Genomic DNA, 57,671 nt, shown 5'->3' on the forward strand with positions numbered 1-57,671 from the left:
CATCAATTTCAACATCCATAGTCATAAGTTGGAAACTTGATAATTCCAATACAACTTTGTCCTCTTCTTTTATTTCTTCTATGTTTGAAAATAATGGAGTCCCTATATTTCCTCCTGTCCAAGTTTTGTATCCTTCTTGTGATAATAACTTAGACACAATGGTTGTAGTTGTTGTTTTACCATCACTACCAGTTACCCCATAAACTTTACCTTTGCAATATCTTACGAATTCCTCCATTTCTGAAGTAATATACGCACCTTGATTTTTACATCTTACTAAAGCTTCACTGTCTATTCTCATAGATGGTGTTTTAAATATAACCTCAAAGCCAGTTAATCTATCTAAGTAACCTTCTCCAAGCTCTAATTTTACTCCAAACTCTTCAAATTCTTTTGAAACTTTTCCTAATTCTTCAGCAGATTTCATATCAAAAGCAGTTACTTTAGCCCCTAGTTTAACTAAAAACTTTATAAGAGGTATATTACTTACCCCAATGCCTACAACAGCTACATTTTTTCCCTTTATAAATTCTTTAAACTCATTAAAGTCTCTCTTCATTTTGTGGCCTCCAAAATTTTCACCAATATTATAATGGTCTTTATAAATTATATCCTATTTCTTTCTAATTATAACACTATGGAATTCCCCATTCCATATCATTATAACTTATTCAGAGTCATTCTATTTTGTTCTAGTGATGATTTTCTAAAAATATTCATGTTATAATAATTATTAATCTATTTTTAACTATATTGTTTAAAACAAGTTGTTCAATTATAATTATTAATTAATAACAATTTTAGGTTATAAAGATATATTCTTAATAACTAAAATCCTTATACAAATTAATTAGGAGGATTAATATGAATAGTATTATACAAAAAGCAAAAGAAACTCATGAACTTTCAAGAGAAGAAATCATAGCATTATTAAAAGATGATTCTATTAATGAAGAACTTTTTAAAGCTGCTGATGAAGTTAGAAAAAAATATCTTGGTGATGAAGTACATTTAAGAGGACTTATAGAATTCACTAACATATGTAAAAGAAACTGCATGTATTGTGGACTTAGAAGAGATAATAAAAATCTTAATAGATATAGACTTTCCCATGAAGAAATTATAGATTTTGCAAAAAAAGCCGTTGGTTATGGATATAAAACTTTAGTTCTTCAAGGTGGTGAAGATGATTATTTCACCGTTGAACGTTTAATTCCTATAGTTAAAGATCTTAAAGCCTTAGGTGTTGCTTTGACATTAAGTATAGGTGAAAGACCTTTTAAAGAATATAAAATGTTAAAAGAAGCTGGAGCTGATAGATTCCTTTTAAGAATTGAAACAACAGATAAAAAACTATATGAAGAACTTGATCCTGGTATGAGCCATGAAAATAGAATTCAATGCCTTAAAAACTTAAGAGAACTTGGATATGAAGTTGGAAGCGGTTGTCTAATTGGATTACCAGGACAAACAATAGAATCTATAGCTGATGATATCTTATTTTTTAAGGAACTTGATGTAGATATGAATGGTATAGGACCATTTATTCCAAATGAAGATACTCCTCTTAAAGATTCCGAAGGTGGAACATTTGAAATGGCATTAAAGGTAACAGCTCTAGTTAGATTACTTTTACCAGATATAAATATTCCAGCAACAACAGCTATAGAATCATTAAATAAACAAGGTAGAGTGATTGCTCTTCAAAGTGGCGCCAATGTAGTAATGCCTAATGTTACTGAAGGAGAATATAGAAAACTTTATGCTCTTTATCCAGGTAAAATATGTACAGGCGATACTCCAGCTCACTGTAGAGGATGTATTACTGGTAAAATTAGAGGAATAGGAAGAATAGTTTCTGATGGTCCTGGATTTAGAGCTAATGGATTCAAACCAAAAGATCGTTAATTATCATGACTCAAAGAACTTATAAATAGACTCCGAGAATTACTGAATTTTACTAACAATTTATAACTTTTATTATGGAGGCTTATATAAAAAAACTCTAGAACAATTTAGCATTTGCTAAATTAAATTCTAGAGTTTTTTCTTTAATTCAATATATAAACCTAAAACTTAAAATTAATAAACGAAACTTAATTAAAAAATCAGATGTATTTATCTATTATTTAATTATTCTTACAGAATTTATCTATTGCTTCAGCAACTTCCTTACTATTTGCAACTGCTTCTACAACAGTTTTGGGTCCACTAACAACGTCTCCTGAAGCAAATACTCCTTCAAGTGTAGTACTACCATTCTCATCTGTTACTAATAATCCATATTTATCTGTTGATATTTCTTTAGTCTTTGATACAATATTATCTCTTGGTGCCTGACTAATAGCAACAATTATTGAATCACATTTGAATATACCTTCACTGTCTTCTAAAGTTTTAAATGATACTCTGCCATCTTCAGAAATCACTCTTTCTGTCTGTACGTACTTTATACCATCTTCACAAACTTCTACAGGCGCTTTATAAAGTTCAAACTTAACTCCATCTTCTTTTGCTTCTTCTATTTCAACCTTTGTAGCTGGCATATCCTCAAAGCTTTTTCTATAAAGAACATAAGTATCCGCACCATTTCTCTTAGCAGTTCTAGCTGCATCCATAGCAACATTTCCAGCTCCAATTATAACTACTTTTTCTCCAAGGTTATATGATTTTGGGGCTTTTAAGTAGTCTATAGCATAATGAACATTTCCTAATGTTTCTCCTTTAACATTTAAAGTTTTAGGATTCCAAACTCCTGTTGCTATAAATATGGCTTTATAACCATCATTTTTTAACATATCTAAAGTAATTACTGATCCTATTAAAGTATTTGGTCTTATCTTAACATTTAATTTAATAAGTGCCTCTTCATATTTATCTATTATATCTCTAGAAAGTCTAAAATCAGGAATTCCATATCTTAATACTCCACCAATTTTATCATTTTCTTCAAATATAGTTACTTGATATCCCTTTTTAGCTAATATAAACGCTGCTGTTATTCCTGCAGGACCTCCACCTATTATAGCAATTTTATCTTCTAAAATAGTTTCTTGAGTAAGATCTAAATTAGCTAAGAACTCTGATGATATTTCTCTCTCTATTTCACTAAAGTTTACAGGTGTTTCCTTTATTCCTTTTATACAATTTCCTTTACATTGATCTTCATGTGGACATACTATAGAACAAACAACTGATAAAGGATTGTTTTTAAATAAGATTTCCCCAGCCTCTTTAATTTTATCTTCTTTAAATAAACCTATTATCTCAGGAATAGGCGTGCTTATTGGACAATTAGCTTTACATCTTGGATTCTTGCACATTAAGCATCTTAAAGCTTCTTCTTTTAAGTTTTGCTTATTTGATGTCATTTTAATAAACCCCCTGCTTTCTTAACAATTTATACAAATTCTTTATTGCTTGCATAATATATTATCTTATCAAAATAATTTAATCAAGTCATTTATTTAAAACTTAAGTATTTTCCTATAGAAATACATTTTGCATCTGATCCATGACCAAGCTCACTAGTTTTTAATATCGGAATATTAAATTCTCCTAAAGCTCTTTTTAGAATTTCTATTATATTAGGTGAGCAATTATCTCTTTCCATTTCAGTAAACTCTCCTAATATTATTCCTTTTATATCATTAAAGACACCTATATTTTTATATTGAGTAATATATGTAGCCATCTTTGCTGAATTTCCACTAAAACTTTCTAAAAATAATATTTTATCCTTAAAATTAGGCATATATTTAGTTCCTGCTAATTTTAAAAGACATCTTATATTGCCACCTACAACAACACCTTCAAGAGAATCTCCATTTATCCATTGATAATCTAAATTAAAGATATCATCTTTTCCTTCTATAAAAGAATCCTTGAAGTTTTTTAATTGCTCTTTTTGAAACTTCCCAACTAAGTTTCTTAATTGATAGTTATATGTAGTAATTTCACATTGAGAATAAATAGCATTAAGAATTACTGTTAAATCGCTATATCCAAAGAAAGGCTTAGAATTATTTTTTATTAAATCAAAATCTAAGTATTCTAAAACTTCATTTGCCAAATCTCCACCAGAAATATCAAAAATCATTTTTACCTCATCATTTAAAAATAATTCTTCTAAAGACTTAGCCCTTTCTTTTCCAGTTCCACTAAAAAGATTATATTCCTTAGCATATAGAGTTTCTGCTTCAACAATATCTATATCAATACTATTTAAATTATATTTTAATACTTCTATTATTTCCTTATTTTTCATACTCAAGCCATTAGAACAGCTTATTATTCCAATTTTATCTTTTTTATTTAAAAAACTACTCATAAAAAACCTCCAAAAAAATAAATGTTATTTACATAATAACATTTATTTTTCTTATTCATATTTTAAAATACTTCTATTAAATTAACCCCTATATTTTTAATAATATAAACTTTTATTAACTAACTTACCTAACTAAATACATATAAGAAAAAGATTTTTAGATATCTTTTGAATAAACATAAAAAATAGGTGAAGAAATATTCTTCACCTGTTTTTATTTAATTACTTGGCTATACTCTCTTTTATTAATTCAAGTACAACTTTTGATAATGTTCCTAAATCCTCGATTTTCATATGTTCTTCTAAAGTATGAGGTTTTCTCTCTCCACTTGAAAGATTAACTGCTTTTATTCCATTACAGTTAAATATATTTGTATCACTTCCACCACCTGAAGCTTTAGTTTTTCCTTCTATTTCTAAGTTTTTAAATGCTCTTTTTGCATGTAAAACTATGTCATCATTATCATCTACAACAAATGGTCCATACATTCTATTTACTTGAATATCAATTTCTCCACCAAATTTCTCAGCAGAAGCTTTAAAAGTTTCTACCATATGGTTTGTTTGAGCATCTAATTTCTCTGTAACTGTACTTCTTGCCTCTGCATCTATTATTACTTCAGGACAAACTACGTTGTTAGCAACACCACCTGAAATTTTACCTATGTTAGCTGTAGTATCTTCATCTATTCTTAAAAGTTTCATGTTTGATATAGCATCTGAAGCTATTTGAATTGCACTTATTCCAGACTCTGGTGAAACTCCAGCATGGGCAGGTTTCCCTTTTATAACCACCTTTAAAGTATCATGAGCTGGTCCTACTGTAGTTATAAACCCTGGATCTCCACTTGTATCAAAAAGGAATGCTTTTTTAGCTTTTATTTTTGAATAATCTAAGTTTTTAGCTCCTAAAAGACCTGTTTCCTCAGCTATTGTAAATACAACCTCTATATCCGCATGATCTATATTATTTTCTTTTATAATTCTTAGTGCTTCAACAATGGCAGCTATTCCACCTTTATCATCTCCACCTAATATAGTTGTTCCATCACTATATATAACACCATCTTTTATTACTGGTTTTATTCCTTTACCAGGTTTAACAGTATCCATATGACATGCAAAAAGTATTGTTTCACCCTCTACATTTCCTTTTAATCTAGCTATTAGGTTTCCTGAACTTGATCCTACTTTTTCTCCAGCATTATCAAATTCAACTTCTAATCCTGCATCAACTAAATCTTTTTCTAATCTTTTAGCAAAATCACCTTCACTATATGTTTCACTATCTATTTGTATATAATCTAAAAAACTATCTAAAACTCTTTTTTCATTTATCATTATATTCAAGCCTCCCTTAAAGCAATTCAATAAATTTTATCTAAATTATACCATAAAAATACACTTGTCCATAATAAAGAAACATAAAAAAGCCCTAAAAACACATAAACACTTATAAGTAGATGTAGAAAATATCTGGATGAGCTTTTGAATTTAAAATATTACGTAGAAGGATTTGTGTTAAAAAGCGAAGATTGTTCGACGTGAAGCTAGTTATCGTAGCTTTAACAAATCCTTCATAGTAATATTTATAAATTCTTAGCGAAATCCAGTAATTTTAGTAATCTACTTATAAGTGTTTTAGTTTTTAAGACTCAAAGATTTCTTAGAATTCTAAGCTTTTTTCTATTATAGCTCTTACGTCTTCTATTTTAACTCTTTGTTGTTCCATGTTATCTCTGTCTCTTACAGTTACACATCCATCTTCTAAAGTATCGAAGTCAACTGTTATGCAGAATGGAGTTCCTATTTCATCTTGTCTTCTATATCTCTTACCGATACTTCCTGTCTCATCATAATCAACATTGAAGTGTTTGCTTAATTCAGCATATACTTCATCAGCTTTTTCTGATAATTTCTTAGAAAGTGGTAATATAGCAGCTTTAAATGGTGCTAAAGCTGGGTGTAAGTGCATTACAGTTCTTACATCAACTTTTCCATTAGCTCCTTCTAATTCTTCTTCATCATAAGCTTCAACTAAGAATGCTAAAGCAACTCTGTCAGCTCCTAATGATGGTTCTATAACATATGGTACATATTTTTCATTTGTTGTTGGGTCTAAGTAAGTCATGTCTTGACCTGAATGCTCAGCATGCTTATTTAAGTCATAGTCTGTTCTATCAGCTATTCCCCAAAGTTCTCCCCATCCGAATGGGAATAAGTATTCTATATCTGAAGTTGCATTTGAGTAGAAGCTTAATTCTTCTTCTCCATGATCTCTCATTCTTATGTTATCTTTATTCATTCCTAAGTTTAATAGGAAGTTCCAACAACTTTCTTTCCAGAAGTTGAACCATTCTAAATCAGTTCCTGGTTTACAGAAGAACTCAAGCTCCATTTGTTCAAACTCTCTAGTTCTGAAAGTGAAGTTACCTGGAGTTATTTCGTTTCTGAAAGACTTACCAATTTGAGCTATACCAAATGGTACTTTCTTTCTTGTAGTTCTTTGTACTGATTTAAAGTTTACGAATATACCTTGAGCAGTTTCTGGTCTTAAGAATACTTCGTTTTTACTATCCTCAGTTATTCCTTGGAAAGTTTTAAACATTAAGTTGAACTTTCTGATTTCTGTGTAGTTCATTTTTCCACATTTAGGACAAACTATGTTGTTCTTAGTTATGTAGTCCATTAACTCTTCATTAGTCCATCCATCAGCTGTAGCTACTTCTACACCACTTTCAGTCATATGATCTTCAACTAATTTATCAGCTCTAAATCTAGCTTTACACTCTTTACAATCCATTAAAGGATCTGAGAATCCACCAACGTGACCTGATGCAACCCAAACTTCTCTATTCATTAATATAGCTGAATCTAATCCAACATTATATTTGCTCTCTTGAACGAATTTTTTCCACCAAGCTCTTTTAACGTTATTTTTGAATTCAACTCCTAGTGGGCCGTAATCCCATGAGTTCGCAAGTCCACCATATATTTCTGAACCTGGGAATATGAATCCTCTATTTTTACATAAGGCTACTATTTTATCCATAGTTTTTTCTACTGCCATTTCAATTACCTCCATTTATATTAAATAACTTGTTTTATATTAATTCTTCACTTTATAAAGAACTTTAAACCTTCCCGAAGAAATATTTCTAACAGTTTTAACTGCTAGAAATACTCATGTAGATTAACAGTATAAGGGCTTTGTTATAAAATAAAAAAAGCCATTACATTCAAAGGGACGAAATAAAATTCCGCGGTTCCACCCTTTTTAGCAAAAGCTCATCTCTCTTAAAACAATTGTACTCAAAAGCTCCCTTCATTTTAAATCTCTAATAACTTTCACCAACCGTTATCTCTCTAAAAAAGATTTTAAAACTACTCTTCTTTATCACAGTACATATTTAGTTATACTCTTAATTTTATCAAAACTAAATTATATGTCAATAAAAAAAGAATTTATAAATATATAAAAATTTATATATTTATAAATTCCTTCTTAATTAATTTTGAATAAAAAAAATGGCTCCTCGGAGAGGACTCGAACCTCCAACCTATCGGTTAACAGCCGAGTGCTCCACCATTGAGCTACCGAGGAACATTTACAATTTTATTATAGCATACTTTAAATAAAATACAATACTTTTTTTAACTAAATTTCAAGAAATATTTAGAAATTTTTTCTGAATATTTCTCTTTAACACCAGTATAGATTTATAAAAAAAATAGAAGTTTACTATTGAGTAAACTTCTATTATAAAAACTATTTTTGTGGTTTCATTGTTGGGAATAATATAACGTCTCTTATTGATGAAGAATCAGTTAAGAACATTATCATTCTGTCTATTCCTATTCCTAATCCACCTGTTGGAGGCATACCAGTTTCTAAAGCACTCATGAATTCTTCATCTAACATGTATGCCTCATCATCTCCGTATTCTCTTTCCTTAGCTTGTTGTTCAAATCTTTCTCTTTGAACTATTGGATCGTTAAGTTCTGAGTATGCATTACATACCTCTCTACCATATACGAAACCTTCAAATCTTTCAGTGAACATTTCATTTCCTCTCTTCTTCTTAGTAAGAGGTGAAATTTCAACTGGATAATCTACTAAGAAAGTAGGTTGGATTAATTTCTCTTCACCGTATTCTTCGAATAACATATTTAGAACTTCACCTTTAGTAACCTTATCTAATGGTTTAGGGAATTCTAAGTTTTTCTCTTTAGCTATAGCTTGTGCTTCTTCATCACTCTTAATTTCGTTAAAGTCTATTCCAGCGAATTCTTTAACAGCATCAACCATAGTTATTCTTCTCCATGGTGGTGTGAAGTCTATTTCAGTTCCTTCATAAGTAACTTTAGTTGATCCGTTTACTTTTTCACAAACATATGCAATCATGTTTTCCATGATTTCCATCATATCATTATAGTCAGCATATGCTTCATATAATTCTATAGCAGTGAACTCTGGATTATGTCTTACTGAAACTCCTTCATTTCTGAAGTTTTTACCCATTTCATAAACTTTTTCAAATCCAGCAACTATTAATCTCTTTAAGTATAACTCTGTAGCAATTCTTAAGTACATATCTATGTCTAAAGCATTGTGATGAGTTATGAATGGTCTAGCCGCAGCTCCACCAGCTATTGGTGAAAGAATTGGTGTATCAACTTCTAAGAATCCTCTATTGTCTAAGAACTCTCTTATAGCTTTTACTATTTGAGATCTCTTAATAAAAGTATCTTTAACTTCTGGGTTTGTTATTATATCAACTTCTCTTTGTCTGTATCTTAAATCTGGATCTTTTAATCCATGCCATTTTTCTGGTAATGGTTTTAAAGATTTACAGATTAATTCAAATGAAGTTACTTTTACTGAAACCTCACCCATTTTTGTTTTAAATACTTCTCCAGTTGCAGCAACCCAGTCACCTAAATCGAATGTTTTAAATTCTTTTAAAGCTTCTTCTCCAACATTATCAATTTTGATAAATAATTGAATTTTACCAGCTAAATCTGCTAAATCAGCGAATACAACTTTACCTTGACCTCTTTTTGACATAAGTCTTCCAGCAATTTTAACTTCTTTACCTTCTAACTCCTCAAAATTATTTTTTACATCAGCAGAAGAGTGTGTTCTCTCCACCTTGTATACATCAAATGGGTCCTTACCAGCTTCCTGTAATTCAGCAAGCTTTTGTCTTCTTAACATCTCTTGTTCACTTAATTGAGCTTCTGCTTCGTGAATATTCATTTCCTCATTTGACATTTAAAAATCCCTCCATCTATAATATCTATCTTCTTATTCCAAGAACTTCGAACTTAGTAGTTCCTCCTGGTACTTCTATCTCTATAACATCTCCAACTTTTTTACCCATTAAACCTTCACCAACTGGTGACTCGTTTGATATCTTAAAGTTCATTGGATCTGCTTCTGCTGAACCAACTATTGTATATTCAATTTCTTCGTCAAAATCAAAGTCCATAACTTTAACTATTGATCCAACTGTAACTATATCTGTTGATATTTCTGATTCGTCAACAACAACAGCATTTTTAAGCATATTTTCTAACTGAAGTATTCTTCCTTCAGTGAAAGCTTGCTCATTTTTAGCTTCATCATACTCAGAGTTCTCACTTAAATCTCCGTATCCTAAAGCAACTTTTATTTTTTCAGTTATTTCTTTTCTCTTTACTGTTTTAAGATATTCTAATTCGTCTTCTAATTTTTTAACACCTTCATATGTCATTATATGCTTCTTTTCGCTCATTTTCTTTCTCCCCTTTGAACATATTATTATAATATCATATTTAAACTTAACCTGTTAATATACAATTCATAAAAACTTTAAGATTATTAAGCCTGATTATTCAAATTATTATAATTCTTAAAGATTATTATGTCAAACCATATATTACATAAGATAGAATCTACTAAATAAAAAAACATTATTTAGCTTTCATTCTCACCTTTATTTGTATAAATTAAACATCTAATATTTGATTGATGCTTTATTATATCCAGTTATATTTCCATTTATGATAAATATTATAAGTTATTTTGCATTAAATATTCTTTATACTCTTTAAGAATATCCATAATTTTTTCTGGATTAGCTTCTAAGTTTAATTTGTTCTTAATTTCAGTACAATTATTTAAACCTTTTATATACCAAGCTGCATGTTTTCTCATTTCTCTTACAGCTTTATAATCTCCATCATATTTAAGTGCTAAGTTATAGTGTCTTATGCACATATCTATTTTTTCATCAGGAGTTGGCATATAAACCTCTTTTCCATTTAATTTCTGAACTATTTGCTTAAAAATCCAAGGGTTTCCCATACTTCCCCTTGCAACCATGATTCCATCACAGTTAGTTTCATTTTTAAGTCTTAAGGCATCATCTGCATTAAAAACATCACCATTACCTATAACAGGAACATTAACTGCTTCCTTTACTTGTCTGATTATATCCCAGTCAGCCTTTCCTTCATACATTTGAGCTCTAGTTCTTCCATGTACAGCAATAGCGTCTGCTCCTGCTTCTTCCATGATTTTAGCAAACTCAACAGCATTTATGTTATTCTCATCAAAGCCCATTCTAAACTTAACTGTTACAGGCTTTGTTGCAACTTTTTTTATGCTACTTATAATATCGTAAGCTAATTTAGGATCTTTCATTAAGGCTGAACCTTCACCATTTTTAACAATCTTAGGTGCAGGACATCCCATATTAACATCTATTATACATATATCTTCATTTGTATTGAAATGTTTCTCCGTAACATAAGCCATTATTTCCGGATCATTTCCAAACATCTGACAAGATACCGGTTTTTCTTCATCTGCAATTCTCATTAATTCTTTTGTATTTTCACTTCCATAGTACAATGCCTTTGCACTAACCATCTCAGTGCAAACAATCCCTGCACCCATCTCCTTACATAATCCTCTAAAAGAGATATCCGTAACTCCAGCCATTGGTGCTAAGAAAACATTATTTTCTAAAACTATGTTTGATATTTTCATCAGTTTCTACTCCTTGTTTTTTTCGTAAAGAACTTTAAGTCCTTCTAAAGTTAATTTACGATCTACTTCATCAATTACATCCGTTTCGCTATAAACAAGTTTAGCTAACCCTCCTGTAGCTAATACAAATGGTTCCTTTTCTCCTAAGTCCATCATTTCCTTTTTCATACGTTTAACTATATATTCAACTTTTCCAATATACCCATAAATTATTCCAGCTTGCATACTTGTAACTGTATTTTTACAGATTAAACTCTTTGGCTTTTCAAGCTCTATTCTTGGAAGCTTTGCAGCCCTTTCAAATAAAGCATCTGCTGAAATTTGAATTCCTGGACATATATTTCCACCTAAATAATCACCTTTTTCAGTAATAGCACAGAATGTTGTTGCTGTTCCAAAATCAATTATTATCATAGGTTTTTTATGCTTATCAAAAGCAGCTACAGCATTTACTATCCTATCTGCTCCAACTTCTTTAGGATTATCATATTTTATATTAATTCCAGTTTTTATTCCAGGCCCTACTATAATTGGTTCTTTACAGAAACATTTTCTAACCATATTCTCTAAAGAATGCATTATATTTGGAACTACTGAAGAAATTATTATTCCTTCGACTTCTTCTGGATTTAGTTTTGCTTGATTAAATAGTTGCATAACTTGTATTGAATATTCATCTGATGTTTTCTTAGAATCTGTAGATATTCTCCATGACGCTATATATTTTTCACCATCATGAACCCCTAAAACTATATTTGTATTACCTACATCTATTAATAAAATCATGTGTTTTACACCACCTTAATATAATTAAAGACAGCCAATAAAGCTGCCCGGAAAATACCATGTACCCTTTATATAACAATATTAATTTTAACAACTACTATCCATTTGTCAAGCAATTACAATTACTAGATTTTAAATAAAAAAAGCTTACACAACTATTTTTTCTCAATAGCCATGTAAACCTTGAAATTATCTAAACTTTTAGAATAATCCTACTATTTCTCCATTGTCTTTTATGTCCATTCTATTAGCTGCTGGAATCTTTGGTAAACCTGGCATAGTCATAACATCTCCAGTTAAAATAACTATAAATCCAGCTCCATTTGAAACTCTAACCTCTTTAACCGTTATATCAAAGTTTTCTGGTCTTCCTAAAAGACTTGGGTTATCTGATAATGAATATTGAGTTTTAGCCATACATATTGGAAGCTTATCTAGATTAAACTTCTCAATTTCAGCTATTTGTTTAAGAGCTTGCGGAGTATAGTTTACACCTTTTCCACCATATATAGTTTGAACAATTTTTAATATTTTATCCTTTATTGATTCCTCTGAATCATAAATCATTTTAAAGTTTGAAGGTTCATTTTCAATTGTCTTTATAACTTTATTAGCTAAGTCAATTCCACCTTCTCCACCTTTTTCCCAAACTTCTGTTAAGCTAACTTCTACACCTAAATTTTTACAGAAACCTTCTATAGCTTTAACCTCTTCATCTGAATCAGTTATGAATTTATTTATAGCTACAACTACAGGTACTCCATAAGCTTTTATATTTTCTATTTGCTTTTCTAAGTTTTCCATTCCTTTATTTAAAGCATCTACATTTGATATGTTTAATTCATCTTTCTTAATTCCACCGTGATGCTTTAAAGCTCTTATAGTTGCTACTAAAACTACACAATCAGGATTTAAGTTACCATATCTACATTTTATATCTAAGAATTTTTCTGCTCCTAAGTCTGCTCCAAAACCAGCCTCTGTTATAGTTATATCACTCATTTTTAAAGCTGTCTTAGTTGCTATTATAGAGTTACATCCATGAGCTATATTAGCAAAGGGTCCACCATGAATGATAGCCGGTGTATTTTCTAAAGTTTGAACAAGATTTGGTTTTATAGCATCTTTCATAAGTAATGCCATAGCTCCTTGCACTTCTAACTCCTTAGCATAAACTGGCTCTCCATCTAAGTTGTATGCAATTAAGATATTACCCATTCTTTCTTTTAGATCTTCTAAGTCTTTAGCCATACATAATATAGCCATTATCTCTGATGCAACAGTGATCATAAAACCATCTTCTCTTAAGAAGCCATTTATTTTACCACCCATTCCAACAACTATATTTCTTAAAGCTCTATCATTCATATCCATAACTCTTTTAAACACAATTCTTCTTGAATCTATTCTTAATGGATTTCCTTGATGAATATGATTGTCGATTGCTGCACATAAAAGATTATTAGCTGAAGTTATGGCATGCATATCTCCTGTGAAATGTAAGTTTATATCTTCCATAGGAACTACCTGTGAATATCCACCACCTGCAGCTCCACCTTTTATTCCAAAAACTGGTCCTAAAGATGGCTCTCTTAATGCTATAACAGTATTTTTACCTATCTTATTTAAAGCCTGTCCTAATCCTACTGTAACAGTTGATTTTCCTTCCCCTGCTGGTGTTGGGTTTATAGCCGTAACTAAAACAAGCTTACCATCTTCATTATTTTCTAGTCTATCTATTGCCTCTAAAGATATTTTACATTTATATTTTCCATAAAGCTCAATATCATCTTCTCCAAGGCCTATTTTCTTAGCAATATTTATTATTGGCTCCATTTTAGCACTTTGTGCTATTTCAATATCATTTTTCATAATTCCGCACCTCATTCCAAACTAATATATTTAATATTATAACCATAATTTCTTAAAAAACAAAGAGTTTTATCGAACATTTTTAATTATTTAATTTAAAACATTCGTATAATTCACTATTCTTTAGTCAATTATAATATAAAATAACCGTTAATTAAATATTAATATAAAAAAAAGAGGCATTAATTGCCTCTTTCTTATTAAGAATTTTTAAATATTTCTCTAAACTCATCACCATCAATCTTTTCTTTTTGAAGTAAGACATCAGTTACTGCGTTTAACTTATTAATATTCTCTTTTAAGATAGATTCTGCTCTATTATAAGCTTCATCAATTAATTTCTTAATTTCTTCATCAATTCTAGCACTAGTTTCTTCACTTATATTGCTACTTTTTCCAATATCTCTACCTAAGAACACTTCGCCACCATCACTATTACCAAATGATATAGGACCGATAACATCACTCATTCCATATTCCATAACCATACTTCTAGCAATGTGACTTGCTCTATCTATATCATTTTTTGCTCCAGCACTTATATCTCCAATAACTAATTTCTCAGCTACTCTTCCACCTAAAAGTTCAACCATTTTATCCTTAAGCTGTTTCTTAGATGTATGTGTTCTATCTTCTTCTGGTAAATTCATTGTATAACCAGCAGCCATTCCTCTTTGTATTATACTAATTTCATGAACTGGATCTGCATATTCTAAAACATTACTTACAACGGCATGACCTGATTCATGAACAGCAGTGATTCTTCTATCGTATTCACTTACAACTCTACTCTTCTTCTCTGGGCCAGCTATTACTCTTGTTATAGCTTCTTCTATATCTTTCATATCAATGCTACTTTTATTATTTCTAACAGCCAATAAAGCTGCTTCATTAGTTAAGTTTTCTAAGTCTGCACCACTAAATCCTGGTGTCATCTTTGCTAAAACTTTTAAGTCTACATCTTCTGATAGATTTTTATTTCTAGTATGAACTTTTAATACTTCTTCTCTTCCTTTAACATCAGGCGCACCAACTAAGATTCTTCTATCAAATCTTCCTGGTCTTAATAAGGCTGGATCTAAGATATCAGGTCTATTTGTAGCCGCTATCATGATAATACCTTCATTAACACCAAAACCATCCATCTCAACTAGAAGTTGGTTTAATGTTTGTTCTCTTTCATCATGACCACCACCAAGTCCAGCACCTCTTTGTCTACCAACTGCATCAATTTCGTCTATAAATATAATACATGGAGCATTTTTCTTAGCTTGCTCAAATAAGTCTCTTACTCTTGAAGCTCCAACCCCAACAAACATTTCAACAAAATCTGAACCTGATATACTAAAGAAAGGAACGCCAGCTTCACCTGCTATAGCCTTAGCAAGAAGCGTTTTACCTGTTCCTGGAGGTCCTACTAAAAGAACTCCCTTAGGTATTCTTGCACCCATTTCGATATACCTCTTAGGTTGCTTTAAGAAATCAACAATTTCCTCTAACTCACCTTTTTCTTCATCAGCACCTGCTACATCTTTAAATGTAACTTTCTTTGCATCTAAATTTGCCATCTTTGCTTTACTTTTTCCAAAATTCATTACTCCTCTATTTCCGCCACCGCTTTGAGCTTGTTGCGTAAACATAAAGAAAACAAAGAATAGCACACCTACTATAAGTAAAGTCGGAATAAAACTAATCCAAATACTCATATTGTTAGGTGGATTATATTTTATTTTAGTTTCTATCCCTTGAGTGTTTTGTAAAAGATGATCTAACATTTGATCTGAAACATATGCTGTAAATTTCTTTCCATCTTTAAGAACTCCCTCAACGGACATCTTATCTTCCTTGATTGTCATTGTTTCTATTTGATTGTCTACATATGCTTGTTGAAAATCACTGTATGATATTACTTTTCCTTGAGTCCCATTTCTATAAAAAGCAAATGCGAATAGAATTATTACAGCGAAAACAGCTATGTAAGTAATCACGCCTTGTATTTTTTTCATCTCTATGGCCCCCCTCTCTGACTATCATTTTTAAGAATTTTATCATAAGAAATATTATTTTACAATATTTTGAATTACTTCTTGTAAACTTCTTCTTTTAAAGCACCAATGAATGGTAAGTTTCTATACTTTTCAGCATAATCTATTCCGTATCCAACTATAAATTCATCTGGAACATCAAATCCTTTATATTTAGTTGAAACATTTGAAGTTCTTCTAGCTTCTTTGTCTAATAAAGCAACTATTTCTATACTTGCTGCCTTTCTAGCTTTTAAGTACTCTAAAAGATAGCTTAAAGTAGTACCTGTATCAACGATATCTTCAACTATAAGAACATGTTTATTTTCTATATCACTATCTAAATCTTTTAATATTCTAACAACACCTGAAGTTTGAGCAGAGTTGCCATAGCTTGAAACAGCCATAAAATCTATTTCACATGGTATGCTTATATTTTTTATAAGATCTGAAGTAAATACTACTGAACCTTTTAATATCCCTACAACTAATAAATCTTTTCCACAATAGTCTTCACTTATTTCCTCAGCCATTTCTTTTACACGTTTAGCTAACTGTTCCTCTGAATATAAAACCTCTTTAATATCATCTCTTATGTCTTTTTTCATAATTAATTTTCCTTTCCTCCAAAAGTAATTTTAATTACCTTTTTAGTTTTATTTGTAACTTTAAATGTTTCACTAACATTAGATCCTACAATCCATGCTATTTCATTATTAAACAGCACTAAGGGAATAAAATCTCTTTCTTCTTTAGGTATCTTATTATTTATAAATATATCTTTTATCTTTTTACTACTTTTCATTCCTAAAGGAATTATTTTATCTCCATTTTGTCTAAATCTAATCTCTATATTGGAAATTTTATCATAATCAAAAGACTTTATAAATCTATCTTTTGAAAATTTTTCACCTTTTTTAAAATCTTCTACTATTAGTTCATATTTTCCTAAAATTTTATCTTCTATTATAACTTTTTTCTTTTCATCTAACTCATTTTTAATATTTTCTAAATTTAAAACTTTATTCTCTTTAATCTTTGAAATATCAACTAACTTTATTCTTATTTGTCCATATTCATTTAAAGCAACTACGCCATTAGTTATATTTATTTGTTTACCTGTTCCTTTATCCTTTAAAGCAATTATGTCATATATATGTTTTAGTTCAAAGTTATTATGCTTTGAACTAACCTCAAACAAAGCTTTTTTTATTATTCTTGTTAATATGGTTTCCTTTTCATTAAATGCTTCTTCTTTAATGACTATGCTATTATTTTCTCTTACACACAATTTAGGAAATCTCTTTTCAACCTCTTCCTGTATGAACTCTACATCCTTACTACAACTATAAGCTAACCTATTTAATGCAGTTACTATATCAGGATTAAAGTTTTTTTCTATAAATGGTATAGCCTTTAACCTTATTTTATTTCTTGAATATATTTCTTCTAAATTAGTTTCATCTATTCTAGGTTTTAGATTGTTTATTTCACAGTATTCTTCAATTTCGTTTCTTCTTAAAATTAATATAGGTCTTATGAAAATCTCATCTCTAACTGGCCTAATTCCAACTAAACCTTCTATTCCAGTTCCTCTTAAAGCTCTCATAATAAGTGTTTCAGCTTGATCATTAGCGTTATGTGCTATAGCAATCTTATCTAATGAGTGTTCAGTTTTTAATTTTTCAAAAAACTTATATCGCTCTTCTCTTCCAGCCATTTCCGTGGAAATATTTCTTTCTTCACTTATTTTATTTATATCAACTCTCTTTATAAAACATTCTATATTTAAGCTTTTGCAAAGCTCCTCAACATAAGCTTCATCTTTTAAAGCACTTTCTCCTCTTAAACAATGGTTAACATGTGCTGCATATACTTCTATATGTAATAAATCTCTCAACTCACTTAAAATATGTAGTAGACATACTGAATCTGGTCCACCTGATAAAGCCACTAAAACCTTATCTCCACTTTTAATCATGGAGTTCTCTTGTATAAAATCTATAACTTTTTTCTTCATTGTAACTCACTCCATAAATATTATATTTTGCCCTAATATTATAACACATAAAAAAATCCATTAGGTTATAAAAAAAGTTCGTATAATTCATTTAAAATAATAAATTTAATAGTTTACTTAAAAATAAAAGAAAGTGCATAAGAACTTTTACTTTTAAATAAAACCTATAAATAACATATAAATATAGATTTTATTTTGTTCTTACCCACTCTCCTTTCTTAATTTATTCCAAAAACCTTAGATACAACAACAGTCATATCATCCTTGGCTTTTCCACCACTTAACTCTTTTGCCTTTTCTAAAATAGCCACTGATAACTCTTTAGGTTGTCTATACTTGGTATTTTTTAAGAATTCAATTAACCATGTTGTATCAAAGCTTCCATCATTTTTCACATCTAAAATTCCATCACTTATACTAACTATAACATCACCATTTCCTACTTGTTTTTCAACAGTATCTATATCAGGCTCCTCCAACACTCCAAAAGGAAGTGTATTAGAATTTATAACTTCTATCTTATTTCCTCTCTTTATAAAACTCTCTATAGCCCCAACCTTCATAAATTTAGCATCACCAGTGTATAAATCTATCTTATTCATATCTAATGTAGAAAACTTCTCATCTTCGCTAAATTTTATACTCATTATTGCATTCACTGCATCAATTGCTATTTTTTCATCAAAACCGACTTCCATAAATTTCTCTATTATTTCAACAGAAACTTTACTTTCTAATCCAGCTTCAGGTCCTGATCCCATACCATCTGATATTACAGTAATATAATTTCCATCTTTAGTTCTACCATATGAATATGAGTCTCCAGTAAATTTTTCTCCTTCCTTAGTTGCGACTGCAACATGAGAAGTAACATGATATTTAGGAGATTCTTCAATAACTACTTCACACATATTGTTTTTACTATTTATGTTACATCCTTCACTTCCAATGCTCATATTTTTTCCTATGGATTCACTTATTATAGGAAGTACAGTTTTAATACAGTTTTGAGCTCCCATACAATTTTCCATTTGCATTTTCACTTTAATTCTTCCATTTTTATCGTTATAACATATTAAACTTCCAAATTTAATTCCGTATTTCAAAAGAGATTTCTTTATATTTTTTTCTATATCTGTACATAAATGAAGTTCATTTCCAAACTCATCAACTATCTCACCGATTGTAACTGACATATTATTTATATGATTTGATAATATTTTTCTTCCTTCTCCTAATCTATTTCTCAATGTTTCATTAATCATATGGATATTCATTATATCTTCTAAATTTTTCATTAAAGCATATTTTTTAATACATTTTTTCTCAAGCTCATGAGGAAAAGTTCCTGAGTTGTTTTCATAGTTTATTATAAGCTCTGAAAAAGCATTATATGTTTGATGAAGTTCTCTCTTCCAACACATATATCTCATATCACACTCACTACAAGTTCTATCAGATAAATTTTCCACTAAAGCATTTCCTTTATTTTTTATAGCTAATTTATCATTGCTTACTAAATTGTTTAAAGATTTGCCCATTATAGATAAAACATCAGTAAAATCTTTAAGTCTATCAGTTAACTCATCCTTAATCTTACTAAATCTGACTTCACTAAAATAATCAACCTTTTTATCTTTATTTATTTCTAGAGAAACTTTATTGTATAATTTTTTAGGAATTAGAAGGAATATCCCTGTACCCACTAATACTTCAATAAATAGAATATTATTAAATATTCCTGAATATAAAGTTACTATTACAAAAATTATGTTAAATGATAGAGCCGTAAAAAACTTTCCTGATTCTCTAAAAATTCCAGCTACCAAACCACAAGCTCCATAAATAGCTATACTTTCCATAAGATTTCCTGTGGTAAATCCTAATATTATTCCCATAGTGATACCAGCGCTAGCTCCCATATTTGTATCTGAAATAAATGCTAAAGCTATAATGAAAAGTATCGCTACTATATTTCTAAAACTCACATCATATACTGATACAGTTCCGATACCAACAATTAGTAAACATAAAAATAATTCTATGCTAACTATTTCATCTATAGAGAAAAAATGTTGAGTATTTATTTCTTCTACACATTTTAATGTATAACTTACAACATAATATATAGGAAATGCTAAAGCTGTAACCGAAGCCGCGTTTATTAAATATAAAATGAAATCAGATTTTCCTACTAAAACCCCATAGGCAAATAATATAGAAAATATAATAATAAAACTTATTATATTTCTAGTTTTCTTGGCTACTTTACTCATAGAAATTATGGTAATTATAGCTGCTATTATTATGTAAGCTGGAAAACTTATAGGCTTATTAAACAAAGTAGCGTATCCCACTACTACGCCTAAACTAGAAGCTAGTATATATTTTTTTTCATAATTTGTTATTGCGATTAAATATGCTAATCCAAATGGAGCTAATACTTGTACTACTCCAAAGGTCATATCTAAATACACTCTACTTATTAATATCCCTGCAACCATAGACATAATAAGACCAACAGTAGAAGCTTCTATTTTTATATTATTTTTTACCTTTTCTGAATCCTTTACTCTTTTGTAATTATCAATTTTAACTCCATATTGCATATTTATCCTCCTAACCTTCTATCTTTATCAACATTATAGCAAGATTAAAAGGAAATATTTGTAAATTAATGGTGCTGTTTTTTTATTTTTTTAAGACATAATCAAACAAAAATTTTTAGGAAATTTATTTTTTTATACTATATTTATAATTTTATTTCCAGTTTAATGGAAATAATTGAATTTCTATAATCTTTTAAAGGATATATTATCTTTTTTTAGAATCTAATAAATATATTTTTGTTGAATAAAGTAATTTTTTATCTATTTAAAAAGATAATTAATTTAGAAAAAAAGAAGTGTAAAACAAAAAAACTCATCTTAATTAAGATGAGTTTTGGTGCCGAAGACCGGAATCGAACCGGTACGGTGTGTTAGCACCGCAGGATTTTAAGTCCTGTGCGTCTGCCAGTTCCGCCACTTCGGCATATATTAAGTTTAAATGGTAGCGGGAACAAGATTCGAACTTGCGACCCTTCGGGTATGAACCGAATGCTCTAGCCAGCTGAGCTATCCCGCCATGTGGTTGCGGGGGCAGGACTTGAACCTACGACCTTCGGGTTATGAGCCCGACGAGCTACCAGCTGCTCCACCCCGCGATATTATTGGTGCCGAAGACCGGAATCGAACCGGTACGATGTGTTAGCATCGCAGGATTTTAAGTCCTGTGCGTCTGCCAGTTCCGCCACTTCGGCATATATTAAGTTTAAATGGTAGCGGGAACAAGATTCGAACTTGCGACCCTTCGGGTATGAACCGAATGCTCTAGCCAGCTGAGCTATCCCGCCATGTGGTTGCGGGGGCAGGACTTGAACCTACGACCTTCGGGTTATGAGCCCGACGAGCTACCAGCTGCTCCACCCCGCGATGTTGTGGTGCCGAAGACCGGAATCGAACCGGTACGGTGTGTTAGCACCGCAGGATTTTAAGTCCTGTGCGTCTGCCAGTTCCGCCACTTCGGCATGTCATCGTGTTTCCCAACGACAAGATTTATTATACATAAGCATTAGGATACTGTCAACATATTTTTTAAAGTTTTTTATAAAAATTATTATAAATATTAACAAAAGCCCATGAAATCTAGCATATAACTTAAAAATATTAGAAAAAAACCTCTATAATTTTCCCTATCTTTTTTAAAACTAATAAGAAAAATAATAAAAATCTCTTCTAAAAACCTTTAATATATTTCTAAAATTTATTTTTACAATCATCATTTTCATATAACTTTCTATTATAAAATTTAAAATCCCTTAGAAAACTTCTAAGAGATTTTAAAAAATACTATTAAATTGATTTTCTTTTTCTTTGTTTAACGTCTTGATGTTTCTTTACATCTTGAAGTCTTTCTTCACTATCTTTTAAGAATTTTGACATTATATCCTCAAAGTTTTGCTTTGGCTTAGCTTTCTTTTCATTCTTCCACTCAAAATCTGCAGGTTTAACAGATTTCTTTTTTGGTGGCATAGCTTGCTTTATTGATAAGCTTATTTTGCCTTTATCATCAACTGATATTACTTTAACTTTAACTTTGTCATCCTCTTTAAGATGCTCTCTTATATCTTTAACATAAGTATCTGCTACTTCAGATATATGAACTAAACCTGTTTTTCCTTCCACTTCAACAAACGCACCAAAGTTTGTGATGTTAATTATTCTACCCTCTAATATGTTTCCTGCCATTAAGGTCATGTTTAAAAGATTCCTCCTTAAATTTATAAATAAAATATATGTTATTTTTAATAATAACCTTATTTATCTTGATTGTTTTTTGTTTCAGTATTATTTTGTTTGTCTTGAGGTGAATCTGAGTTTGTAATAACTTTCTCGCCTTCTTTAATCATACCTAATCTTTCTCTAGCCATTCTTTCTATGTATTCGTCTGTTGAAGATTGGTTTACCTCATTTTGTAACTTTTTATTTTTATCTTGAAGCTCATTAAGCTGAGTTTGCTTAGCTTCTATGTCTTTTTGTATTTTATTCATTGCAAGTTCTTGTCTCACATATGATATGCAGAATATAGCAATCAATATAATTATCACCAAATTCTTTAAATTCATTCTTTTCTTCACTCTTATACCCCCATACTTAGAATGGTATGTATAAGTCTATTGTAAACACTATTATACCTTAATTCAAGAAATTTTTCCCTTGCAAATTAACTTTTTAATTTGTGAATGTATTTTTTAAGACATATCTTATATTTTTAAATATTATTCTCATATTCTTTAATAGTATAGCTAAAATTCTATGTTGTATTCTTCTAAAGTATTTAGATAAACATTTTAAATAAATCAATAAAGTTATTCCCATAAATACATATACATATGCACCTAAAAATGCATAATTATATTTTAATAAAAATATGAATATAACTAAGCTACACCATATCCAAAATAAGATATCTTCTATTGTTATTAATATTTTATTTTTGCAAGCTCCCCTAAACTCTCTATAAATATCAAACAAAAATCCGACTATCAGTCCAGATATTATTGCAAAAATAACAATTCTAAATTGAATATTTATATCTAAAAGCATATCTACCACCTATTTAAATATTTTAGAAATTAAATTTCTACTTTTTTTCACTTTATTCTTTTTATTTAAATAATTAATGTTACTAATAAATCCTCCTATTATAACCTCCCCATTTTGAACATCTAATTTGTTCATCTTTAATCCAGACCCCTTAATCAATAATGGACCTAAATTTGTTTTTAAACTAATCTTTTCCTCATCAAAGTTTATAACTTCCTTTACTCCTGTAAGTGATAAAAGTTTTCTATTTTCTAAGAATAAGTTACTGGTACATTCTGTAGTTTTATTTTCATCTTTTTTATCAATCATAAGAAAGCCTCCTATGTAAAAAAATATTTTTCCTAACTTATGCTTATTCAATTGCATACAAAAAAATGACTAATATAACTTTTTCAAATTATATTAGTCATCCTATATAATAAATATTTAATTTAAACATATTACTCTTTATCTTCTTCGCCTTCTAAGATCTCGTACATCTCTTTAGCATTTTCTTTTCTAACATGCTCAGCAATATTTATAACTCTTGCTTTTAAAGTTCTGTTACCAAATAATATTTCTATTATATCTCCTTCTTTTATATCATTTGAAGGTTTAGCAAATTTACCATTTATTATTACTCTCCCACTCTCACAAGCTTCTTTAGCAACTGTTCTTCTTTTAATTATTCTAGAAACTTTTAAATACTTGTCTAATCTCATATCCTATCCTCCATATTAAAAATCCTATATTTGATTTAAATTCCTCAATATTGATAAAAAAGCCCGAGTAAGACTCGGGCTTCTTTAAAGTTCAATTAACACAACTTATTTATTATAAATTAAGCGTTAACTTTTTCTTTTAATTCTTTACCTGGCTTGAATACTGGAGCTATTGAAGCAGGTATTTTTATAACTTCTTTAGTTCTTGGGTTTCTTCCTTCTCTTTCAGCTCTTACTCTAGTTTCGAAAGTTCCAAATCCAACTAATTGAACTTTATCTCCATTAGCTAAAGTTTCGCTAACGCTTTCTATGAATGCTTTTAAAGCTAATTCAGCATCTTTTTTAGTTAAGTTGCTTTTTTCAGCCATGCTTGTTATTAATTCTGCTTTATTCACTTTTACATCCTCCTTAAAATTCCAGTTAATTTACTGCAATAATTGTTTACCAGTTATTAAACTCAACTAGTATCAACTTATATTATCATAATATATATTTCTTTCTTTGTATAGTCAATACTTTCAATTTTTGCCCTAAAAATACTGATATTTTTGCATTTTTTTTAAAATTTATGTTTTTTTGCATCTTAATAAACCATAAATTTCTAAAAACACTTATTTTTCACTTGTTTTAGCATCTTCCCATAGTTTATCCATCTCTTCTAAAGTCATATCCTTTAGGTTTTTATTATTCTTTATTGCCTCATTCTCGATGTAAGAGAATCTGTTTATAAACTTTTTAATAGTCTTATCTAAAGCTAATTCTCCATCAACTTCTAAGAATCTAGCTACGTTTATACAAGCAAAAAGTAAGTCACCTACTTCACCTTCTATTATTGACTTATCTTCACAATTATAAACATCTTTTATTTCATTTAATTCTTCTTTTACTTTATCCATAGCACAATTTATATCATCCCAGTCAAACCCAACCTTTTTAGCTTTCTTTTGAACCTTATAAGCTCTTGTTGTTGCTGGAAGAGATTTTGCTATGTTTTTCATTTCCTCTGTTAAAGTTTCAATTCCTTTTTCTTTTTTCTTTATTTCATCCCAATTAGCTAAAACTTCCTCTGAGTTTTCAGCTTCTCCATTTGAAAATACGTGAGGATGTCTATTTATCATCTTTCCTGAAATAGCACCTATTACGTCCATAATGTCAAAATATCCATCTTCTTTACCTATGGAAGCATGGAAAATAACCTGCAATAAGACATCTCCAAGTTCTTCTATTAAAGCATCATCATCTTCATTTTCAATTGCATCTATTACTTCATAGCACTCTTCAATAAGAGCACTCTTTAAACTTTCATGAGTTTGTTCCCTATCCCAAGGACATCCTCCTGGATTTCTTAGAGTTTCTATAATATCTAATAAATCTTGAAAATCCTTTTTATTCTCTAAATCTTTAGGTATATAAATTGAAGTTAAATAATCTATATCTTCTTGCCAATCTAACTCATATAAAGGTATTTTCCTTATACTTTCTAATCCTTCAATACCAGCTGCCCTTACAAAGATTATTTCAGTATCATCTTTGTATCCTTCTAAAAGTCTTAATTTAACTTCTGAAGCTATAAAATTATTATAAACCTGAGTTATTATAGTTCCAACACGCTTATCTAATATTTGATTCTTCATATCAAAAGCATCAACTATTTTTACACCTTCTATTGGATCTACTTGTAAGGCTTCCATCATAGCATCTACAAAACTAACTGCTGGTAATACTTCATATTGAATATCATTTTCCTTACATAAATTAATTAGATTTATTACAGACTTTTCAGCTACTAAAGGATGTCCTGGCACTGCATATATTAAATCTTCATCATCCTTAATCTTAGCTATTAAATCCTCTGCAATGTATCTATAAACATCATCAAAGCTATCATATTTTTCATATGCATGATCATATGATTCAAACTTAATTCCCTCTTCTTTTAAAAAATCTACTGTAGGATGTTTTTCTGTCCTAAAATATATATTCTTATTGTTTTTTAGTTCTTTCAAAGCACCTATTGTTAAAGCTTCATAGGCACCTGGTCCTAAACCCATTATCTTAAGCATTCCATACTCTCCTTCGCAATTTATAAAACTTAACTTCTTAGTCGTCCCTTTATTTCATCTACATTAAAAATTTTAAGCACTACCAATGATATCATATATATAATAATACCCATAAATATGGCTATTAAGCAAGCTATACTGTTACTTCCGCTATATTTCAAAGCCTGTGAATATAAATATAAAACTGTACCAATCATTAAAATTGATGCAAATATAGGTTTTACTAATACATTTTTTATATTAGGAGAATATTTAAATTTCTTGGACATGTATATTAAATTCAATACTAATACCACAGAATAAGATATTATTGTTGCTATTACAGCACCATAAATATTTAAAGATTTTATAGGTATTAAACTCATTGTTAAGATTACTTTTAAAATACATCCTATTAACAAATGAACTACTGGTCTATAATAATATCCCATACCTTGTAATATTGATGTTGTTATCTGAGTTCCAACTAAAAATGGAACACTTATTGATAAATACTTCAATATCATAAAGCCTTCTGATTTCCCTGGAAATAAAAGGTTCATTATAGGTTCAGCCATGAAAAATAATCCTAAAAAACATGGGATAGCAACTATCATACATAATTTCATTGTAGTATCTATTTTTTCTTTAACCTGAACTTTATTTTTAAGAACATATAATTCAGAAATTATAGGTATTATAGACGCTGCTAATGCAGTTGCTAAAGTCATTGGAACATTAGTAAACACAGTAGCTTTACCTGTTAACTGAGCATATAAAACAGTAGCCTCCTGCCCTGTAAATCCAGCCTGTAAAAGCTTTTGCGGAACTAAAACAGAATCTATAACTCCCATAATGCTTCCTACAGCAGCCCCTATAGATATAGGAAGTGCTATATTTATTATCTCCATAAATATTTTATGGCTACCTTTTATTTTTCCTAAATTAAAACTCTTCTTTATTTTTCTATACTTAGGTATTAAATATAATGCAGCTACAAAAGCTCCAGCTACAGCCCCAAAGGATGCTCCTCCTGCTGAGTACTCAATCCCTTTATCAATTAATATATAAGCTAGTCCAACACCAACTATCACTCTTCCAATTTGTTCTAAAATCTGAGATATTGCCGTTGGCGTCATATTCTGAAACCCTTGAAAAAAGCCTCTAATAGGTGTTATCAATCCTATTAATGTAGGAGCTAAACAGATACCTAAAATAGAATAATAAGCCTTATCATCCCATTTTAAAAATGGTAAAAGAAACTTTCCGCCTATGGCTAAAAATATGCTTGTCCCTATACCTAACAAAACCATTACTTTTAAAGCTTCTTTTATTACTTGAAAACTTTCCTCATATTTTCCTAAAGCATTTTTTTCCGATACCAACTTAGATACTGCTATAGGAATTCCTGCTGCAATAGCTACAAAAAGCATATATAAAGGATACGTCATCTGATAATAACCTAATCCTTCATCTCCTATAAGCATTATTAATGGCCATCTAAAAAACAAGCCAAGAAATTTGGCTAATATACCAGCACAAGCAAGCACAAGACTACCTTTTATAAGGGATTGTTTCTTCATAAAATACCTCCAAATTTTAAATAACTACTTTACCTTAAGATACTAGATTTATTTATGCTTAATTAAAAATTCCGCTAAACTTCTAGATATTACTTTAAAATTCAGAGGGAGCATTACTCTCTCTGAATTAAGTCTCATTTTATATTATTGTAAATTCAGAGGTATTATTACTATTTGAAATACAAATATTAAATTATGATAACTGGTTTGTTTATTGTTCCATTTGTTTTCCTAAAAAGGCTGCTGCTGTTTCTGCTAGCTTTTGTTCAACTTCTCCTAAAGTTTTTCCTTCTTTAGAAAGAATAACTACAGCCCCAATTGTATCTCCTTCTGCTAATATTGGTGCTATAACTTGACTGCTGTACTTACTTTCATCATCATCTCCATGCATTGGTATGATGTTTTTGTTATTAACACCTAGTATTACTGATTTTCTCTTATCCATTATATCTTCTAACTCATCACTTATTTTTCTTTCCATAAATTCTTTCTTGGATGTTCCACTTACAGATATAAATGCATCGTTATCTGATATGAGAATTATATGACCTGTAGATTGTTGTAAGGCTTCTGCATATTCCTTTGAAAAGTCTGTTAACTCTCCTATTGGTGAATATTTTTTAAGTATTACTCCACCTTCTCTATCAGTAAAAATCTCTAAAGGATCTCCTTCTCTTATTCTTAAAGTTCTTCTTATTTCTTTAGGTATTACAACTCTACCTAAATCATCAATACGTCTTACTATTCCAGTGGCTTTCATTTATATGTACCTCCCTTATATAAATACTAATCACTAATCTTTGTCTACAATAATAGTATTTAATTTATTTGAAATTTTATACACATTGATTATATTTATGTTATCTTTTAATTTAATAACCAATTAAAGAAAACTTTTATGAAAACTCTATAAAAAAAAGACTTATGGATTAACTTCCATAAGTCTTTCTTTTTTTTAAATTATTTGCTTAAATTTAAGCCTTCTTTTAATTTGTCATCATAAGTTTTAACATTTAAATCTTTTTTCCATTGATCTAAATCTTTTTGATAAGCTTCTTTTTTCTTTTGGTTTTCTAAAGCTGTTGTTATTTGATCTTTAGCTTGATCTAATGTTAATTGTGTTTCTTTATCAGTAACATTGTTAACTTGAATTATATGATATCCAAATGAACTCTTAACAGGTTTTGAAATTTCACCATCTTTTAATGGTTTTAATCCTTCCATAAATGCAGGATCAAAATTTGAATTATTGTAATCTACTCTTCCTAAATTTTCTGCTATTGGCTCTTTCTTAGGATCTGTGTTTTTCTCATATTTATTAAATAAATCATCAAAAGTTGTTGCTCCTGATTGTATTTCATCATATGCTTTTTGAGCTTCTTCCTCAGTTGGGAATAATAAGTGTTTTGCATCAGCACCAGCTTGAACTACAAACTGTTGTTTATTTTCATCATAATATTTTTGTATATCTTCGTTAGTTACTTTTACATCTTTAGTAGCATAATCTACTGTTGCTTCGGCTATAACTTGATCTTTTAAGAATGCTTTAAAAGTATCTTCTGTATATCCTTCTGCCTCTAAAGCTTTATTAAAGTTATCTCCCATACTAGTCTTTATCTTATCGAATTGTTCATTAACTTTTTTATTAATTTCATCTTCTGATGGTGTTATTCCTAATTTGCCCGCTTCAATAACTAAAACTTTATCAGTTACTAAACCATTTAACACACTTTGTCTTTGTTGTAAAATTTGTTGTGCAACTTGAGGATCTTCCATGTATTTATCCCCATATTGAGTTTGTAACTGAGTAAACATTCCTTTTAAGTGTGAATCAACCTCTCCTAAAGTTATCTTCTCTCCATTAACTGTAGCTACAGTAGTCTTATCAATAGCTGCTTGAGTTTTTTCTACCATGTTACATCCAACAGCTGTGAACATTAAAACTCCAACTAACGCAGATGCTACTAATTTTTTTACACTTACCATTTTAATACCTCGCCTTTCTCCGATTATAATTTACATAATATTCTAGTCAGATTCCATTTTAGTATATCAATGTTACAATAATATTTCAATTTATAAATTATTAATTATTTAACACCAATATATCGTCTAACATTTCTTTGAAAGTAGCTAATATATCCTCTTTTTTCTTATCTTTTCCTCTATATAAGAATGTTGGTTTATCACCGAACTCAATTAATATATCATCTCTATAGTTTTCTAAAAGCATCTTAAATATCTTCTTATTTGTTCTTTCTCTACTTTCAAAGATAAATATTATGTCATCATTTTTCTCTTTTATTTCTTCAATATTTAAAAGCTTAGCTTTACTCTTTATATAAGCTATATCCATAAGGTTATAAACCATATTTGGTATATTAGAGAATCTATCCTCTAACTCTTCTTTCACATATGCATAATCCTCTTCATTTTCTATAGCTGCAATCTTCTTGTATACTTCAATCTTTTGAATCTCATCTTTTATATAACTTGAAGGAATAAACGCATCGACCTTTAAATCTACAATAGTCTCAACAGGTTCTCTTTCTATTTCACCTTTTATAATTTTTATTGTATCCTCTAACATTCTACAATATAAATCATATCCTATAGATGCCATATGTCCATGTTGAGCTGAGCCCATCATATTTCCAGCACCTCTTATTTCAAGGTCTCTCATAGCTATTTTGAAGCCTGAACCAAGCTCTGTAAAATCCTTTAGTGCTTTAAGTCTTTTCTCTGCTACTTCAGTTAAAACTTTGTCCCTCTGGTATAAGAAATATGCATAAGCAACCTTATTACTTCTACCAACTCTTCCTCTTAACTGATAAAGCTGAGAAAGTCCCATTTTATCTGCATTATTTACAATCATGGTATTAACATTTGGAATATCTATTCCTGTTTCTATTATGGAAGTACATACTAATACGTCATATTTTCTTTCCATAAAATCTATCATTTCAGTTTCTAATTGTCTCTCTGTCATTTGACCATGTATAACTGTGGCTTTGCATTCTGGGACAAGTTCCTGTATATAACTAGCCACTTCTTGAATACTTTCAACTCTGTTATGAACAAAGTACACTTGACCCTCTCTATTTATTTCTCTTAAAATAGCATCTCTTATAAGTTGATCATTTTGTTCTACAACATATGTTTGTATAGGATATCTATTTTCTGGCGGAGTCTCTATTACAGATATATCTCTTACTCCAGTAAGTGACATGTGAAGAGTTCTTGGAATAGGCGTTGCACTTAAAGTAAGAACATCAACATTCTTTTTGAAACTCTTTATCTTTTCCTTTTGTGCCACTCCAAATCTCTGTTCTTCATCAACAATAAGAAGACCTAAATCCTTAAATTGAATATCCTTAGAAACAAGTCTATGCGTTCCTATCAGTATATCTACATTTCCTTCTTTTAAAGCTTTCAATGTTTCTGTTTGTTGCTTCTTAGTTCTAAATCTACTTATCATGTCTATAGTTATAGGGAACCCTGCAAATCTCTTCTTCATATTTTTATAATGCTGTTCTGCAAGTATTGTTGTAGGAACTAGGAATGCTACTTGTTTTCCATCCATTACAGCCTTAAAGGCAGCTCTTACAGCAACCTCTGTTTTACCATAACCAACATCTCCGCAAAGCAATCTATCCATAACTTTAGTTGCTTCCATATCTTCTTTTATATCTTCAAGAGCTGTTAATTGATCTGGTGTTTCTTCATAAGGGAATTCATCCTCAAATTGTTTTTGCCATTGAGTATCCTTAGAGAATCTATATCCTTTTACTGTTGATCTCTCAGCATATAATTTAACTAAGTCTCCAGCAATATCATTTATAGATTTTCTTACTTTAGCCTTAGCTTTTTGCCACTCATTGCCTCCAAGCTTACTTATCTTAGGTGAAGCACTATCTGAGCCAATATATTTTTGTACTAAATCTAATTGTTCAACAGGTACATAAAGCTTATCCCCTTTTGAATATTCAATATCTAAATAATCTCTCTTATGTCCTTGAACTTCTATTTGTTTTATCCCTTTATAAACACCTATACCGCTATTCACATGAACTACATAATCTCCAGGTTTTAATTCTGCAAAACTTTTAATTTTTGAAACACCTTTTGATTTTTTCTTCTTTGTCTTTTTAGCTCTTTTAGCATCTCCAAAGATACTTTTATCTGATATTAAACAAGTTTTCATATCAGGATATTCAAATCCTTTATTTTGATTTCCAAAGGTTATAACAACCTCTCCACCTTTTATTTCCTTAACATCATCCTTATAAACACTTTCTATTTCTAACTCTCTTAAGGTATCAACTAACCTTTCACCTCTTGGTCTTGTTCCTGAAAGTATTAATGTCTTAAATCCATTTTTCTTTTTTTCTCTTATGTCATCTATAAGCATATCAAGTTGTCCCTGATATCCACTCATAGTACTTTGCTTTAATTCAACCTTATTGAAGGACTCTATAAATCCTCCACCTCCACCAAATGGCACTAAGTTTATTAAGTTATTGCCCTTAAATAACTCTTGTACTTCTTCAGCACTTAAACTTAAATTTATTTGAGAAGGAAGGATATTTCCTCTTTCTAAAAAGGCTTCATAGTTTTCATTAAATTCAAAAATAGTGCTTTCTAACTTTCCCTTACATCTTTTGGCATCATCAATTATAAAAGTATAATTCTTTAAATAATCAAATAATGTGGCTGGTTTATCAAAGAAAAACGGAAGATAACTGTCTATGGTTTCAAAGCTCCAGTTTTCCTGTAAAGACTCTATATTTCTGTCTATTATCTTTCTTAATCTATACCTTATCTCTTTATCTGAAACCTTATCCTCAAAGTCTGAAAGCTCTTTTCTCATTTTATCTATAGCATAATCTATAGTTTCTTTATTTAATATTATTTCCTTAGCAGGGAATATTTCAGCCTTCTTAACTTTTTCTATACTTCTTTGAGACTCTACATTAAATGTTCTAATAGAATCAACTTCATCTCCAAAAAGCTCTATTCTAAAAGGATTAACTGAATTAGGAGGAAATACATCTAATATTCCTCCTCTTAATGAAAATTCACCCTTACCTTCAACAGTTTCTAATCTTTCATATCCTGATTCAACAAGCTTATTCGCAAGTTCTTTTAAATCAACTTCATCTCCAACTTTAACCTTTAATATGTGACTTTTATAAAGTTCCTTAGGTGTGTAAGTCGCTGCAAAAGCATCTATGGAAGTAACTATTATCTTTTTATTACTTCTTAACATCTCTTTTATAACTTTTAACCTTGCCCATCTTACATCTCCAGAAATAGCATCTATATTGTAAAATACAATTTCTCTTGAAGGTAAGTAATATACATTCGGTAGATAAAATGATAAATCTTCATATATATTTCTAGCTTCAATATCATTATGTGTAACAACAACTATAGGCTTATCTGACTCCTCATACACCCCATTTATAAAATAAGACTTACCTGAATCTGATAACCCATTCACCATTACTGGATAACTCCCGCTTTCCATAAAAGATTTAACCTTTTGAAAAGCATCACTATTTAATAAAGGAGTCATTAACCCCTGTAACCTCAATCTAAACACCGCCATTCTAAAATAAATTAATCTATCTTAACTCCATTAAACTTATTCATTGATTCCTTAGCATCATTTTTAACAATTTCAACAATTGCATCACTTACTACTGGAATAACTTTTTCTACATGTTCTCTATCTTCTTTTGAAAATTTTCCCAAAACATGATTTACTAAATTATCTTTAGGTTGTCCTACCCCAACTTTAACTCTTGGGAATTCATCTCCACCAAGGTTTTGTATTATGCTCTTGATTCCATTATGACCTCCAGCACTACCTTTTTCTCTTATTCTTAATTTTCCAATATCTAAACTTATGTCATCATAAACTACTATGATTTCATCATTTTCTAATTTATAAAAATTAGCAAGTTCTCTTATACTTTCTCCACTTAAGTTCATATATGTTAAAGGTTTTAATAAAATAACCTTATTATTTTCTATAAAACCTTCTCCACAAAGACCTTTAAATTTTTCCCTATTTACATCAATATTATACTTATTTGCCATATAATCAATTACATCAAATCCGATATTATGTCTAGTTTGTTCGTATTGTTTTCCTGGGTTGCCTAATCCAACTATTAAAATCATATTGTCCTCCATTATAATTATATAATTACGTTTCTAAATTATTTTAATTAAATCATTCTTTAATTATACTTTTACTATTAGTATAAAACAATAAAAAACCCTTCACCAAATTACGTGAAGGGTTATATTTCTTTTTTATAATTATTTTAAAGTTACAGAAATATCTTTTACAGATTCTCCTCTAATAACTTTAATCTTAACTATATCTCCTACAGAATGTTTTTTTAGTAAATCAGCTAAACTTTCTATATTTTTAACCTTTTTACCATCTACTTCAACTATTATATCCGTAGGCTTTATTCCTGCATTAAATGCATTGCTACCTTTATCAACATCTTCTACATAAATTCCATAAACATTATGTTTTTCATCTGCAACAGTAGTCCCTGTAACACCTAATGTTGTTCCAGTAGTAACACTACCTTCTCTTATTATAGAGTCAGCTATTCTTAAAGCATCATTTATTTCTAAGGCATAATATACTCCTGGTTTTGAAAACTTATTGGTAAAATATAAACTATTTATTCCAACAACTTTTCCATTGTAGTCACATAATATACCACTATTATTAGCTTCATTTATTAGTGAACTAGTCTCTATAACATCGACTACCTTTGAATCTGAATGATCTTCTTCACCTATAGTTACCTTCTTAATCGGTGCACTTACTATTCCATTAGCTACAAAACCTAACGGCTCTTCACATATTATATTTCCTAATGTTGCGACTCTTTCTCCTGTTTCTAAAACTTCAAGTTCAGAGGTTGATATACTCTTTAATCCATTGGATTCTACCTTTAATACTGCTATGTCAGTATCTTTATCGAATCCAACCAGTACTGCTTGGAAAGGACTTATATCATTACTTGATATTTTTACATATATCTCTGGAAAATCCTTTATAGCACTATAGCTAGTAATTATGTATCCATCAGTTCTAATAACAATTCCAGATATATTTTTATCATTATTTTCACCTATAGATAAATTCTTCTTATTATCTCCAACAGTAACAATACCACTTGCAGATTTATTAACTAAATTAGTTATGTCATATCTCCCATCTTTTATCTCATTTAAAAGATTAGTATTTTGACTCTCTATAGTTAAATCCTTAGTATAGTGCTTAAAAGCTATAAAGCTTGTAACTATAACTAACATAATAAAACTTGCTAACCTTAAAAAGCTTTTTATCCAGAATCTTTTCTTATCTTTTTTAATCACTATATTGTCATAGTTTTTTTCACTTAATTCATGGAGATCCTTCCCATTTTTAGAGTGCTTAAAAAACTTCCCCATAAAGACCTCCTATGCAATATTTTATTTAACCTTAGTCAACGTAAAATTAAATCTAACACCTTTTATATTTTCATTCTTATCTTTAACATTTTCAGCCCAAATATCTTCCTCTAGTTGCAGTATTATATTTCTAACAATGGATAATCCTAGCCCTGTACTAGTTTTATTACTTCTTGCCTTATCAACTTTGTAGAATCTATCCCAAATATGAGTTAAGTCATATTCGTCTATTCCCTTACTAGTGTTAAATATACTAACAACAATCTTACTTCCCTTTGTTTTAGTTGATATTTTTACTTCACCATTTTCATCACAATATTTTATAGCATTATCAACCAAATTAGTAATAACTTGTATTAACCTATCATTATCGCCATAAACATATACTCTTTCACTTTCTAAAAGAACTTCAATTTTTATGTTTTTACTTGCAGCTTTTTGATTCATTTTTAATACAGTTGTTTCTATTATTCTGTTTAATTCTAACTCACCTATGTTAAATTCTAATTTTCCTGCTTGCATAGCAGATAGATCTAACAAATCATTTATTAGTCTAGTTAATCTACTTATCTCATCATTTACTATTACAAGATAGTATTCTTCCTTATCCTTAGGAATAACTCCATCTAATATGGCCGTTATAAATCCTTTAATAGAAGTCATAGGTGATCTCAATTCATGAGATACATTAGAAATAAACTCTCTTCTATTGAGCTCTGCTTCCTCAATAGATGTGGCCATTATATTAAATGACTCAGCTAATTCACCAACTTCATCATCATAAGAAACATTAACTCTATTTCCTATTTCTCCACTGGCAATTTTCTTAGCAGCGTTATTTATAACATTTAAAGGTTTGATTATAATCTTTTTTGATATAAAGTATATTGCTAATCCAGAAAATATTATAGCTATGGCTACACACATCCAGACGATTTGATTCATTCTAACTAAAGAAGCAGAAAGAGTACTTAAAGGAGTAACTATAGAAACCGCTCCCGTAAAATATCCTTTATAGAAGATAGGTTTAGAATATATATATTCCTTTTTATTCTTCTGTTCTATTACTTGATTTTCTCTTAATGTTTTCATGTCTTCGTCATCTATTTTAGTACGTTTTAAATAATCATACTGCTCATTAGAAACTGAATATATGTATCCATAACTATCAATTACATAAACATCTACTTTTAATGAATCAGCTATAAATGATATAGACTTATTTAATTCATCTAAAGTAATTTTACTGTCCATGTATGAATTAACAACTTGCTCTATAACGTCTGCTTCTCCAGATAGACTATTTAATCTTTCTTGATAATATTCTTCTCTAAACAAGCTGGAAAGTATAATACCTACTATAAAGAAAGTAATACATATTGTTATGCTTAGTGTTAAGATTAACTTTGGTACTAAGCCACGATATTTCATTATTTCACCTCAAATTTGTATCCAACTCCCCAAACAGTTTCAAGCTGCCAGTCTTCTCCACCATTTAATTTTTCTCTTAATCTCTTTATGTGAACATCAACAGTTCTTGAGTCACCTGGGTAATCATATCCCCAAACTTCACATAATAATTGATCTCTTGTGAAAACTTTATTCTTATTACTTGCAAGGTAATGTAAAAGCTCGAATTCTTTAGGTGGAGTCTTAACTTCTTCTCCATTGTATATAACTTTGTATGAGTTAGCATCTATAGTTAAACCTGGGAAGTTTAATACCACATTATCAGGTTCTTCTCCTGAATATCTTCTCATAACAGCTTTTACTCTAGCTAATAATTCTTTTGGTTCAAAAGGTTTAACAACATAATCGTCTGCACCAATTTCTAAAGCTAATACCTTATCAAAAGTTTCTCCTTTAGCAGTTAACATAATTACTGGAACGTTACTATCTTTTCTTATCCATTTTAATACTTCCATTCCATCAATTCCAGGTAACATCATATCTAGTACAACTAGATTAGGACTAAAGTTAACAAACTCTTCCTTAGCAGCTTTTCCATCATGTGCTACTCTAACGTTATATCCTGTAGTCTCTAAATACATTTTTATAACTTCGCATATATTTTCATCATCATCTACAATTAAAATCTTTCCTAATAGACCTTCCATAAAATTCACCTCTTAAAATCCTTTCTGTAACTTTTTTACATTTGTCCTTATTTCATGTGCTTTTATACTTTTGCTTTTATACTTTAATAATATGAAATTTTTACCGTTTAACATATTATTAATGTATATAAATAAAGTGTAAAACATTTATTCATTTTTATCAATTTATAATTAACAAAATTATTTTTTTTTTACATTTTAATCAAATTTAAACGTTTTTGTTTAAAAAAAAGTTTCATTTTCTTAGTGATTTTACAAAAAAAGAGCGATTAAGACGCTCTTTTTTTAATCTTGGAATAATCCACTTAATGGTTCATCATCATAAATTCTATTTATAGCATCTGCCATAATAGGTGCAACTGATAATGATTTGAACTTATTTAAACCTTCTGCTTCTGGAAGAGCTATAGTATTTAACATAACTAACTCCTCAATAGCACTGTTATTTATTCTTTCGAATGCTGGTCCTGATAATACTCCGTGAGTACAACAAGCATATACATTTTTTGCTCCTAAATCTTTAAGAGCATTAGCTGCATTAGTTATTGTTCCTGCAGTATCTATCATATCATCTATTAAGATACAAACCTTATCTTTAATATCTCCTATTATATTCATTATCTCAGATACATTTGCTTTTGGTCTTCTTTTATCTATTATAGCTATTGGAGCATTAAGTTTATCTGCAAACTTTCTCGCTCTTGTTACTGAACCTAAATCTGGTGAAACAACAACTACATCGTCTCTATCAGCTAATCCTTTATCAACGAAATATCTTGATAATATTGGTGATCCTAATAAGTGATCTACTGGTATATCAAAATAACCTTGAATTTGTGGTGCATGTAAATCCATAGTAAGAACTCTATCTGCACCTGCTGCTGTTAATAGGTCAGCTACTAGCTTAGCTGTTATTGGATCTCTTGACTTAGCTTTTCTATCTTGTCTAGCATATCCATAATAAGGTATAACCGCATTTATTCTTCCTGCTGATGCTCTTTTAAATGCATCTATCATTATTAATAACTCCATTAAGTTATTATTTACAGGACTACAAGTTGATTGAACTATAAATACATCACAACCTCTAACAGTCTCTTTTATATTTACTGATATTTCTCCATCACTGAAAGTACCTACCTCTGCTTTACCTAGTGGGATATTTAGCGCCTCTGCAATCTCACTAGCTAACTCTGGATGCGAGTTACCTGTAAATATTTTAATGTTTTTTGAATGATTTTCCATTTAGTGAAGACCTCCTTAAAATTAAACCTAGCCTTTGGCATTTGTATATTTAATGCTTATTTAAGCTTTTTTCTTTCAACCCAGCCCTCTATGTTCTTTTGTTTAGCTCTTGCTATAGCCAAACTTCCTTCTGGAACCTCTTTAGTTATTGTTGATCCTGCAGCTATATAAGTATTATCTTTTACTTCTACAGGTGAAACTAAGTTAGTGTTACATCCTATAAATGAATCATCTCCTATGATTGTTTTATATTTTTTCTTACCATCATAGTTAACAACCACTGTACCACATCCGAAGTTACATCTTTCTCCAACTTCAGCATCTCCAATATAAGTTAAGTGTGATACCTTTGTATTATTACCAATTGTTGATTTTTTAATTTCAACAAAATCACCAATTCTAACATGGTCTCCAATATTACTTTCTGGTCTAACGTAAGCAAATGGTCCTACAGTTGTTTCCTCACCTATTTTACTATCTAAAATAACTGAACTTTGAATTTCAACACCATTTCCTATTATGCTATTATTAATTCTTGAGTTAGGATATAAAACACAATCTTCTCCTATAACTGTTTTTCCTTCTAACACGTTACCTGGATAGATTATAGTATCTTGACCAATAACTACATCTGGCTCTATATATGTGTTTAGAGGGTCTATTATAGTAACTCCATTATCTAAATGAGTTCTATTTATTCTGTTTCTCATTATACTCTCAACTTTAGCAAGTTCAGCTCTTGAATTAACACCTAAAGTCTCTTCAAAATCTGTAATCATAGCTCCAACTTTTTTACTCTCTTTCTTTAATATTTCTATAACATCTGTTAAGTAATATTCTCCTTGAGCATTATCATTTGAAAGTTGTTCTAAAGAAGTTAGTAAGCTTTCTATATCAAAGCAATACATTCCTGCATTTACTTCTTGTATCTTTATTTCTTCCTCATTGCAATCTTTATGTTCTACAATTTTCTCAACTGATTCACCATTTCTAACTATTCTTCCATAACCAGTTGGGTTTTCAATTACTGATGTTAATAAAGTAGCTGAATTTTTTTCATTAATATGTGTGTCAACTAAATTTTTAACAGTTTCTGGCTTTATTAAAGGAGCATCTCCTGTAAATATAGCTACTACTCCAGTTTTTCCTGCTAAAAAATCTTTAGCACATATTACTGCATGACCAGTTCCTAACTGCTCTGCTTGTAAAGAATAACTTACATTTTTTGATGAAGTTCTTTCTTTAACTAATTCTGCACCTTTTCCAATTATTACATTAACATCTTCTATCTCAGCTCTTCTCATAGCATCGATAACATGATTAACCATTTCTTTTCCACAAGCTTTATGTAGAACCTTTGGTAACTTAGATTTTATTCTAGTCCCTTGACCTGCTGCTAATATTATAGCACATTTGTTCATAAAAACACCTCTTTGTGATACTCATTTTATTATATAAGCTATACTATTTAAAATTAATCTCTTCTTTTGTTGTGAAATCTTCAAATTTCTCATTTTCAATTATATTTTAATAAATTACTTATTTCAATAATAAGTTATTAATGATATTAACATGAAATTCATTATGTTTTAGACAAAAAAATAAAAGGAAGGCATCTTCCTTTTATTAAAATTACTCTTGAACATCTAAATTTTTAACTTTCTCATACTCATCAAGAATAGCTTTTTGAATTTGCTCCCTAGTTTCTGTATTTATAGGATGAGCTATATCCTTAAACTCTCCATCTGGTGTTTTTCTGCTAGGCATAGCTATGAAAAGACCATTTTGTCCTTCTATAACTTTGATATCATGTACAACAAATTGATTCTCAAAAGTTACTGAAACTATAGCTTTCATCTTACCTTCTGCAGATATTTTTCTAATTCTTACATCTGTAATATTCATCATGGTACACCTCCAGTTGTTGTTACTATGTATATTCTATACAAAATATAGAAATCCTTCTTTTTTTAATATTTTTTGTAAATTATTCTTTAACACATAGTAACTTTAATCCTTAAACAGAAGGTACCATTTTTACTCCATCTTCATTTATTTCAACAATATCAATTAATGATACATAATCCTTAGTTATTTTATTAGTTGATAGTTTGTTATCTATTAGAACTCCAATTCCCATAAGTTCAGAATCAAACTCTTTTAATAAATCAACTAATCCCTTAGCAGTTCCGCCACCTCTCATGAAATCATCTATGAATATACATTTACTTCCCTGCTTTAATGATTTTCTAGATAAGCACATTTGCTGTATTTTTCCTGAAGTTCCTGAAACATAATTTATAGAAACTGTTGATCCCTCTGTAACCTTACTATCTCTTCTAGCTGTTATAAGTTGTACTCCTAAGCATTTAGCTACTTCATATGCTAGTGGAACTCCTTTTGTTTCAACTGTTATTACATAATCTATATCCATTTCTTGGAAATAAGATGCTAAAATAACAGAAGCTTTATTTATTATGCTAGGATCAAACATTATGTCTGTAACATATAAGAAATTTCCTGGAACAACTCTATTACTTTCACTTGCAATTTCGCATAATTCTTCTAAAAACTTTTTCTTTTCTTCTTCTCCCATTTCTGGAATATATCTTATTCCACCAGCTGCACCAGCTATTGTTTCAACTTTTCCCATTGAAAATTTAGCTAATATTTCTCTAACAATAACTATATCTTCACTTATTGTTGATTTAGCAGCATTTAAAAGTTCTGAGAATTTATTTAATCCTATTATCTTATTAGGATTTTCTATAAGAACCTTTGTTATAATCGATACTCTACTATTTCTACTTAGTTTCTCCATATTAATCACCTGACCTATATAAATTTCCAGTATATATTTTCCACTTATAATTCATATTTTATTCTTTATAAAACACATATATTTTTATAAATATTTCCCTTTTTATTCTGCATGTAAAATAATTATAGCAAACTTTATTAAGGCTGTTAACCAATTATATATTACACATTGCGAATTTTAATATTTTTTTCTTAATAATTATTAAGATGTCTTAATAATTATATAAAGATTAATAAATTCCTTTTGGTACAAAAGGCAATAAATTTTCATAAAATATTTTTAAAAATGCTTTTAAAAAGAATTTTTTTGTGTGCTTTTCTAAAAAAGTGTATATAATTATTAGTGTATATAAGTAAAGGAGTTGATATCTTGGCTTTCGATTTATTAAAAGATATTGATAAAAAAGTTCATTTCATAGGAATTGGTGGAGTTAGTATGAGTGGTTTAGCTGCCGTACTACTTAATGCTGGTTACAAAGTTTCAGGATCTGATTCAAAGGAATCAGAAATTACTAATAGATTAATAGAAGAAGGTGCCAAAATATACATAGGTCACAGTAAAGATAACTTACAAGATGTTGATGTAGTTGTATATACCGCTGCAATACCTAGCGATAATCCTGAAATAGTTAAAGCTAAAGAAGATAATCTTATCCTAATGGATAGAGCTGAATTTTTAGGACAAATTATGAAGGGTCATAAATTTAATGTTGCTGTAGCAGGAACTCATGGAAAAACAACAACTACTTCTATGATTTCACATGTTGCACTTAGCGCAGATTTAGATCCTACAATATTAGTTGGTGGAGATTTAGATATAATCCATGGAAATTTCAGAGTTGGAAATAGTGAATATTTCATAACTGAAGCTTGTGAATATAAGCAAAGTTTCTTAAGATTTTTCCCTTACGTGGGAATAATACTAAATATAGATGCCGACCATCTTGATTTCTATAAGGATATAAATCACATAAAGGATACATTTAAGCAATTTGTTAACTTAATTCCTAATGATGGATATATTATAGGAAATGCTGATGATAAAAAGGTTCTTGAAGTTCTTGATGGAGCTAAATGTAATGTATTAACTTATGGAATCAATGCTGGAGATATACAAGCTAAAAATATAGAGTTTAACGAAAAAGGTTGTGCTACTTTTGATGTATTTAAAGGTGAAGAAAAACTTCTTTCTCTTTCTTTAAATGTACCTGGTATGCATAATGTATCAAACTCATTATCAGCTGTATGTTTATCAGAAATATTCAAGATTCCTGCCGAATCAGTAATATCAGGGCTTTCATCTTTTGGAGGAGCTCATAAGAGATTCGAATATAAAGGTAAAAAGAATGATATAACTGTTATTGATGACTACGCTCATCACCCAGTTGAAATAAAGGCTACATTAAGTACAGCAAAGAAAATGTCTCACAATAAAACAATCTGTGTATTCCAACCACACACTTATACAAGAACAAAAACTCTTTTCGATGATTTCGTTAAGTGTTTTGATGACTGTGATGAACTTATTTTAATGGATATATATGCAGCTAGAGAAAAAGATTTAGGTGAAATAAATTCAGACCAATTAGGAGATGCCATAAGAGCTCATGGAGTTAAATGTATTAATGTACATTCTCATGAGGAAGCATTAGAATATGTAAAGGCTAACTCATCAAAAGGTGACCTACTTTTAACAGTAGGAGCAGGTGATGTAGTTAAAGTTGGTGAACTTTTTTTAAAGTAAATTTTTAAAAAGACTATTTTATTTAAAAAAAGGCTATTTTATTAAAAAAATAGTCTTTTTTTGTTTGCATTATGATAAAAATAATGTTATCATTTACATGTAGTATTTTTCTTTTCTTGTGCAGTTTGATGAAAGCGATAACATACTTAATTAAAATTTAATTTTTCTACTAAGGAAAATATTGTTTAATTATTTTCGCAGTTCATCTATAATAGTGTACAAGGAGGAAGAATGCCATGTCTGTAACAATTAATAATATTGCAAAAGAAGCGGGTGTTTCTTTAGCTACTGTTTCAAGAGTTATAAATAACTCTGGATACGTAAAAGAAGAAACTCGTGAAAAAGTTATGAAAGTCATAAATAAATATAACTATACTCCTAGCGCTATTGCTAGAAGTCTTTCAAAAAATGTTACTAACACTATCGGAGTTATAGTTCCTGATATTACTAATCCATTCTTTGGATCTATAATAAAAGGAATAAGTGATGTTGCAGAAGCGAATGATCTTAACTTAATTCTTTGTGATTCTAGTGAAGACATTAATAAAGAAATTAAAGCTATTAAGACACTAAAGGAACAAAGAATTAGAGGAATTATCATTTGTCCAACCTCTGTTGAAAATGATTTAAATAGTGAATACCTAAAGGCTATAACTAGTTTAGGAATACCTGTAATCTTAGTTGATGGTAGTCTTAAATATCATAATTTCAATGGTGTTTTTGTGGACAACATCAAAGGTGCTTTTGATGCCACCGAGGCATTAATTAAAGAGAATCATACCGACATAGCTATAATAACAGGTCGTATGACATCTAAGCCAGCTCAAGATAGGTTATTAGGTTATGAAAAAGCATTGATAATGAATAATCTTCATATAAATAGTGGTTTAATTTTTTATGGAGATTATGAAGAAGAAAGTGGATATGAATGTACTAAAAAAATCTTATCAATGGAAAATAGACCTTCAGCAATTTTTGTATGTAACAATCTTATGACTTTAGGTTGCTTAAAAGCTTTAAGAGAAGCAAACATTGAAATATCAAAAGATATTTCTTTAATATCTTTCGATAATATACCTATACTAGATACTTTAGGTATAAACCTTAGCCATATAAATGGCCCAACTAGAGAGCTTGGAGAACTTAGTATGAATTTATTGATAGATTCTTTAAGCAATAAATCAAAAAAAGAATTAAGTAGTATAACAATAACTCCAGAACTTATTTTAAAAGGTTCTGAGAAGTTAATAAAATAATTCTAAATTTAATTTAGAATTTCATACATTTTAAAGTAAGCGTTACCACATACTAGAAATATTCCAAAATTAAAATCGTTAACAAAAAAATTTTTATTAAGAGGTGTAAAAGTTATGGATTTATCAAGTAAAATTAAAACAGCTGCTGAGTACATAAAAGGAAAAAGTAAATACAACCCAACAATAGGATTAATATTAGGATCAGGATTAGGTGCTATTGCAGATCAAATCGAAGATGCTGAATACTATCCATACAACGAAATTCCAAACTTCCCAGTTTCTACAGTTGAAGGACATGCTGGAAGATTAGTTATAGGAAAATTCCAAGGTAAAGAAGTTGTTGCAATGCAAGGAAGATTCCACTACTACGAAGGTTACTCAATGCAAGAAGTTACTTGCCCAGTAAGAGTAATGAGATTATTAGGAGTTGAAACTTTAGTAGTTACTAACGCTGCTGGAGCAGTAAATAAAGATTATACTCCTGGAGATTTAATGATAATATCAGATCACTTAAATTTATCTGGTTCAAATCCTTTAATAGGTAAAAACTTAGATGAATTTGGTCCTAGATTCCCTGATATGTCAAATGCTTATGACAAAGAACTTAGAACTCAAGTTAAAAATATAGCTAAAAATTTAGGAATAGAAGTAAGAGAAGGTGTGTATGCTATGTTTAGTGGCCCAACTTACGAAACTCCTGCTGAAATAAGAATGGCTAGAACATTAGGAGCAGATGCAGTTGGTATGTCAACAGTTCCTGAAGTTATAATAGCTAACCATAGTGGAATGAAGGTTATAGGCGTTTCATGTATGACTAACATGGCTGCTGGTATATTAGATCAACCTCTTAACCATGAAGAAGTTATGGAGACTTCAGCTAAAGTTAGAAAAACATTCATTGAATTAATGACTAATATCATCAAAGAAATTTAATAAAGTTAATTAAAAATACATTTTTTAACTTTTATTAAATACAAAACTAGTATAAAATAAAATAAAAAAACTTAAGAAAAGGAGAACAAAAGTGGATAGGTTTATTGGTGTAATAGGTCTTATATGTATTATTGGTGTAGCAGTTCTTTTTTCTGAAAACAGAAAGAAGATCAACTGGAGACTTGTTGTAACAGGTCTTTTACTACAAATTATTTTTGCTCTAATAATTTTAAAGTTCCCTCCAGGAAGAGCTGTATTCGAAGGTGTTAGTGCTGGAATAACTAAATTATTAGATTTTACTAGGGAAGGTACTTCTTTCTTATTCGGTTCATTACTTGATACAAATCAGTTTGGTATGATATTCGCATTACAAGTTTTACCAACTATTATATTCTTCTCATCATTAATGAGCGTACTTTATCACTTAGGTGTAGTTCAAGTAGTAATTAAATTTGTTGCTAAAGGTGTTTGTAAATTATTAGGAACAAGTGGTGCTGAAACTTTCAGTGCTGTTGGTAACATATTCTTAGGTCAAACTGAGGCTCCGCTTCTAGTTAAACCATACATAAAAAACATGACTAAATCAGAGTTATGTGCAATTATGGTAGGTGGTATGGCTACTGTTGCTGGTGGTGTTATGGCTGGTTACGTAGCTATGGGTGTTGACGCAGGTAGCTTACTTGCAGCGTCAATCATGGCAGCCCCTGCTGGATTAGTACTTGCTAAAATCTTAGTTCCAGAAACTGAAGAGCCAGAAACTAGAGGTGGCGGAAATATCGATTTTAAAGTTGAAAGTGAAAATGTTATTGAAGCTGCTGCAAACGGTGCTTCAGAAGGTTTAGGATTAGCATTAAACGTTGGTGCTATGCTTCTTGCATTCGTTGCTCTTATCGCTATGATAAACGCATTATTTGGATGGGTTGGTGGATTCTTCGGAATGCCTTACATAAGCTTAAACTGGATACTTGGTAGATTATTTGCTCCTATAGCATTTATAATGGGTGTTCCAGCAAAAGATATCTTTACTGCTGGTGATTTATTAGGTATCAAACTTGCTGTTAATGAGTTCTTAGCTTACTCACAATTAGGAACTTACATACATGCAGGTACTTTAGATCCTAAGACAATTATGATATTAACTTACGCACTTTGCGGATTCGCTAACTTAAGTTCAGTTGCAGTCCAATTAGGTGGTATAGGTGGATTAGCACCTGAGAAAAAACCAACTATAGCTAAGTTAGGATTAAAAGCGCTTTTAGGTGGTACATTAGCTACATTCATGACTGCAACAATTGCAGGTATATTATTCACTCCTTAATAAATAGGAAAAAACGTTTAGATTGTAATAAGTAAAAAAAGAACATTCTTGAATTAAGAATGTTCTTTTTTTTTATTTAAAATTATTCTACTACAACTAATTCTTTGTTTAATTTATTCAATCTTTCACAGCCATCTTCAGTAACTAAAACTAAATCCTCTATTCTAACTCCCATATCTCCTTGAAGATATATTCCTGGTTCTACAGAGAAAATCATACCTGGTTTAACTTCATCAGTATTAGTTGATCCAACATCACCAAAATCATGAGTTTCTATTCCTATTGAATGTCCTGTTCTATGAGTAAAGTATTTCCCGTAACCTTTACCTTCTATAACATCTCTAGCCGCTTTATCTATATCACAGAATCTAACACCTGGCTTAATCATTTCTATAGCCTTTTTATTAGCTTCTAAAACAGTGTTAAATATTTCTTTTTGATGTTCTGTGGGTTCACCAAAGAATACACATCTAGTCATATCTGAACAGTAGTAATCTTTTCTACATCCAGTATCTATTAAAACGCCCATTCCTTTTTCTAATTTTTGCTCTCCTGATTCTGCATGTGGATCTGCTGCATTAGCTGCAAAAGCAACGATTGGTTCAAATGAGTATCCTTGACAACCATACTCTGCATAACCTTTTCCTAAGATTTCTACTACCTCTTTTTCAGTCATTCCTTCTTTAAGGCTATTTATTGCTTTTTCTACTACTATGTCATTTATTCTTGAAGCTTCTTTCATTAAAGCTATTTCTTCATCATCTTTTCTCATTCTAACTCTATCAACTATAGGTGATCCATTAACAAATTTCTTTGCTGATTTTCTATCTAATAATTGAATTAAGAAATGTGCTTTCCAATCTTTATCTATTCCTAAAACTTCATCATGATCTATTATTTCATCTAAAATATCTATTGGATTCATAGTATCGTTATACCATAAAATATCAATACCTAAATCCTCATTTATTGGAAATAGTTCATTTACTATGAACTTTTGCTCACCTTTTGTATTTAAATAAAGTGTTATCATCCTTTCTCCTGGTGATATCCACTTACCTGTTAAATAAAATATTGATGCAGGTGAAGAAACTAACATTTGAGGTATATTATTTGCCTCCATAGCTTCTAAAATTCTTTTTACTCTTCCTTCTTTCACCCTAATCACTCCTCTCTAAATAGTTAAAATTCTTTAAATAAATTATATCATAGTTTCAAATTATCTAATAATTTATATAACTTTACTATTTGTAATATTTATTTTTTTATTTTATCCATTAATTTTTTTATTTTGTCCATTAAATTGTTATATAATATTTATAGTAAAAAAATACTTAATAAACAGGAGGTCTTAAAATTGAGAATAGCAGTAATATCAGATATACATGGAAACTTATATGCCTTAAGAGAAGTTTTAGAAGATATAGATAACCAAAATATTGATTCTATAATATGTTTAGGAGATTTAGTTGGTTATGGACCTCATCCTAATGAAGTAATAGCACTTATTAAGAGAAGAAATATTCTATCCTTAAAAGGTAATTATGATGCTTCTGTTGTGGATAATGATTATACATACATTAGAGATACAGAGATAAACTCTTTTTCTCTTCCTTGGACAGCAGCCGAACTAAGAACACCAAATAGATACTATTTAGATAACTTACCTAATGATCTTTCTATAAATGTATGTGGAAAATCTATTAAATTTGTTCATGGTAGCCCAAGAAGAATAAATGAATATCTAAGTGAAGATTATTCTGAATTAGATGAAATAATGAGCGAACTTAAAGAGGATGTTTTAGTTTGTGCTCATACTCATATTCCTTACGCTAAAAAGGTGGGAAACAAAGTTATAATAAATGATGGTAGTGTTGGTAAACCTAAAAACGGTAAACCTCATGCAACTTATGTGATCCTAGACTTCTCTAATGAATTTAAATTAAAAGTAGAAATGAAAACTGTTCCTTATGAATTTAAAAGAACTATGAAAGATATGGAAATGAAAAACTTTCCTCAAAAATTAATTTATTCTTATGAGTCTGGAAAAGAATAAAAATAAAGCTAGATTAATTTTAATCTAGCTTTATTTTTTAACAATCCTTATAACTACAACTTAAAACTCCTGCAATACTTAAATTTTTTAGTGGTGTCTTATCATTTCCATAAGTCTCTTTATATTCACCTGTTAAGTCACATCCAACCTTTATATTTTTTTCTCTCCATCCTTCTACATCTGTTAAATCATAAACTGTACCAAATATAGCTATATATGGTGGATTTCCATTCTTACCATCATATTTGCTAAGTTCATTTATGTTAAATTCCTTAACTTTATTTCTTTCTAAATAATCTATCTTATCATAAACAACTGTTCCAATTATAGGTAATTCAATCAATATACTTCTATCTCCATTACGATATTCATTAAAGAATGAAGTAAGATCACTTCCTAATTTTAATTTATTATAGGGATTCTTTTTAAATGTATCTATATTGCTTACATCATAAATTACTCCATCTACTGCTATATAAGCTGCATTTCCATTTTTCCCATCATAATTTTTTAACTCACCTAATGTTAAATCTCTATTGATAGCTTGAATATGCTTGCCTCTTTGACTTTCTTCAAAATCATGTAATATTGCTACTATTCTAGCTCCTTTTAAAACATCTCTATTGTCTTTATAATATTCATTAAACTCTTTAGTTGCATCAACTCCTAAAGGTAATTTTTTATAAGACCTTAATTTTAAAAATGATAGTCCAGTTACATCATAGACCATATCATCAATAGCCATATAAGAAGGTTTTCCATCCTCTCCATTATATTTTTTTAATTCTTCTGAACTCATTATTTTTAATGTTTTTTGCGGATAATATTCTTCTACATCCTCTATAAACTGAATTTCCTCTGGCTCTGCCAATAATCCTACATTAGGAATCTTAGATAACAAAGACAAATCTCTTTCATTATATTCATTAAATTCCTTAGTTAAATCTCTTCCTAACATTAATTCATTGTATGGACTCTTTTTAAATAAATCTATGTTTGTGACATCATAAATAACACCATCTATAGCAACATATTCAGGTTTTCCATTTTTTCCATTGAAACTAGCCAATTCTTCTGGAGTAAGAATTAACATATCCACCTCTTTATTCCTTGTTCTAAATCCTTCAAACTCTTGGAAAACAGCTTCTATTTTGTCCTTATATATTTTAGAATTTTTATCTTTTCTTGCTAAAGTCATTAAGTACTTTAATTTATTTATTTGTTCAAACTTATCTTCAAAAAAATTGCACATAAAAACTCCCCTATTGCATACTATATCTATATATTTCTATGTGGTTAATATTGCAAATGTTAATGTTTTATTGTAAAATCATTATTAATCGAACTAAATAAGATTTTTATTTACTATGAAGAGAAGAGTAAGCTTAGGAAGTAGCTAACAGCGAGCAGATTATGGTGTGAGTTCTGCAGTGAAGCCTATTCTGAAGAACATCTCTGAGTTTCTAACCGAAATCCACTTTGGAGAGTAGACTTAGACGGATTCAAACCGTTATACTTGAAGAACATTTTTGTGTTCATAAAGCCGGCTATTTTTATAGCAATTTGGGTGGTACCGCGAATAATGCCATTCGTCCCATTATCTTAATGTGGATGAAGGGCTTTTTTATTTGGAATAAAAACTTAATTAAGAAAGAGAGGAAACAATAATGAAAGATGTAGTTTTAGTAAAAAGTCTTTACAGAAACACTAGTGAATATAGTGATAAAAAAGTAAAAATATCAGGTTGGATAAGAACTTTAAGAGCATCAAATGCTTTTGGATTTATAGAAGTTAATGATGGTTCTTTCTTTAAAAACGTTCAAGTTGTTTTTGATAGTGCTAAAGTATCAAATTATAAAGAAATTTCTAAATTACCTATAAGTTCATCAATCTCAGTTATAGGAACTTTAGTTGAAACTCCAGATTCAAAACAACCATTTGAAATTCAAGCAGAAGAAATAATAGTAGAAGGAATGTCAGATTCAGATTATCCTCTACAAAAGAAAAGACATACTTTTGAGTACTTAAGAACAATAGCTCACTTAAGACCAAGAAGTAATGCTTTCTCAGCTACATTCAGAGTAAGAAGTGTTGCAGCTTATGCTATACATAAGTTCTTCCAAGATCAAGGATTTGTTTACACTCATACTCCAATAATAACTGGTTCAGATGCTGAAGGTGCTGGAGAAATGTTCAGAGTAACAACTTTAGACATGATGGCTCCTCCAATAGCTGAAGAAGGTGGAATTGACTTCTCACAAGATTTCTTTGGAAAAGAAACTAACCTTACAGTTTCTGGACAATTAAATGCTGAGTGTTTCGCTTTAGCATTTAGAAATATTTATACTTTTGGACCTACATTTAGAGCAGAAAACTCAAACACAGTGAAACATGCTGCTGAGTTCTGGATGATAGAACCTGAAATGGCATTTGCTGATTTAGTAGATGACATGGAAGTTGCTGAAAACATGTTAAAATACGTTATAAAATATGTTATGGATGAATGTCCAGAAGAAATAGCATTCTTCAACCAATTTGTTGATAAAGGATTATTAGAAAGATTAAACCATGTTGTAAGCTCAGAATTCGGAAAAGTTACTTACACTGAAGCTGTTAGATTACTTCAAGAATCAGGTAAAGAATTCGAATATCCAGTTGAGTGGGGAATAGATCTTCAAACTGAGCACGAAAGATATTTAACAGAAGAAATATTCAAAAAACCTGTATTCGTAACTGACTATCCAAAAGATATTAAAGCATTCTACATGAGATTAAACGAAGACGGAAAAACAGTTGCTGCTATGGATTGCTTAGTTCCTGGAATAGGAGAAATCATAGGTGGTAGCCAAAGAGAAGAAAGACTTGATGTTTTAAAAGCTAGAATGGCTGAATTAAACTTAAGTGAAGAAGATTACTGGTGGTACTTAGAACTTAGAAAATACGGTGAAACTGTTCACTCAGGATTTGGTCTAGGTTTCGAAAGATTAATCATGTACATCACAGGAATGGCTAACATAAGAGATGTAATTCCATTCCCAAGAACTACTGGTTCATCAGAATTCTAATAAAAAAAGAAGTGGATTTCTCCACTTCTTTTTTATTTAGTTTAATATTAATAGAATGATTATTTATTATACTATTGGCATCTTTTATTTGCTAATTCATATAATGTTCTAACACCGGCACCTGTACCGCCTACTGGACAATAATCTCCTTTTTTATCAGAGAATGCTGGTCCTGCTATATCTAAATGTAACCATGGTTTATTGTCAACAAATTCACCAATGAATAAACCAGCTGTTATTGTTCCTGCATATTTTCCACCTATATTTTTCAAATCTGCTATGTTTGATTCTATAAGCTTATTGTAATCTTCAAAGCTAGGCATTTGCCATACCTTTTCTCCAGTTTCCTTTGCAGCTTCTCTTAATTCCCCATAAAATTCATCCTTGTTAGTTAATACAGCTGTAACATCTTCACCTAAAGAAACCACAGCGGCACCAGTTAAAGTAGCTACATCTATAACCTCACTAGCTTTTTCTTTTTCTATAGCATAAGTTACAGCATCTATTAAAGTAAGTCTTCCCTCAGCATCAGTATTTAAAATTTCTATTGTCTTACCAGCCATAGAACCAATTATATCTCCTGGCTTATATGCATGACCTGATATTAAGTTTTCACAAGCAGCAACTACAGCTATTACATTTATTTTTAGATTTTTCTTAGCTATAGCACTTATAGCTCCTATAACAGCAGCAGCGCCTCCCATATCAGCCTTCATTGTAACCATTCCTGCATTAGTTTTTAAAGAATATCCACCTGAATCATAAGTTAATCCCTTTCCTACTAATGCTAATCTATTATCCATATTATCTCTATCACCAAAATATCTCATTACAATAAGTCTTGGTAGATTATCTGAGCCCTTTCCTACTGATAAGAAAGATTCCATTTTTAATTCCTCTATTTGTTTTTCATCAAAGACTTCAACTTCAAAGCCATATTTTGAACCTATATTTTGAACTTCTTCAGCTAAAGTCTCTGGATACATCTTGTTAGCAGGTTCATTTACTAAATCTCTTGCTAAACAAGTAGTTTCTGAAAGTAAAATTGCTTCACTAACAGCTTTTTCACAACGTTCTATATCCTCTTCTTTAATGTTATGTCCACCAATATGAATAGTGACATCGGCCTCTTCTTTTTTATTACTCTTGTATTTATTAAATGTATATGATGATAAAGCTAATCCTTCTACCATTGCTTTTAAAGTATCTTCTATTCCTATATTATCTACTGAATCAAATCTTAAGAAAACACTTTCACTCTTCAATCTCTTAATCTCATTTACGACTTTACCAAAGGCTCTTCTTAATTTTTCTTTAGTTAACTCTTTTGATTTTCCAAGACCTAATAAAATTACATCTTGTATATCCTCATTAGTCATTCTATTTATACTGAATATTTCTCCATAAGCTCCTTTAAATTGGCCTTTTTTCTTAAGTATATCTATCTTACTGTTAATTTCTTCATTAGGTATCTTTGTTTCATCTTCAAAATATGGGATTAATAATGCATTTGTTTCTGTACACTTTGTTTTCTTTACTAAAAAATTATACATTTATTTTCCACCTCTTTAAATTTTTATAATTAATATATCACATTTGTTTTTAATAATCTATTTTTAATATATATCTAAAGTTAAAAAAAGTATGTAACCTAGATTACCAGATTTAATATAAAGGCTCTTTTTTAAATCAACACTCACTAAAAAAAGAATCAATAAAAAAAAAGCTTAACTATAAAGTTAAGCTTTATGCTAATCCAATAATAGATAATATACGTTCTCTAACATTATTTCTATCATTATTTATTTTGTTTAAGAAGGAAACACGCTCTTCACTATTTCTGAAAGCTTCCTGTGGAATTGAAATATAATCAATTGAAGATATAAATATATATATATTTCCCCTAAAAGAAGAAATTTCTCTTATGATTTTCCATGGATACATTCTTTCTTCAATTCCTTCATTGTATTTTATTTTTAACCCATGACTCATAACCTCAACTGTACACTTACCAAACATGTTTTTACTCTCTAGAAAGTTTACTTTTTCATTTATACTTTCCTCTATTATCTTTCTATTTTTAATATTGCATATTATAGAAAAAATAAGCCATGCTAGTAAGGTAATTGCATAAAAACTATTGTTAAGATTTTTACTAGCCTTAATGAACACCATGGTCATTACAAATACAAATACAGCTCCTAAGATCTCAAACAAAATCCATATGAAAAATTCTCTGCTTATAAATTCTTTTCGACACTTTACAAATTCATTTTTGCCTAAAATAAATTCTAACATATACGCTTTCTACTCCCCTTAAGCAATCTAATTCTCAACTTCCCAATATTTATATAAATAATTTTACCATAGCTTTTTCGCATAAACTATTATGAACATATTACAATTGAAGTTTTTTACAAAATCTTAATTCTTAAAATTCCAGTTCAATTATTCTTCCTTCTTTTAAACTTTTTTTAACGTCTATTATTCTTTGATTTGAAGAACCTCTAAATTTAAGTCCATCTTCTTTATTATCTATTTCAAATTTTCCATCAACCAATACATCTATATTCTCTAAAAATTCTTTCCACTTATTAAACTCATCAGCCTTTTCTAATAAGTGTTCAAATCTATATCCAGTATAGCTCCAAACATTTAATCCAAAGTCTTTAGCTGCCTTAGCTATATATATGAACTTATTAGCTTGTTCTAATGGATCTCCACCACTAAATGTTACTCCATCTATAAAAGGATTTTCTGATAAGTCTTTTATTAATTCATCTATGTCCATTTCCTCACCACCATTAAAGTCGTGAGTATCTGGATTAAAACATCCTCTGCAATTATGTCTACATCCTTGTGAAAAGAAAACTCTTCTTATTCCTGGTCCATTTACTAAACTCTCATAGGCGATTCCTGATAATCTAATGGTATTACTCATAAAAAATTACCTCCTGCTTTATTATATGTTCCTTTTTTTTAATTTAACTGTTTAAAAATGCTTACTATTGTTAATTATTAAAATAAGTATTTAATTAGGGGGTACACAATGAATAATCAAAACTTATTTTTAAAAATTGAGAAGCATTTATTAGAGGATAATAAACCATCCATATTCTTAAATCAAATTAAGGATGAAGAATCATTTAAAAATTCTTCTTTTAATATTTTCAACCAACTTAATAAAGAAAATCAAATCGACCAATCTAATCCTTGGACTCATACATTAAATGTAGTAGACCTAGCTTCAAAATACAAAGATTTATCTAACGACCCAAAAGCTTTTATGTGGTCTGCATTCTTCCATGATATTGGAAAAGCGAGAACTTTAAACCCAATACACGATAGAGTTGGAGGAGAAATAACTAGAAGAATCCTTAGAGAATATAGCGATGATGATACTCTAAATGAAAACATAATAGCACTAGTAAAGCATCATTCTGCACCGGCTTTTGTCCTAAATAGAATTTCATATAGCATTATAGATTTAATAAATACAACTGATATTCATGATGTGGCTTTATTATCCTTATGCAATAAATTAGGCAATATACATTCTCAAAAAAATAACTTAGAAACTTATCTTTTGGATAGCAATAAATTTCTTCAAGTCATGTCTAGTAAAACCTGTGTTACATTCAAAGAAATCATAATCTAAAAAAAGGGTTATATTAATAGAATCTTACTTTGAAACTATTAATATAACCCTTTTATTTATACAACTATTAAATTATCATCAACTTCATTTTTTTCGATGTCACTTATAACATTCTTTATCCACTTTCCAGACTTTAATCTTACTAACTCAAATATTATTTTTAAAAATTCTTCTGTACATATTAAGAAATAGACTCCATAAATAGGTAATGAAAATACAGTAGCACCTAAGAATGCCATAGGAACAGCATAAAGCCATATAGTTCCGCATTGAACTAGCATAGAATAAGTTGTATCTCCGCCACCTCTAAAAACACCAACAATCATAACCATATTAAAAGCTCTTATTGTGAAGAATAATCCTATTACTCTTAAAACCTTAACTGTATCTAAATAAGTACCTTGACTTACATTGAAAGGCTTAAGTGCTAATGGTGCTGTTATCCATATTAAAACTCCTAAAACAAATCCAACACCAACAGCTATAATAGCTATATTTTTAGCATATTCTCTTGCTATCCCCTCCTCATTAGATCCTATTTTATTTCCTATCATTATTGATGAAGCCGTAGCTAATCCTATTAATAAAACCATAAACATGTTATTTAAGGTAGTAGCTATTTGCATACTGGCAACAGCATTAGTTCCTATCCTAGCATAGGCAATAGAATAAGCTGTCATACCTAGTGACCATATAATTTCGTTTGCTATAACAGACCAAGAAGTTTTAAAATAAATTTTTACAAAGTTAAAATCAAAGGATATAAGTTCATTTAACTTTAATGCTACTTTATTCTTTCTAAAGTAAACAAAAGAAACTATAAATATCATTTCAATTAATCTAGCTATTGTAGTTGCTAAAGCAGCTCCACTAACTCCCATAGGTTCAAATCCTAGGTTCCCAAATATAAATACCCAATTTAAAAATGCATTTATTAAAACCCCAACCATACTAGCATACATAGGAACTTTAGGTTGCTCTGTACTTCTTAAAGCTGAAGAATACGCTTGAGTAAAATTAGTAAAAATACAACTTATAGCAACAATCTGTAAATATCGCGCTCCTAATTCTATTACTCCCAAATCATTAGATAGAATATTCATTATTTCATAGGAAAAAAATCCAGAGCCTAAAGCAAAAATAGTTGATACTATAAGTCCAATAGATATATCTAACCCTAAAACTTTTTTTATATTTTTCAAATCTTTCTTACCCCAAAACTGAGACATAAAAACGCTAGCTCCAGCATTTATTCCAAGAATACATAGTGTAAAAATAAATATATATTGGTTTGCTAACCCAACAGATGCTATAGCTTCTTCACCTAGTTTACCTACCATTAAATTATCAACTAAATTTAATGATGATGTAATAAAACTTTGTATAGTAATAGGAACAGCCATCATTATCATAGTAGATAAAAAATCTTTATTTTTAAAAGCTTTAACCAAAATTAATCCCCCTTTTTTAAAACTACATAAAAAAATAAAAGCAAATGGGTAGTCTTTAGCCGCCCATCTGCTTTTAAATCCTATTTATTGTCTAATAAATAAGGTCTATAGTCAATATGATTCCATACTTATTCACATTACTTTAAAATATTTATAATTAAAACCTTTAGCTACCCAAATTTTTACTGGAATCTCTCATAGTTTTTATTGTATAATATACATCTCACTGTAATTTTCAGTGAAAGTACACCAAATTACTAACAATAATACGTTCAAAAAATTATCCACAGAATATTTTTTTGAAACTTATCCACAGTTGTTAAAATAAAAAATAATCCACAGCCAATTAAAATTTATTTGTCTGTGGATTATTTTCAGTTTTAATTCATATTTCTTATAATTTCATTTCCAAATTCTTTAGTAGAAGCACTTCCACCTAAATCAATAGTTAAAACTTTTCCTTCCTCAAAAACCTTTGTTAAAGACATTTCTATTTTTTCCGCATATTCATATTTTTCTAAATATCTTAACATCATTATTGCTGATTGAATTAATGCTGTAGGATTAGCTAAATTTTTTCCTGCTATTTGAGGTGCGCTTCCATGCACAGCTTCAAAGACTGCAAAGTCATCCCCAATATTAGCTCCTGGAACAATTCCTAATCCTCCAACTAATCCTGCACACAAATCTGATAAAATATCTCCATAAAGATTTGGCATAACTAAAACATCATATTTATCAGGATTTAATACTAAATTCATAGCAGCAGCATCAACTATTAAATCCTCATGCTCTACTTCGTTCTTTTCACATTCTTTTCTAAACACATCTAAAAATAAACCATCAGTTAGCTTCATAATGTTAGCTTTGTGTACACCTGTTATTTTTTTTCTCTTGTTATCTTTAACATATTTACAAGCAAAATTAACTATTTTTTCACAGGCGCTCTTTGTTATTATTTTTATGCTCTCTGCGCCAT

48 protein-coding genes, 8 tRNA genes and 2 other annotated features (2 of these 58 only partly in view) are annotated in these 57,671 nt (G+C 29.6%); of the genes, 8 read left to right on the top strand and 48 right to left on the bottom strand.

Going from position 1 to position 57,671, the window contains the following annotated elements; translation table 11 throughout:
* On the bottom strand, positions 1-559 hold the 5' portion of the coding sequence (gene murD, locus AC2A4K_RS16050) for a UDP-N-acetylmuramoyl-L-alanine--D-glutamate ligase (protein WP_322504707.1). The gene continues 818 nt to the left of window position 1, outside the view; the window shows 559 of its 1,377 coding nt (coding positions 1-559); it begins with the start codon at positions 557-559; the stop codon falls past the left edge of the window.
* 305 nt (positions 560-864) lie between these two features.
* Here murD and hydE point away from each other — a divergent pair, with 305 nt between their 5' ends.
* Complete coding sequence (hydE, locus tag AC2A4K_RS16055) at positions 865-1,908, top strand: [FeFe] hydrogenase H-cluster radical SAM maturase HydE (RefSeq protein WP_322504708.1); 1,044 nt, start codon at positions 865-867, stop codon at positions 1,906-1,908.
* 221 nt (positions 1,909-2,129) lie between these two features.
* Here the strand turns inward: hydE and AC2A4K_RS16060 are convergent, their stop codons facing one another.
* From AC2A4K_RS16060 to purR, 40 genes are all read right to left on the bottom strand, one after another.
* Entirely contained in the window at positions 2,130-3,371 is a 1,242-nt protein-coding gene (locus tag AC2A4K_RS16060; RefSeq protein WP_322504709.1) for an NAD(P)-dependent oxidoreductase, read from the bottom strand.
* 92 nt (positions 3,372-3,463) lie between these two features.
* Positions 3,464-4,330: a S66 family peptidase gene (locus AC2A4K_RS16065; protein WP_322504710.1), complete on the bottom strand. Its 867-nt coding sequence runs from the start codon at positions 4,328-4,330 to the stop codon at positions 3,464-3,466.
* Between the two features lie 222 nt (positions 4,331-4,552).
* A complete protein-coding gene (locus tag AC2A4K_RS16070) occupies positions 4,553-5,671 on the bottom strand; it encodes a M20/M25/M40 family metallo-hydrolase (RefSeq protein ID WP_322504711.1) in 1,119 nt (372 codons plus the stop codon).
* Positions 5,672-5,996: 325 nt separating this feature from the next.
* Complete coding sequence (locus AC2A4K_RS16075) at positions 5,997-7,400, bottom strand: glycine--tRNA ligase (protein ID WP_322504712.1); 1,404 nt, start codon at positions 7,398-7,400, stop codon at positions 5,997-5,999.
* Positions 7,401-7,570: 170 nt separating this feature from the next.
* Positions 7,571-7,740 (bottom strand) — a binding site (T-box leader).
* A 119-nt stretch (positions 7,741-7,859) separates the two neighbouring features.
* Positions 7,860-7,934 (bottom strand) — tRNA-Asn (locus tag AC2A4K_RS16080).
* A 165-nt stretch (positions 7,935-8,099) separates the two neighbouring features.
* On the bottom strand, positions 8,100-9,605 hold the full coding sequence (gene lysS, locus AC2A4K_RS16085; protein ID WP_322504713.1) for a lysine--tRNA ligase: 1,506 nt from the start codon (positions 9,603-9,605) through the stop codon (positions 8,100-8,102).
* Positions 9,606-9,630: 25 nt separating this feature from the next.
* The gene (gene greA, locus AC2A4K_RS16090) at positions 9,631-10,107 is read right to left on the bottom strand and encodes a transcription elongation factor GreA (protein WP_322504714.1); all 477 of its coding nucleotides are present in this window, start codon (positions 10,105-10,107) and stop codon (positions 9,631-9,633) included.
* 278 nt (positions 10,108-10,385) lie between these two features.
* Positions 10,386-11,366 carry a tRNA dihydrouridine synthase DusB gene (gene dusB / locus AC2A4K_RS16095; RefSeq protein WP_322504715.1) on the bottom strand — a complete coding sequence of 327 codons (981 nt, stop codon included), beginning with the start codon at positions 11,364-11,366 and terminating at the stop codon, positions 10,386-10,388.
* A gap of 6 nt (positions 11,367-11,372) precedes the next feature.
* Positions 11,373-12,152 (bottom strand): type III pantothenate kinase, encoded by a 780-nt coding sequence (locus AC2A4K_RS16100; protein ID WP_322504716.1) that lies wholly within the window; start codon positions 12,150-12,152, stop codon positions 11,373-11,375.
* Between the two features lie 201 nt (positions 12,153-12,353).
* Positions 12,354-14,024, bottom strand: a complete 1,671-nt coding sequence (locus AC2A4K_RS16105) for a formate--tetrahydrofolate ligase (protein WP_322504717.1) — start codon at positions 14,022-14,024, stop codon at positions 12,354-12,356.
* A 200-nt stretch (positions 14,025-14,224) separates the two neighbouring features.
* Positions 14,225-16,030 carry an ATP-dependent zinc metalloprotease FtsH gene (gene ftsH, locus AC2A4K_RS16110; RefSeq protein ID WP_322504718.1) on the bottom strand — a complete coding sequence of 602 codons (1,806 nt, stop codon included), beginning with the start codon at positions 16,028-16,030 and terminating at the stop codon, positions 14,225-14,227.
* 74 nt (positions 16,031-16,104) lie between these two features.
* A complete protein-coding gene (hpt, locus tag AC2A4K_RS16115) occupies positions 16,105-16,656 on the bottom strand; it encodes a hypoxanthine phosphoribosyltransferase (RefSeq protein WP_322504719.1) in 552 nt (183 codons plus the stop codon).
* Positions 16,657-16,658: 2 nt separating this feature from the next.
* The gene (gene tilS / locus AC2A4K_RS16120; protein WP_322504720.1) at positions 16,659-18,068 is read right to left on the bottom strand and encodes a tRNA lysidine(34) synthetase TilS; all 1,410 of its coding nucleotides are present in this window, start codon (positions 18,066-18,068) and stop codon (positions 16,659-16,661) included.
* Between the two features lie 218 nt (positions 18,069-18,286).
* Complete coding sequence (gene spoIIE, locus AC2A4K_RS16125) at positions 18,287-20,677, bottom strand: stage II sporulation protein E (RefSeq protein ID WP_322504721.1); 2,391 nt, start codon at positions 20,675-20,677, stop codon at positions 18,287-18,289.
* 335 nt (positions 20,678-21,012) lie between these two features.
* Positions 21,013-21,101: transfer RNA gene (locus AC2A4K_RS16130), tRNA-Leu, on the bottom strand.
* A 16-nt stretch (positions 21,102-21,117) separates the two neighbouring features.
* A tRNA-Met gene (locus AC2A4K_RS16135) sits at positions 21,118-21,194 on the bottom strand.
* A 3-nt stretch (positions 21,195-21,197) separates the two neighbouring features.
* Positions 21,198-21,273: transfer RNA gene (locus AC2A4K_RS16140), tRNA-Met, on the bottom strand.
* Positions 21,274-21,280: 7 nt separating this feature from the next.
* A tRNA-Leu gene (locus AC2A4K_RS16145) sits at positions 21,281-21,369 on the bottom strand.
* A gap of 16 nt (positions 21,370-21,385) precedes the next feature.
* Positions 21,386-21,462 (bottom strand) — tRNA-Met (locus tag AC2A4K_RS16150).
* A gap of 3 nt (positions 21,463-21,465) precedes the next feature.
* A tRNA-Met gene (locus AC2A4K_RS16155) sits at positions 21,466-21,541 on the bottom strand.
* 6 nt (positions 21,542-21,547) lie between these two features.
* Positions 21,548-21,636: transfer RNA gene (locus AC2A4K_RS16160), tRNA-Leu, on the bottom strand.
* A 325-nt stretch (positions 21,637-21,961) separates the two neighbouring features.
* The gene (locus tag AC2A4K_RS16165) at positions 21,962-22,366 is read right to left on the bottom strand and encodes a S1 domain-containing RNA-binding protein (protein ID WP_322504722.1); all 405 of its coding nucleotides are present in this window, start codon (positions 22,364-22,366) and stop codon (positions 21,962-21,964) included.
* Positions 22,367-22,425: 59 nt separating this feature from the next.
* Complete coding sequence (locus AC2A4K_RS16170; protein ID WP_322504723.1) at positions 22,426-22,746, bottom strand: FtsB family cell division protein; 321 nt, start codon at positions 22,744-22,746, stop codon at positions 22,426-22,428.
* 94 nt (positions 22,747-22,840) lie between these two features.
* The gene (gene yabQ / locus AC2A4K_RS16175) at positions 22,841-23,215 is read right to left on the bottom strand and encodes a spore cortex biosynthesis protein YabQ (protein WP_322504724.1); all 375 of its coding nucleotides are present in this window, start codon (positions 23,213-23,215) and stop codon (positions 22,841-22,843) included.
* 9 nt (positions 23,216-23,224) lie between these two features.
* Positions 23,225-23,524, bottom strand: a complete 300-nt coding sequence (yabP, locus tag AC2A4K_RS16180) for a sporulation protein YabP (protein ID WP_322504725.1) — start codon at positions 23,522-23,524, stop codon at positions 23,225-23,227.
* Between the two features lie 131 nt (positions 23,525-23,655).
* Positions 23,656-23,916: an RNA-binding S4 domain-containing protein gene (locus tag AC2A4K_RS16185; protein ID WP_322504726.1), complete on the bottom strand. Its 261-nt coding sequence runs from the start codon at positions 23,914-23,916 to the stop codon at positions 23,656-23,658.
* A 119-nt stretch (positions 23,917-24,035) separates the two neighbouring features.
* Positions 24,036-24,311, bottom strand: coding sequence for an HU family DNA-binding protein (locus AC2A4K_RS16190; protein ID WP_322504727.1), 276 nt, complete (start codon positions 24,309-24,311; stop codon positions 24,036-24,038).
* A 216-nt stretch (positions 24,312-24,527) separates the two neighbouring features.
* Positions 24,528-25,979 carry a bifunctional methyltransferase/pyrophosphohydrolase YabN gene (yabN, locus tag AC2A4K_RS16195; protein WP_322504728.1) on the bottom strand — a complete coding sequence of 484 codons (1,452 nt, stop codon included), beginning with the start codon at positions 25,977-25,979 and terminating at the stop codon, positions 24,528-24,530.
* A 29-nt stretch (positions 25,980-26,008) separates the two neighbouring features.
* Complete coding sequence (locus AC2A4K_RS16200) at positions 26,009-27,541, bottom strand: putative polysaccharide biosynthesis protein (RefSeq protein ID WP_322504729.1); 1,533 nt, start codon at positions 27,539-27,541, stop codon at positions 26,009-26,011.
* Between the two features lie 211 nt (positions 27,542-27,752).
* The gene (gene spoVT, locus AC2A4K_RS16205; RefSeq protein ID WP_322504730.1) at positions 27,753-28,301 is read right to left on the bottom strand and encodes a stage V sporulation protein T; all 549 of its coding nucleotides are present in this window, start codon (positions 28,299-28,301) and stop codon (positions 27,753-27,755) included.
* A 200-nt stretch (positions 28,302-28,501) separates the two neighbouring features.
* Positions 28,502-29,527, bottom strand: coding sequence for a peptidylprolyl isomerase (locus AC2A4K_RS16210; RefSeq protein WP_322504731.1), 1,026 nt, complete (start codon positions 29,525-29,527; stop codon positions 28,502-28,504).
* 100 nt (positions 29,528-29,627) lie between these two features.
* Entirely contained in the window at positions 29,628-33,137 is a 3,510-nt protein-coding gene (gene mfd / locus AC2A4K_RS16215) for a transcription-repair coupling factor (RefSeq protein WP_322504732.1), read from the bottom strand.
* A 26-nt stretch (positions 33,138-33,163) separates the two neighbouring features.
* Positions 33,164-33,730 (bottom strand): aminoacyl-tRNA hydrolase, encoded by a 567-nt coding sequence (gene pth / locus AC2A4K_RS16220; protein ID WP_322504733.1) that lies wholly within the window; start codon positions 33,728-33,730, stop codon positions 33,164-33,166.
* Between the two features lie 141 nt (positions 33,731-33,871).
* Complete coding sequence (locus AC2A4K_RS16225) at positions 33,872-35,029, bottom strand: S1C family serine protease (protein ID WP_322504734.1); 1,158 nt, start codon at positions 35,027-35,029, stop codon at positions 33,872-33,874.
* Between the two features lie 21 nt (positions 35,030-35,050).
* A complete protein-coding gene (locus tag AC2A4K_RS16230) occupies positions 35,051-36,460 on the bottom strand; it encodes a sensor histidine kinase (RefSeq protein WP_322504735.1) in 1,410 nt (469 codons plus the stop codon).
* Positions 36,460-37,146 carry a response regulator transcription factor gene (locus AC2A4K_RS16235; protein ID WP_300348576.1) on the bottom strand — a complete coding sequence of 229 codons (687 nt, stop codon included), beginning with the start codon at positions 37,144-37,146 and terminating at the stop codon, positions 36,460-36,462. The genes AC2A4K_RS16230 and AC2A4K_RS16235 overlap by 1 nt, the downstream gene beginning before the upstream one ends.
* Before the next feature lie 285 nt (positions 37,147-37,431).
* Positions 37,432-38,391: a ribose-phosphate diphosphokinase gene (locus AC2A4K_RS16240; RefSeq protein WP_322504736.1), complete on the bottom strand. Its 960-nt coding sequence runs from the start codon at positions 38,389-38,391 to the stop codon at positions 37,432-37,434.
* 56 nt (positions 38,392-38,447) lie between these two features.
* Complete coding sequence (glmU, locus tag AC2A4K_RS16245) at positions 38,448-39,812, bottom strand: bifunctional UDP-N-acetylglucosamine diphosphorylase/glucosamine-1-phosphate N-acetyltransferase GlmU (RefSeq protein ID WP_322504737.1); 1,365 nt, start codon at positions 39,810-39,812, stop codon at positions 38,448-38,450.
* Between the two features lie 211 nt (positions 39,813-40,023).
* On the bottom strand, positions 40,024-40,296 hold the full coding sequence (gene spoVG, locus AC2A4K_RS16250; RefSeq protein WP_003450704.1) for a septation regulator SpoVG: 273 nt from the start codon (positions 40,294-40,296) through the stop codon (positions 40,024-40,026).
* Positions 40,297-40,408: 112 nt separating this feature from the next.
* Positions 40,409-41,212 carry a pur operon repressor gene (gene purR / locus AC2A4K_RS16255; RefSeq protein WP_322504738.1) on the bottom strand — a complete coding sequence of 268 codons (804 nt, stop codon included), beginning with the start codon at positions 41,210-41,212 and terminating at the stop codon, positions 40,409-40,411.
* A 369-nt stretch (positions 41,213-41,581) separates the two neighbouring features.
* Here purR and murC point away from each other — a divergent pair, with 369 nt between their 5' ends.
* From murC to AC2A4K_RS16275, 4 genes are all read left to right on the top strand, one after another.
* Positions 41,582-42,955: a UDP-N-acetylmuramate--L-alanine ligase gene (murC, locus tag AC2A4K_RS16260; RefSeq protein WP_322504739.1), complete on the top strand. Its 1,374-nt coding sequence runs from the start codon at positions 41,582-41,584 to the stop codon at positions 42,953-42,955.
* A gap of 236 nt (positions 42,956-43,191) precedes the next feature.
* The gene (locus AC2A4K_RS16265) at positions 43,192-44,211 is read left to right on the top strand and encodes a LacI family DNA-binding transcriptional regulator (protein ID WP_322504740.1); all 1,020 of its coding nucleotides are present in this window, start codon (positions 43,192-43,194) and stop codon (positions 44,209-44,211) included.
* Between the two features lie 114 nt (positions 44,212-44,325).
* Positions 44,326-45,144: a purine-nucleoside phosphorylase gene (locus AC2A4K_RS16270; RefSeq protein ID WP_322504741.1), complete on the top strand. Its 819-nt coding sequence runs from the start codon at positions 44,326-44,328 to the stop codon at positions 45,142-45,144.
* 91 nt (positions 45,145-45,235) lie between these two features.
* Positions 45,236-46,462 carry a NupC/NupG family nucleoside CNT transporter gene (locus AC2A4K_RS16275; protein WP_322504742.1) on the top strand — a complete coding sequence of 409 codons (1,227 nt, stop codon included), beginning with the start codon at positions 45,236-45,238 and terminating at the stop codon, positions 46,460-46,462.
* Positions 46,463-46,544: 82 nt separating this feature from the next.
* Here the strand turns inward: AC2A4K_RS16275 and AC2A4K_RS16280 are convergent, their stop codons facing one another.
* Complete coding sequence (locus tag AC2A4K_RS16280) at positions 46,545-47,621, bottom strand: M24 family metallopeptidase (RefSeq protein WP_322504743.1); 1,077 nt, start codon at positions 47,619-47,621, stop codon at positions 46,545-46,547.
* A 198-nt stretch (positions 47,622-47,819) separates the two neighbouring features.
* Here AC2A4K_RS16280 and AC2A4K_RS16285 point away from each other — a divergent pair, with 198 nt between their 5' ends.
* Positions 47,820-48,518: a metallophosphoesterase family protein gene (locus AC2A4K_RS16285; protein WP_322504744.1), complete on the top strand. Its 699-nt coding sequence runs from the start codon at positions 47,820-47,822 to the stop codon at positions 48,516-48,518.
* 37 nt (positions 48,519-48,555) lie between these two features.
* Here AC2A4K_RS16285 and AC2A4K_RS16290 read toward each other — a convergent pair whose 3' ends face one another.
* Positions 48,556-49,770 (bottom strand): cytochrome b5 domain-containing protein, encoded by a 1,215-nt coding sequence (locus AC2A4K_RS16290; protein WP_322504745.1) that lies wholly within the window; start codon positions 49,768-49,770, stop codon positions 48,556-48,558.
* A gap of 106 nt (positions 49,771-49,876) precedes the next feature.
* Positions 49,877-50,118 (top strand) — a binding site (T-box leader).
* A 67-nt stretch (positions 50,119-50,185) separates the two neighbouring features.
* Between AC2A4K_RS16290 and asnS the strand changes: the two genes are divergently transcribed.
* Complete coding sequence (gene asnS / locus AC2A4K_RS16295; protein ID WP_322504746.1) at positions 50,186-51,583, top strand: asparagine--tRNA ligase; 1,398 nt, start codon at positions 50,186-50,188, stop codon at positions 51,581-51,583.
* A gap of 71 nt (positions 51,584-51,654) precedes the next feature.
* On the opposite strand, the gene AC2A4K_RS16300 is transcribed toward asnS, so the two are convergent.
* The 3 genes from AC2A4K_RS16300 to nrdG form a co-directional block, all read right to left on the bottom strand.
* Positions 51,655-53,136, bottom strand: a complete 1,482-nt coding sequence (locus AC2A4K_RS16300) for a leucyl aminopeptidase (RefSeq protein ID WP_322504747.1) — start codon at positions 53,134-53,136, stop codon at positions 51,655-51,657.
* 193 nt (positions 53,137-53,329) lie between these two features.
* A complete protein-coding gene (locus AC2A4K_RS16305) occupies positions 53,330-53,881 on the bottom strand; it encodes a YcxB family protein (protein WP_322504748.1) in 552 nt (183 codons plus the stop codon).
* Positions 53,882-54,014: 133 nt separating this feature from the next.
* Positions 54,015-54,524 (bottom strand): anaerobic ribonucleoside-triphosphate reductase activating protein, encoded by a 510-nt coding sequence (gene nrdG, locus AC2A4K_RS16310; protein WP_322504749.1) that lies wholly within the window; start codon positions 54,522-54,524, stop codon positions 54,015-54,017.
* Between the two features lie 108 nt (positions 54,525-54,632).
* Here nrdG and AC2A4K_RS16315 point away from each other — a divergent pair, with 108 nt between their 5' ends.
* Positions 54,633-55,241, top strand: coding sequence for an HD domain-containing protein (locus AC2A4K_RS16315; protein ID WP_322504750.1), 609 nt, complete (start codon positions 54,633-54,635; stop codon positions 55,239-55,241).
* 56 nt (positions 55,242-55,297) lie between these two features.
* Here the strand turns inward: AC2A4K_RS16315 and AC2A4K_RS16320 are convergent, their stop codons facing one another.
* Positions 55,298-56,653 carry an MATE family efflux transporter gene (locus AC2A4K_RS16320; protein ID WP_322504942.1) on the bottom strand — a complete coding sequence of 452 codons (1,356 nt, stop codon included), beginning with the start codon at positions 56,651-56,653 and terminating at the stop codon, positions 55,298-55,300.
* A gap of 419 nt (positions 56,654-57,072) precedes the next feature.
* Positions 57,073-57,671: the 3' portion of an isocitrate/isopropylmalate dehydrogenase family protein gene (locus AC2A4K_RS16325; RefSeq protein ID WP_322504751.1), read on the bottom strand. 397 nt of this gene lie beyond the right edge of the window; the window shows 599 of its 996 coding nt (coding positions 398-996); the start codon falls outside the window, past its right edge — the gene reads right to left on this strand; its stop codon occupies positions 57,073-57,075.

This window comes from Clostridium sp. LIBA-8841 (assembly GCF_057782475.1).

Coding starts and splice junctions, on each gene's coding strand:
- hydE (WP_322504708.1), top strand. CDS start 865: ATGAATAGTATTATACAAAAAGCAAAAGAAACTCATGAACTTTCAAGA.
- AC2A4K_RS16060 (WP_322504709.1), bottom strand. CDS start 3,371: ATGACATCAAATAAGCAAAACTTAAAAGAAGAAGCTTTAAGATGCTTA.
- AC2A4K_RS16065 (WP_322504710.1), bottom strand. CDS start 4,330: ATGAGTAGTTTTTTAAATAAAAAAGATAAAATTGGAATAATAAGCTGT.
- AC2A4K_RS16070 (WP_322504711.1), bottom strand. CDS start 5,671: ATGATAAATGAAAAAAGAGTTTTAGATAGTTTTTTAGATTATATACAA.
- AC2A4K_RS16075 (WP_322504712.1), bottom strand. CDS start 7,400: ATGGCAGTAGAAAAAACTATGGATAAAATAGTAGCCTTATGTAAAAAT.
- lysS (WP_322504713.1), bottom strand. CDS start 9,605: ATGTCAAATGAGGAAATGAATATTCACGAAGCAGAAGCTCAATTAAGT.
- greA (WP_322504714.1), bottom strand. CDS start 10,107: ATGAGCGAAAAGAAGCATATAATGACATATGAAGGTGTTAAAAAATTA.
- dusB (WP_322504715.1), bottom strand. CDS start 11,366: ATGAAAATATCAAACATAGTTTTAGAAAATAATGTTTTCTTAGCACCA.
- AC2A4K_RS16100 (WP_322504716.1), bottom strand. CDS start 12,152: ATGATTTTATTAATAGATGTAGGTAATACAAATATAGTTTTAGGGGTT.
- AC2A4K_RS16105 (WP_322504717.1), bottom strand. CDS start 14,024: ATGAAAAATGATATTGAAATAGCACAAAGTGCTAAAATGGAGCCAATA.
- ftsH (WP_322504718.1), bottom strand. CDS start 16,030: ATGAAAAAAATACAAGGCGTGATTACTTACATAGCTGTTTTCGCTGTA.
- hpt (WP_322504719.1), bottom strand. CDS start 16,656: ATGAAAAAAGACATAAGAGATGATATTAAAGAGGTTTTATATTCAGAG.
- tilS (WP_322504720.1), bottom strand. CDS start 18,068: ATGAAGAAAAAAGTTATAGATTTTATACAAGAGAACTCCATGATTAAA.
- spoIIE (WP_322504721.1), bottom strand. CDS start 20,677: ATGCAATATGGAGTTAAAATTGATAATTACAAAAGAGTAAAGGATTCA.
- AC2A4K_RS16165 (WP_322504722.1), bottom strand. CDS start 22,366: ATGACCTTAATGGCAGGAAACATATTAGAGGGTAGAATAATTAACATC.
- yabQ (WP_322504724.1), bottom strand. CDS start 23,215: ATGCTTTTAGATATAAATATTCAATTTAGAATTGTTATTTTTGCAATA.
- yabP (WP_322504725.1), bottom strand. CDS start 23,524: ATGATTGATAAAAAAGATGAAAATAAAACTACAGAATGTACCAGTAAC.
- AC2A4K_RS16185 (WP_322504726.1), bottom strand. CDS start 23,916: ATGAGATTAGACAAGTATTTAAAAGTTTCTAGAATAATTAAAAGAAGA.
- yabN (WP_322504728.1), bottom strand. CDS start 25,979: ATGCTTAAGATAATGGGTTTAGGACCAGGTGCCTATGAAGCTTTAACA.
- AC2A4K_RS16200 (WP_322504729.1), bottom strand. CDS start 27,541: ATGAAGAAACAATCCCTTATAAAAGGTAGTCTTGTGCTTGCTTGTGCT.
- spoVT (WP_322504730.1), bottom strand. CDS start 28,301: ATGAAAGCCACTGGAATAGTAAGACGTATTGATGATTTAGGTAGAGTT.
- AC2A4K_RS16210 (WP_322504731.1), bottom strand. CDS start 29,527: ATGGTAAGTGTAAAAAAATTAGTAGCATCTGCGTTAGTTGGAGTTTTA.
- pth (WP_322504733.1), bottom strand. CDS start 33,730: ATGATTTTAATAGTTGGATTAGGCAACCCAGGAAAACAATACGAACAA.
- AC2A4K_RS16225 (WP_322504734.1), bottom strand. CDS start 35,029: ATGGGGAAGTTTTTTAAGCACTCTAAAAATGGGAAGGATCTCCATGAA.
- AC2A4K_RS16230 (WP_322504735.1), bottom strand. CDS start 36,460: ATGAAATATCGTGGCTTAGTACCAAAGTTAATCTTAACACTAAGCATA.
- AC2A4K_RS16235 (WP_300348576.1), bottom strand. CDS start 37,146: ATGGAAGGTCTATTAGGAAAGATTTTAATTGTAGATGATGATGAAAAT.
- AC2A4K_RS16240 (WP_322504736.1), bottom strand. CDS start 38,391: ATGGAAAATCATTCAAAAAACATTAAAATATTTACAGGTAACTCGCAT.
- glmU (WP_322504737.1), bottom strand. CDS start 39,812: ATGAACAAATGTGCTATAATATTAGCAGCAGGTCAAGGGACTAGAATA.
- spoVG (WP_003450704.1), bottom strand. CDS start 40,296: ATGAATATTACAGATGTAAGAATTAGAAAAATATCTGCAGAAGGTAAG.
- purR (WP_322504738.1), bottom strand. CDS start 41,212: ATGGAGAAACTAAGTAGAAATAGTAGAGTATCGATTATAACAAAGGTT.
- AC2A4K_RS16265 (WP_322504740.1), top strand. CDS start 43,192: ATGTCTGTAACAATTAATAATATTGCAAAAGAAGCGGGTGTTTCTTTA.
- AC2A4K_RS16270 (WP_322504741.1), top strand. CDS start 44,326: ATGGATTTATCAAGTAAAATTAAAACAGCTGCTGAGTACATAAAAGGA.
- AC2A4K_RS16290 (WP_322504745.1), bottom strand. CDS start 49,770: ATGTGCAATTTTTTTGAAGATAAGTTTGAACAAATAAATAAATTAAAG.
- asnS (WP_322504746.1), top strand. CDS start 50,186: ATGAAAGATGTAGTTTTAGTAAAAAGTCTTTACAGAAACACTAGTGAA.
- AC2A4K_RS16300 (WP_322504747.1), bottom strand. CDS start 53,136: ATGTATAATTTTTTAGTAAAGAAAACAAAGTGTACAGAAACAAATGCA.
- AC2A4K_RS16305 (WP_322504748.1), bottom strand. CDS start 53,881: ATGTTAGAATTTATTTTAGGCAAAAATGAATTTGTAAAGTGTCGAAAA.
- nrdG (WP_322504749.1), bottom strand. CDS start 54,524: ATGAGTAATACCATTAGATTATCAGGAATCGCCTATGAGAGTTTAGTA.
- AC2A4K_RS16315 (WP_322504750.1), top strand. CDS start 54,633: ATGAATAATCAAAACTTATTTTTAAAAATTGAGAAGCATTTATTAGAG.
- AC2A4K_RS16320 (WP_322504942.1), bottom strand. CDS start 56,653: ATGATAATGATGGCTGTTCCTATTACTATACAAAGTTTTATTACATCA.